This is a genomic window from Brevibacillus soli (assembly GCF_044759095.2).
GTDB lineage: Bacteria > Bacillota > Bacilli > Brevibacillales > Brevibacillaceae > JBIYSM02.
Genome location: NZ_JBIYSM020000022.1, coordinates 1 through 56,652 on the forward strand (window position 1 = coordinate 1; position 56,652 = coordinate 56,652).

A 56,652-nucleotide genomic window follows, 5' to 3' on the forward strand; every position below is an offset into this window, starting at 1 on the left:
GGATTGGTTCAGGGAGAAGGGTATCCCACAATGTGATTTGCTCGTTACGAAGTTTTAACATAATCGCTCACCTCAAATAGGATTTTCGAGGAGCACTGTTGAATTTCTTTATGAAGAAAGGAATTCAGTCCCTCTTTTTGGATGTATTGCCTCGTCAACAACTACTTCCATTTAGAGAGCTGAATTCCTTTTGTTTTTGACTTACCCCAGGAATTTTTCAGGGGAAACTAGCTAATGCCGGGTGGGTTTTCTTGTTATTTGACGAAAACGGCGGGAGCGATTAAGCTTGAAGCAGACAAACGCGCAGAAAGTAACTCCTGGTTGAAGGGAGATGGTTCCGGCATGAACGAACACGAACATCTACACGAGCATGAACAGGATGACTGTTGCATTCATCACAAATCCACACCTCACTCGGACAAGATCAAGTCCAATTTGGTCGCTCGACTCAACAGGATTGAGGGTCAGATCCGCGGCATTCGCGGGATGATTGAAAAGGACGTATATTGCGACGACATTTTGAACCAGATCGCAGCCGTTCACTCCGCACTGAACGCGGTTGGGAAAATGCTGCTCGAAGGTCACATGAAGAGCTGCGTGGTGGATCGCATTCAGCAGGGGGATCATGACGTGATCGACGAGCTGTTGAAGACGATGAACAAATTGATGAAGTAGGCAACAGGTCTCTCATTCCGGTGGAGTGAGAGTCTTTTTCTTTTTTTGCGGTACAATAAAGAAAACGATTGAAAGTGGACGGGGCTTGTCGTATCATAGTTGCATAAATTTATGAAAATGAGAATGAAAACCATATAATGGGAAAGTGGGGGTATGTGATGCCGGTTACGATCTACGATGTGGCAAGAGAAGCAGGTGTTTCCATGGCAACGGTTTCGCGTGTGGTAAACGGAAACCCGAACGTAAAGCCGTTGACACGAAAAAAGGTGCTGGCGGCGATTGAGCGTCTCGGATATCGGCCGAACGCGGTTGCCCGGGGCCTGGCAAGCAAGAAGACAACGACAGTCGGTGTCATCGTCCCCGACATCTCCAGCTTGTTCTTCTCGGAGTTGGCTCGCGGCATTGAGGACATCGCCACGATGTACAAGTACAACATCATTCTGTGCAACTCCGATCAACGCCTGGAAAAAGAGCTGCAGCTGATCAACACCCTGCTGGAAAAGCAGGTGGACGGCCTGCTTTTCATGGGAGCGGAAATCAAGGAGGACCACTTGCAGGCATTGTCCACTTCTTCCGTTCCGACCGTGCTTGCGGCGACAAGGGATGCGGACAACATCCTGCCATCGGTTACCATCGACCATTTCCAGTCCGGTTACGATGCGACCAAGGAGTTGATTGACCGCGGTCACAAGCGCATTGCCATGATTACCAATCCGCTTACCGATCCGCTCGGTGGACTGCTGCGCTTCGAAGGCTACAAAAAAGCGCTGGAAGACGGAGGCATTGCCTTTGACGAGTCGCTTGTCGCTCAGGGGAATGCCTTCTACGAATCGGGACTTAAGACCATGAGCGGATTCCTGCAGCTGCCCAAGCCGCCGACCGCAGTCTTTGCGGCCAGTGACGAAATGGCAATCGGGGCCATCCACGCGGTACAGGATGCAAGGCTGTCCGTGCCGAACGACATTGAGGTCATCGGGCACGACAATATTCGTCTGGTGGAAATGGTACGGCCGCGTCTCACCTCGGTGGTGCAGCCGATGTACGACATTGGAGCGGTAGCGATGCGCCTGTTAACCAAGTACATGAACAACGAGCACGTCGAAGAGCACGTCGTTCTGCTGCCGCATCGCATTGAGCACCGCGAAAGCACCCGGAGCCTGCAGGCGTAAACAAACAGGAGGAACATCATGCGTATTGGGATTATCGGCGCAATGGACGAAGAAATTGCGCTTTATCTGGAAGCGATGAAAGACACAAAAGCGACCGTGAAAGCCGGCATTACCTACTATGAGGGAGAGATGGAAGGCAAAGCGGTCGTCCTTTGCAAATCCGGCGTGGGCAAAGTGAACGCCGCCGTCACCACACAAATGCTGATCGACCAGTTTCAGGTGGACCGCGTCATTTTTACCGGGGTGGCGGGAGCGGTTCACCCCGAGTTGAACATCGGTGACATCGTCGTCTCTACCGATTGCATGCAGCACGACATCGACGTCACTCCGCTCGGTTTTCAGCCGGGTCAGATTCCTTTTACCGATCGATGGATCTGGGAAGCGGATGCCAGCCTACGGCAGCTTGCGATGGAAGCGGGCAAAGAGCTAGAAGCCGGCATTCGCGTAGTAACCGGACGGATCCTATCCGGGGACCAGTTTGTGGCCAGCCGGGAAAAAGTACAGTGGCTGCACGAACAATTCGACGCGCACTGCACGGAAATGGAGGGGGCGGCAGTCGGACAGGTTTGCGCCATGAACGGGGTGCCGTTTGTCATCGTTCGCTCCATGTCCGACAAGGCAGACGGGTCTGCACACGTCAACTTTGTGGAGTTTACCAAACTGGCCTCCCAGCGTTCGTACGCGATCGTCGCCAGCATGCTGCGGAACATGAGTCCTGCCGTGATTGTCTATTCCACCAAAAACTGCGTGGACTGCAATCTGGTGAAGGAGTGGCTGACCGCAAAGGGCATCGCTTTCGAGGTGCGAGACGTCATGACCAGCCGTGCGTACCAGGAAGAAGTGGAGCGTCTTGGATTCATGGGCGTGCCGGTGACTGTCGCAGGCGGCAAGGCTGTGAAGGGGTACCAGCCTGACGAGCTGGAAAAGCTTCTGTAAAGGTTTGGATTGGAAAAGCCGTTGAGACGATGACTCAGCGGCTTTTTTGCTGGATAGGAATTTATAAGAGTCAACATCCTATACAGCCGCTAGGAAAGTGTTCGGGGCCCCGCCCGGCGAAGCGTTAGCTCATGCCGGGTGGGTATTCTTTGTATGTTTCCTGGGGAATGACTCATACTACAGGTAGGAATCGAACAAGAGAGGTGATCCGGGTTGACCTTCATGACCATCTTTTATGGCATTAGCGCCATCATTGTGATTGCCAGTTTATTTTTCTCAGTTAAATACATCAAGAAGCAAGAGAAAAAAGAATTTGACACAAAGGTGAGCCAAACTACGGTAAAACACCAGGTCATCGGAAATCCCGCCGTTATCGTCTACATCATCGGCTTTGCCATTTGGTTGACGGTTGCGATTCTTACGTTGTTCTATCTATAAGGAGAATGGTAGCCAATGGAAAAACATCGTTATTACGTCTCGGTTCAAGCCGGAACGGTTCTTCCCAATCAAGGAGACGCTGCCTACGAGTTTGAAATCGATGCGACAGAAAAAGAAGTGGAAGAGCTCATGAAGCTGTTTGAGCAAAGGGAAGCATTTCTATTTGATACGTTCTTTCGAGCGCATATACCTGCAGTCCCTTACCACTACGATTTGGAGAATGACGTTCACGATCAGACTTTGCACGACATTTACAGGATGATTCATCAATTGGGTACGGAAGAAACCAAAAACCATATTCATTCGATGGGCTTGGTGTAAGGCAAGCCATCGGTATCGGCGTTCCGTGATGGGTTGTTCTCGGCACGTCTTTTTGTTTTCGGATGTTTTCATTCATCCCATCGGAGCATACATCATCGCCCGTTCCAGGGTAACACGATTCTTTTCCGTTATCTCCGCACGGCGGGGGATGGGCGGGAACGGGGTGACATCATCAAACAGATGAGTGGGCAGCGGATACTCGCTCTCCGCCTGCCAGCGGTTGCGCCACGCATCCGGAAGGGGGCCGTCTCCCAGAGGTTGATCGGTCATCTCGCTCCAGAGCAGGGTCCAGGCGCGGGGCACCACCCGCCAGATGTCATAGCCGCCTCCTCCGACGGCTACCCAGCGGCCGTCGCACAGCTCGTGAGCCAGTTGGTGGGCGAGACGGGGAATCTCCTGATAAATCCGCATCGAACAGGAGAGGTGGGTAAGCGGGTCATAGGCGTGGGCGTCGCATCCGTTCTGCGTGAGAATGACGTCCGGCTTGAAGCCCCGAGCCACCTTTGGGATCAAATGGTGGTACATTTCCAAAAACGACTGATCTTCCGTAAACGCTTCCAACGGCACGTTAACGGAATAACCGTAGCCGCTGCCCTCACCGCGCTCTGTGAGGTTGCCCGTACCGGGAAACAGGTATTTGCCCGTTTCGTGAAAGGAGACGGTCAGGACATGGGGATCGTCGTAAAAGGCCCACTGCACCCCGTCGCCGTGGTGGGCATCCGTATCAATATACAGGACACGGGCGTCCCAGTGTTTGCGCATGTAGGCAATGGCGACAGAACAGTCGTTATAGACGCAGAAGCCGGATGCCCGTCCGCGAAACGCGTGATGCAGGCCGCCTGCCGGATTGAAGGCGTGATCCGCCTGTCCGTTCATTACCGCGTCCACCGCCTGAAGTGTCCCGCCGACAATCAGCGACGTGGCTTCATGCATGAGGGGAAAGCAGGGCACGTCCTCCGTTCCCAAGCCAAAGCTGGCTGCCATCGGAAGCTCTTTCTCGCTATGACCCTGTTCCTTCACGAACTGGATGTAGCGGCGGTCGTGAACGAGCGCAATTTCATCGTCGCTGGCGAACCGGGGAGGGAGGATGCTCTGATCGGCCAGCAATCCGTATTCTCTCATCAGATCATGGGCCAAGAGCAGGCGTCGCTGGTTAAACGGATGCCCGTCGTGAAAATGGTAGGATGTGTATTCCGGCGAGTAGATCAGACGAGAGTTTTGACTCACGTGCGATTCCCTCCCTCCGCAGGTCCGATTACGGTAAATCCCCTTTCTACAAGCATGTGGGTAACATGCCGGGGATCGATGGTCTGCACGCGGAACACAAGGTTCTTTTTCGACGGTTTGGCACCAGGAAAGACGACGACGCTGGTCACGTTCACTTTCGCTTCGCGGAGGATTTGACTCACCTCCGCCAGCATGCCTACCTTGTCGTCCACTTCCACTTCGATATGGGAACTCGGTTTGTTCACACCGAACAGTTCAATCAGGCTGTTAAACAGGTCCGACTCGGTGATAATTCCGACGAGCCGCTTTCCTTCGACGATCGGCAGCGACCCTACCTTGTAGTCGTAAATTTGCTTTGCCGCATCTTCAATAAAATCCAGCGGGTGTGCAGTGATCACTTCTCGCGTCATGATTTCCGCCACACTTTTTTGCAAGACCTGATCATCGTCGTCGTGGGAGATCAGCGAGGAGGGGAGCGCATCGCGAAGGTCTCGGTCGGATACGATCCCCACCAGTGCTCCGTTGTCCACCACAGGCAGGTGGCGTATGCGGTTGCCTCGAAGCTTCAGCAGTGCTTCCCCAATGGTGGTGGAAGGCGTTACGGTTACGACGCGCTTGCGCATGATTTCTTCGATTCGCATTTTGTGTCCTCCCTCGGTTTCTAATAGAAAAAGCGATTTTGAAACCGCATGGCGTCAAAGGCAGCAACGCTTTCTGGCGGTACGCGCTTGCCGATGCGCGCCATCAGGCAGTTGGCGGGATGGGAGCATATCTCCGGATCGTCTGTAGCCATCCATACCATGCCGACACTGCCCATCACCTTTTCCATTACTTTGCGGTACTGCCAGACGTCCAGACCGGTTCCTTTCAAATCCCAGTGCCAGTAATACTCGGTAGTAATGACGATGTAATCTTCCATCGCATCGTCAGCGAAGGATACCTGAAGCATCGCTTTCCCCACGCCGCCGGCCCGCGCCACATGACTTACCTCGATGGCCCCCAGTTCCAGCAAATCAGGCAGCCTGGCTTGTGACCATCGCTCCATCGGGTCAGGATAGAGGAACGTGACGTAGCCGAGAACCAGATCTTCCTCACGCGCAACAATGATTCGGCCTTCCGGTAAAGCGGCAATCTCAACAAGTGCCTGATGCTGCTCAGCGGGCACTCGAAACGCCTTGAGACCGTCGTCAAACCGCATGTCGGCCAACTGGTCGGCGGTTATGGGCCCTTCGATGACCAGCTGTTTGCCGTTTACCGTCATTTCAAGTGAGTGATGCCGTTTTACGTGAATCATCCGCTGCCGTACACCTCCTTTGTCATGGGGCATTCCTATAAAAAGAGAGATGGCCGAAACCATCTCTTCCAGCTTATTGCGCTTTGTCACCGGATACGTTGCTTGAATGTGACGATTCGCCGTAACTGTTCAAAGCCGTAATGTAATACCAGCCGCCTGCCTCTTTGGTTTTGTGCACAAAGCTGTTGCCGGCAACCGTGTCAAGCAGCAGGAATCCGTTGACCGGATCACGACTGAAGTATACGTTGTAGGCAATGACCTGTTCATTCGCAGGGTTTCCTTTCCACTTCAGCTTCAAACCGCCCTGTACCTTATGGATCTCCAATCCTTGCGGAGCAGAGGGCACTGCGGTTGTCGGCTGAGTGGGGCCAGAGGAGTCGTTTCCTCCGTCCGGTGCAGGCGGTTCTTGTGTCGTGCCGTCCGGCTGATCCTGATTTTCGCTTGATTCCGGTGGATCAGGCAGCTGCCACGTTCCGGAAGAAGCACCGACGGATGCCGCGGCAGACGGTTGTGATTCCTGACCGGTAATGTCCACCGAGGTGACGTAGTACCCGTATTCACCGGACCTGGCGCTGGCGTCCGCATACGTCAGCACGCTCGGGTCTTTTACCGTGGCGATGTGAACGAACCCGTTGTTTGCGTCTGCCCGGTAGATGCGATAGCCTAGCAAATCTGCTTCTCCGCCTGACTTCCAGCTGATGGTAATCTGACTGCCGGTGCGGACGGCGGTGACTCCGCTCGGCGCAATCGGGGCTCCTTGTACTTCCGTGCGCGGATCTTCCTTGTCCGGCAGGCGCTGCTCCCAGTCTAGAGGGCGAGTAGCCGCTTTCTCGTTCTTCTCCAAAATTTGCTCTTTTGTCAACAGAAGAGGTTCCGGCGATCGGAAGAAGATACCTTCTGTGACGAAGTCGTCCGGAGTGCCTTCCTTGGCCAGATAACGTTCCTCGTTGTATACGACCACGCGGGCTTTTTGATGCGAGTCGTCCGTTTTCGTCGGAACGAACTGAAGGTTGAACAAATCCGTAATCAAGTGGCCCGTTTCCTTGGACAATTCGCTTGGCAAGAGGCCGGACTTGCTGTCGACAGTGGCGGTGACGATGCCGGCCGGCTTGCGGAACGAAGCGTTTGGCGGGGACAGGTCAGGATGGTTCTCGATGATCTGCTTGATCACTTTGCCCCAGACGGCCATTGGCACGTATTTATCCCGTTCCGGAAGCGGATAGGGTTCATCGTAGCCGATCCAGACACCGAGGGAAAGTTCCGGTGTATATCCCACGAACCATAGGTCGTTGCTGTTGTTGGTTGTACCGGTCTTGCCGGCCACATCGACATGGCGGGGCACGAATCGGCGCACGTGCGTACCGGTACCCGAATTGACCACTGTGCGCATCAAGTCCGTAATCAGATAAGCGGTTTGCTCACTGTACACCTGTACCGGCTGTCCCTGGTGCTGATAGATGACTTGACCTTCGCTGTTTTCAATCCGTTCAATCAAGTACGCGTCGACGAACGATCCATTGTTGGCAAAAGTGGCATAGGCATTGGTGATCTCTTCGACGGTCAGGCCGTAGGTTAGGCCGCCGATCACACCCGTTGCCGCGTAGTTGTCGCTTTCAACCAGCGTAGTGACGCCCATTTTTTTCACGTATTCCAGCGCCGTCGGAATTCCAACCTTCATGTAGGTCTTGATCGCCGGGATGTTCCACGACATTCGCAGCGCTTCGCGGGTGCTCATCACTCCCTGGAACTTGTTGTTCCAGTTGAGCGGGAGGTGGGATCCCTTTTCGCCGTCCGCCAGGAGCAGCGGCGCGTCGTCAATCGGAGTAGCCGGCTGTAAATAACCCAGCTCGAAGGCCGGCGCGTAGGCGGCGAGCGGTTTCATCGCAGAACCCGGTTGACGCGGGACGGTGGTATGGTTCGTCTGCTCGATGTTGAAGTCACGGCCGCCGATGATGCCCAGGATCGCACCTGTTTTGTTGTGAATCAGGGTGGCACCCACTTCTTCCAGAGCGTTTTCAATTTTTTCCGTCTTGCCGTTGGAACGGCGGATCGTATACGTCGCGTTTTTGCCGAAGTTTTTCGGGTCGGCCGCGATGTCCTGCATGAGCTTGTGGACGTCCTTGTTGATGGTCGTGTACACCTTGTACCCGTTCAGCAGGATTTCCCGCCGTTTTTCTTCGACCAGTTGACGGTACTCGTTGCGCCCGATGGTGGACTTGTCAGTTCCCTTTTGGGCCAGATCCTGATCGACCAGCGCCCGGGCGGCTCGTTCCTCAATCTCCATCATCAGGAAAGGCACTTCCGAGTAGGCCTGGCGGGAAGGTTTGGCCAGATTGGCTTTCAGGTCGGCGTTCAGCGCATCGTCATACTGCTTCTGAGTGATGTAGCCGTTCTCCAGCATCCGGTCGAGCACCATCTTTTGCCGTTCTTTTCCGCGGCGGTACCCCTCGCTGCTAAACGGCGAGTAAGCTCCCGGGTTCTGCACCATACCGGCGAGATAGGAGGCTTCGGGAAGGTTCAACTCTTTTACGTCCTTGTTGAAAATGCCCTTCGCGGCAGCCTGCACGCCGTAGATGTTGGAGCCGTTCGCGTTTTTGCCCAGGTAAATCTCATTCATGTAAGCTTCGAGAATCTGATCCTTGGAAAACATGCGCTCAATCCGCAGTGCGTTGAAGATCTCCTTTGCCTTGCGGGCGTGGCTTACTTCCGGGGACAGAATGGTGTTCTTGATCAACTGCTGGGTGAGCGTGCTTCCCCCGGTAACCACGGGCTGATTGGTGAAGTCTTGATAAGCCCCGCGGAGCGTCGACTGGAACGATACCCCGTTGTGCTGATAAAAGTTTCTATCTTCGGTTGCGATTATGGCATTGATCAAATAGGGCGAAACGTCTGCCTTTTTCACCAATCGGCGGTCTCCCTCTTCCGCGCGAAGCGACCCGATGAGTGAGCCGTCGTTGTAATAGGCGAAACCGGTGAGATAATTCGTGAAGATTTTTTTGTGAATCTCTTCATAGGTGCGCACAGGCTCGTCCTTCACCAAGGCGGCAACGTATCCGGTCACGGCGCCCCCCGCAAGAGCGGCTCCCATAAAACCGAGCAGCAGCAGCAGCTGGATGACGATCCAGACCGTGCGCCTTCTGCTGCGGCGGCGTTTTCGCTTGGACGAATCCGAGGATGGTGAATGGTTGTTCTGCATATATGTAACGACCCCCTAAGCTAACCCTAATTATACCATAGGAGGAACGGAGAGGATAGAAGAAGCGGCGTTGACAGGAGTTGCGCATTATGTGAAAATAGATGCAGGTTTTTTCAATACGCAAAAATGGGCATTGAACGGCGACAGTAGCGAGTGAGAAGCGGAAAAGTGATGTTTAAAAAGGAGGAAAAACAGAGCGGAGCAGTTCGAGGCGCGGAAGGTGCGAGAAGCGGAGCGTAGGTAAGTCTACGCGAGCATCGGAGCGCCGACGCAACGAAGAAATGCGACAGTCATGTTTCCCGGACTTTTTAAACTGCCTCCAGAGAGCTGGTGGACGGTGCGAACCAGCCCCTTGCACATCGTGAAGTACACGTCGGGAGCCTGTCGGCGCAGCCGAACGGACCAGGCCGTTATCCTGTTTGAGGCGGAAAAGGCGCTTCCATGTCTTTTCAACTAGGGTGGTACCGCGAGTCCAATCTCGTCCCTAACAGAGGGGCGGGATTTTTTTATTTTGCAGCGAAAAAAGGAGCTGAAGTCATGAGCACGGAACAAACAGCAGAAAAGTTCGAGTTAACCGAACAGCAAAAGCAGGAAGTGGAACGCCAGCTGGCGATCATTCGCCGCGGCGCGGTGGAAATCATTCCGGAAGAGGAACTGCGCCGCAAGCTTGAACGGTTTGTCGTGACCGGCCAACCGCTCAAGGTGAAGCTTGGCTTGGACCCGTCCGCACCAGACATTCACGTGGGACATACGGTGGTACTGCAAAAACTGCGTCAGTTCCAGGAACTGGGGCACACGATTCAACTGGTGATCGGTGACTTTACCGGACGCATCGGAGACCCCACCGGCAAATCGGAGACGCGGAAACAGCTGACCGAGGAGCAGGTGAAGCAAAATGCGCAGAGCTACGTGGAGCAGTTCGGCAAGGTGCTGGATGCAACCAAAATGGTCGTGAACTACAACTCTACCTGGCTGGTTCCGATGACGTTTGCCGATGTCGTGGGACTTGCTGCCAAGACAACCGTCGCCCGAATGCTGGAGCGCGACGATTTCGAGAAGCGTTATAACGGCGGACAGCCCATCTCCCTTCACGAATTTTTCTATCCGCTGATGCAGGGCTACGATTCCGTGGCGCTGGAAAGCGATGTGGAGCTGGGCGGAACCGATCAGAAATTTAATCTGCTGATGGGACGCAACCTGCAAAAGGAATACGGCCAGGAGCAGCAGGTGATTCTCACGATGCCGCTTCTGGAGGGTCTGGACGGCGTGCAGAAGATGTCCAAGAGCCTCGGCAACTACATTGGCGTCAATGAGCCGCCAAACGAGATCTACGGCAAAGCGATGTCCGTTCCGGACGAGCTGATGCTGCGCTACTACGAACTGGCCACCGACATTTCCCTGGAAGAGCTGGAGGCGCTTCGCACAGGGCTGGCGGACGGATCCGTTCATCCGCGCGACGCCAAGATGAATCTGGCAAAGACATTTGTCCGCATGTACCACGGCGAGCAGGCGGCGGAAGAGGCGGAAACCTACTTTAAGACAGTTTTCCAAAAGCGTGCTCTGCCGACCGACATCCCGGTAGCTGAGGTGGACAAGGCAGCCTATGAAAACGGCGAAGCCAACATCGTCAACCTCGTCTACGATCTGAAACTGGCTGAGTCCAAAGGGGAAGCCCGCCGCATGGTTCAGCAGGGAGCCGTAAAGGTAAACGAAGAGAAAATCGATGACATCAATCAATCGGTAGCCCTGCAGGATGACATGGTCGTTCAGGTGGGCAAGCGCAAGTTCGCCAAAGTGAAGCTGGTATCAAGAATATAGCGGTCCGTCCGCCATTTTTGGTACGGTGGAAAGTGTTCGGGGCCCCGCCCGGCGCAGCAAGGGACCCCACTCGGCACAGCGATAGCTAACGCCGAGTGGGTCGAGGATAGCTTCTGCCGGGTGGGTTTTCTTGCGCATTGTTGCCATTGACGAGAACTCCGCAGCGAAAACCTACGCCTTTGATACAATCAATCTCCGATCCCGATTCCCAGCAGGTGGTCGATTCCAAAGCGATGTTTTTGGAAAAATATCAAATATAATCATAATCATCGAAAAATAACAAAAAATAACAAAAAATAAAGGGGGATTCCAATGACATCCATCCGGCCCATTCCGCTTTTTAAGGCAATCATTCCCTTATGTATTCTTATCGCAGCCGCAGCCTTTTCCATCCTCAAATGGAAGGCGGGGATGTTTGTCCCGCTGACGGCAGGGATTATCGCGACCGCTCTGTTGGGGATTCATTTGGGCTACAAGTGGTCTGATCTTGAACGGTTTTTATGCGACGGTGTATCCAGAGCGCTGGTGGTGGTCTTCATGCTTCTGCTCGTCGGTACCATTATCGGTACCTGGATTTTGAGCGGTGTGATTCCAACGCTGATTTACTACGGATTGGCGTTCATTAGCCCGGATGTTTTTGTTCCCACTGTCGCTTTCACCACCGGCATTTTGTCTATCGCCACCGGTAGTTCATTTACATCAATCGCAACTGTTGGACTTGCTTTTATGGCGGTTGGTCAGGGGATGGGTTTTTCCCCCGCCTTGGTGGCCGGGGCCGTCATCTCGGGAGCGTTCCTGGGAGACAAACTTTCCCCGCTGTCCGACACCACAAACGTGGCGCCAGCGATGGTTGACACCGATCTCTTCAGCCATGTTCGACACATGATGTGGGATACCATTCCGGCGTTTGTGCTTTCGCTTCTTCTGTATTGGTTCCTGGGCATGCAGTATTCTGGGACGGCAGGCAATCTGGAACAAGTGGAAGGAATGATGAGTGCGCTAGAGAAAACGTTTACCATTCACCCTCTTTTGTTGCTGCTTCCCGCCCTCACCATCTTCATCATTGTGAAGCGATTGCCAGCGATTCCTTCTCTCCTGCTGGTGACGGTGCTCGGCGGTGTGATTGCCATGCTCGTACAGGGAAGCTCGTTCACTCAAGTAGTACAGTCCATGACCAACGGGTACAGCGGTGAATCAGGTGTGAAAGAACTTGATTCCATCCTGAACAAGGGCGGAATGAAGGCGATGTTTGAAACGATTGCGTTGGTCATCCTGGCAACGGCGCTTGGCGGTATCCTGGAAGGGACAGGCGTGTTTAAAGCGGTTTTGGAATCGTTTATCCAAAAAGTTCGCTCGACAGGCTCGCTAATCTTGTCCACGGTGATTTCCACTCTTGTAGTCGGGTTCGCCAGCGGGGCTCAGTTTCTTGCCATCATTCTGCCTGCACGTGCGTTTGCCAAAACGTACAAGGAGCGTGGTCTGGATACGAAAAACTTGTCCCGCTGCGTGGAGGCCGCCGGTACCGTGGGGATCAACCTGGTTCCCTGGAGCGTGCCTGCGTTCTTTGCCGCTAAGATTTTGGGGGTAAGTCCGACCGAATTTATCCCGTTTGTTTTCTTCGCCTTTCTGGTTCCTTTGATCAACGTGATCTACGGCTTTACCGGCTTCACAATAGCAAAAAAGAATTATCCGGAAACGATCCAATCTTCTCCCCAGACTACACAAGCGACGTAGGGGATGCCTATTAGGAGGGAGACAACGTTGGAAACTTCTCAAGTGATCGCAAAAGTAGTAGGAACTGCTCAAGATGCGGGAATTCCCCATGTCCATTGTCGCTGTCAGTACTGCTCATTGGCTCGGGAGCGGCGAGAGTATCAACGGTATGCCGCTTCGCTTGCCATCCTTTTACCCGAGCAGCAGCGTTGGCATCTGATCGATGCAACACCTGACTTTTGTGAGCAGCTGGAATGGGTGAAAACAGATTATCCTGGTATGGGGCTTATGAGCAGTGTTTTGTTAACTCACGCGCACATCGGTCATTACACCGGTTTGATGTACTTGGGGCGTGAAGCGATCTCGACACGCGAACTGCCGGTTTATGCAGGTCCGCAAATGGCGGGCACGCTAAGAAGCCATGTTCCATGGAAACAGTTGGTGGAACTGCAAAACATCACGATTCATCCAATCTCAGCAAGGCAGCCGTTTGTGTTGGATCAAAACGTAACCGTTACGCCCCTGGAAGTACCCCATCGCAACGAATATTCGGAAACGTTTTGCTTTATCCTTGAGGGACCCCATAAAAAACTGCTTTATATCCCGGACATTGACCGCTGGGAACAATGGGAAATAGACCTGGCAGAGATTGCGTCCACTGTCGACTACTGTTTATTGGATGGCACATTTTATTCGGAAGCGGAACTGGAAGCGAGGGGCAGGAGTTACAGTGAGGTTCCGCACCCGCTGCTCACCCAGACGATGAACCTGCTCCAGGAGGTTGTAAATCGGGGGGAAACCTCCGTCTATTTCACTCATTTCAACCATACGAATCCGGTGATTGATCGTCACAATCCATTCAGAAAGGCAGTCCTGGACAGCGGTTTTCTCCTGGCAGATGAAGGGATCGAGTTTGTTTTGTAACACTTGACAATGGAGGTGAAGGGACGGATGCAAAAAGTAATAGACGAATACGCCCAAGGTTACGAACGGCTCCTTGCGGCCATCAGCGGCTTGAACGAAGAGCAGATGCGCTTTCAGCCGGCACCCGGCAAATGGAGCATTCACGAAATCATCGTGCACATGGCCGACGCCGAGGTTGTCGGGATTCACCGGTTAAAGAAGGTTCTGGCCGAGCACGAGCCGATGCTGACCGCCTATGATCAGGACGCGTGGGCCGTCCGCCTGGGCTACGATGAGCTGGACGCGGAGCAGTATCTGCAGCTGTTCAAGCTACTTCGGGAGAGCTTTCTACCGGTATTGGGCAAGGTGACGGAAGACGATTGGAAGCGGGTTGGCATTCACTCCGAAGCCGGTCCGCTTACGTTTGGTCAACTGCTGCAAAAGTACGTTGACCACGTCCGGGATCACCTGCAGCAAATTGAGCGGGTGAAAGCGGCGATGAGGTGATGGGGGACAGATGAGCAGGCTGTATGTGGTCCGGCACAGTTGGGGAAGTAGGGAGTGGATTTTTTCACAGCAAAAAAAGAAGTCGGGTTTTATCCCGACTTCTTTTTCTATCAACAGATTAACGGCTGTAGAACTCAACAATCAGTTTCTCGTTGATTTCTGCAGGCATCTCTTCACGGTCTGGCAGGCGGTTGAACGTACCTTCCATCGCGGCGTCGTTGACAGTGAGGTAGTTCGGCAGGAAGTTGCGAGCTTCCAGGGATTCCTTGATGATGGCCAAGCCGCGGGATTTCTCGCGAACGCTGATCACGTCACCCGGTTGTACGCGGTAGGAAGGAATGTTAACCTTCTTGCCGTTTACGAGGAAGTGACCGTGGTTTACCAGTTGGCGAGCAGCCGGACGAGTCGGTGCAAAGCCCATGCGGTACACGACGTTGTCCAGACGGGATTCCAGCAGTTTCATGAAGTTTTCGCCCAAAACGCCGGCCAGTTTGGAAGCTTGCTCGAATGTGCGGCGGAATTGCTTCTCGCTCACGCCGAACATGTGGCGCAGTTTTTGTTTTTCTTGCAATTGAACGCCATATTCGCTCAGCTTGCGGCGGTTGTGGCCGTGTTGTCCCGGCGGGAAGTTGCGTTTAATGTCCTTGCCAGTGCCATCGAGGGAGATACCCAGACGACGAGCCAGTTTGTGACGTGGTCCTGTGTAACGTGCCATGAATTCAGTCTCCTTTAATGTAGATTCGCAGGTGTTTACTTCCGAAAGGCTAGTTCCGTCTTTACCTACACGAACTTCGGACGGTAGCGTTTCCGCATCGTGCTCCTCCACAGGGATTCAGCCGCTGCCTGCAAGGGACGTAACTAAGAGGGTTAACCTTCCGTTTTTACCTACAATCAATGCTACCCTGTACACATACATTCAATATTATAAGGCTGGGTACGAGAAAGTCAACTGTTTAGTAGTAGATTCTTCTCTCTTCCAGATCGCTCCGTTTTTCAAGGAAGCGGGCAAAGGCGACGGCAGCGTCCGCGCGGGAGACGGTAGTTTGTGGCTGGAAGCGTTGATTCTCCGTCGGCATGATGTTGAGCGAAGAGACGATCACGATGGCGCCGCGAGCCTTGCTGCTGCCAATGTCAGTCAAATCGCTTTGGAACATGTCGGAGTGCTGGGCAAGCTTGCGATACCCCAGTCCGCGTACGAGCATATCGGCCAACTCTTCCCGCGTGATCGCTTCCTCCGGTTTCAATGTTGTCGCTGCTTTGTCCAGGATCCCCCGGTCTACGGCTGCTTCAACGGCGGGGAAGTAGCGGGAACCGTTTGTCACATCATGGAACGTAGCCTTGCGCCCTTCAGGCCAATCCGGGAAGTAACGCCCATTGTTCAGGGCGATCATCAGCATTTCAATCATCTCGCCGCGGGTGATCGGGCGTTGGGGCATCAGCTTGCCGTCAATCGGCGAGATGGCATCGTATTCGTACATCAGCATCAGTTCTTTTTCCGCAGGATGGCCTGCGATGTCGGCCGGAGTGGAGCGATGCAGCGTTACCGGGTTGCCGCTGGCCTGATTGCGCCACTCGCCGCTGATCGCATCCAACACGTACGGCTGCTCGGACGGAGTCACGGACGCACGGTATACCAGCTTCGCCTCGCGCCAAGCGACGATGCCCGCGTCACCCTGTTTCGCTTTAGCTGCTTCTTCCGGTTTCAATGGTGTCAAAGCGTAGATCAGTTCCACCTCGGCTTCTTTCAGCCAGGAAGAGACGGCTTCTTTCGGGGACAAATGCTTCGGCAGCTGGGACGGGTACGTTTCCTTGCCCAAATCGACGTTGTAGGAGAGGAGTTCGCCGCTGTCCGCGTCAAAGCTGATGTGGGCTGACCCGGTCGCCGTGGCAATGCCGTTTAGAAACCGCTTGAACGAAAAGCCGTAGCGCGGGTAATCGGGATCGTACGGCTGGTTTGGCTGCGGATCCGTCAGGTAGAGCTGATCTGCCAAACCTGGCGTCCATTTGCGGATTGTTTCCATCGCTTTTCCCTTTAATTCGTCAGGGGAGGTTTTCTTGCTGCCGCTGCTCTTCGTCTGATCATACGATTTTTCCATGTTGAAGCTGTAGATGTCGCCGTTCTGCGCATCGAGGGCGATGAACAGGAAGCCGGGCCGCTGCTTCGGATCTTTCCGTTCAAACTCCAGATTCCAGATGGAGCGGCTGCCGCGGTAATCATTTTCGTTGTAGTGAGCCCCGCGCAGGCGGTAATCCGAAAGACCAAACAGCTTCTGCGCCAATTTTACCGCATCGTCCTGGCCGAGCGCCCGGCCGGAGTGGATGGGAGGCAGTTTCTTGCTGCTCACACGTTGAGGTTCCTGCGTCTCGTCGCGCGGCATGAGCGTGAGCGTCAGCAGCTTGCCCGTTTCCGAATCCAAGTAGAAATCAAACGGGTTGGCGTAAGCGAGGAACGGCGTCAGATCATTCTGCCCCTTCCGTTCCCATGGCAGAAAATAAGACAATCCGGCCGTCGTTTTCGATTGGAAAAGGGCAGCCGCCTCGTCTTTGGAGATGACGTTTTTCGGCTGTTCGAACGAAATTCGGTCGTCCCAGTTAAGCGAATAGCTGGTTACCTGCCCGGAGCCGTTTACCACGATATCGGCGCTGTTCTCCGGGAACAAGACCCCGTCGACCACTCGGACAAAGTGGAAGTGGTAGAACACAACCGGGCCGAGAGGGGTTTTTTGCACGGGCATGTCCCGTGCATGCAGACGGGTTTCCGCCGCTTTCGCCGGAACGTACTGGGCGAGGAACTGTTCCGCCTTTTTTTGCGCGTCGCCGTAAGAAAAACGGGCGGCATACGGCGGCGTAGCCGGCTGCTGTTCATAAAAGGAATACGACGTGATTTCCCCTGTGTCGGCGTTGACGCCAACGCTGTAGGAAAGGTCTACCGTTTCGTTCGCCTTGCCTTTTACCACCCAGTTATAGGACCACTCGGGAAACGGCCGCCAAGGGTCAGCGGAGCGGAAGGAAGTGTTGGTCAGCTCCAATCCGGATGGAACCAGCCGGTTTGCGATCGCCAGCGCTTGTTCCTTGGACAGCTTCGCCTGGGCAGTCTGAACAGGAAGCGGCTTGACAGAGATGCCCGTGGGAAGAGGCAAGGTTTGCGATGCTGCAGCGGCGTAGGCGGGAGGCAGAAGCAGCGCTGCGGATAAGACGAGGATACCGGAACGTTTGATCATGGGATGCATATAAAAATCCCTCCATTGGGAAGATTTGAAAGACGTTCACTTGCAAAGACGCAGGGAGAGGGAGGGACGTTTCAGGAAGTCCGAAGAAAAAAGCAAGATCCTGGAAAGCGGGAATTTTGTCCGGCCGCCTGCAAACCATATGGCAATACACTCGGCCATCCCTTATAATAGTTAGTACTTGAAAAAATCGGTTGGGAGGACAAAAAGATTTGAACACAATCCTCTACCTGATTCGTCACGGAGAAACGGACTGGAATCAGTCCAAACGGATTCAAGGACACAGTGACATCCATTTGAATCACCGGGGTGTGCAGCAGGCAGCCCAATTAGCGAAGCGTTTCGAAGGAAAGCGAATTCACGCCGTCTATTCCAGCGATTTGAGCCGCGCTCGGGAAACGGCCCGCGGCATTGCCGAGCTCATGGCGTGCCCTGTCTCTTCCCTGCCCGGATTGCGGGAGCGCTGCTACGGAGAGTGGGAGGGCCTGACCTATGAGGAGATTCAGGAGCGTTTCCGGAACAGGGATGAAGCATCCTGCGGAATCGAAAGCTTTGAAGAGATGCAGCAGCGCGCAGTTTCGGCGCTCACTGAACTGGCTTTGAGGCATCCCGGACAAACCGTTGCCGTCGTTTCCCACGGAGGCTTTATTAATTCCTTTTTGCATTACGTGACGAATGGAGAACAAGGGACCGGCAAAACCCGGATTGACAATACGGGTGTCAGCACGTTCCGCTTCGTGCAGGATCGTTGGGAAGTGCTGCAGGTCAATAATACTGACCATTTGGAAAAATGAGAAAAGGAGAGAGAGGGAGTATTTTTCGTGTCAAGCAAAATGCTGGGTAAATTAGAAACCGTTTTTTCCTATACAGCCCACTTTTTATTGCAGTCCTGGCCGGAAAATCGCCCCGGTCTCTTTTTCTTGACGGATTCGGCAGGCTGTTTGGTCAACTCGAACTGCATGCAAATCGGCCAAACCTGGACGCCTGACGGTTTTGTCTTCCAACCGGGAGAATCCATCGTGAACGATCACTCTTCTCCTGTTTCTCTTGCCTTGGCGACGGGAGAAATCGTGGTGAAAGAGTGGACAGGCGCTGCGGTATGGGGAGCGTTCCCGCTAAAGGAGCGGGACGGGCGGATTCGGGCCGTCATCGGGCTTGTTGCGCCCAAGGCGGAGATCGACTTTGATCTCGCGTCCTACATGAAGGGGCTGGAACCGCTGATCCGGATGGGTTACGATGCCTACATGCAGCACGCGATCGGCGAAATCGTGATGAATGTCAATCGTTATGATCGTTCACGGGACTTGATTCAAAGTCTGATCACGCAAATTTCTGAAATAATTGATAAAGGGTTCTGCTCAGCTGTCACGCTGTCGGATAAAGGAACACTGATTCCCCAGGAGAGCTTCACCACGGAAAGATGCGACCCGAGTGAAGCTCACATTGCGCAGCTGGTTGCCCGCTTGGTCGACGAGGAAGTCAAACCGTCGGTACTGGACGGCAACCGAACCGTCATTTTCCCCATCTCTTGTGAAAACAAGCATTTGTACGCGCTTTTTCTCCATCTTCCTCCTGATGAAACGGATTGTGTATACGATGAGCGGGATGTCGCCTTTTTACAGGAGATCGGCGAGAAGGCAAGCTATGCGTTGATGCGCTCCATGATTTCGGACGAACTGCGCCGCGATGCGAGCAAAAAGGATCTGTTGTACCAGTTGACCGCCAAGATCCAAGCGTCCATCGACGTCAACGATGTTCTCGAGGAGATTGTGAAGAGTATCGGGCATCTGTACCCGTATTTTGAGGTAGACCTCTACCTTACCGTTGAGACCAATACGACGATTCCGATCAAGCCGCTCTCGTTTCAGGACGACGAATCGGACCCGAGCACGCGGGCCTATCTCGAAGGGCGTCTGATTGTTGACTACCAGGAAAAGGACGGAGCGCGGGTAGCCGTTGTGGCAGCGCCGCTCTTGGGCAAGCAAGGGATATACGGAGTGCTGCAGTTGACGTCAAACCAACTGGTAACGGTCTCAAAGAACGAGACGGACTATATCTCCATCCTGGCGGAAACGGCCGGCACGGCCTTCGAGAATGCCCAGCTCTACCAGCAGTCTCGCAATCTGATACGTGAGCTGCGGCTGATCAACGAGATGGCGCAACAGCTTAACAGCAGCTTAAACCTCAATGAGATTCTGCAGTTCGTTACGAAAATGCTGCTGGAGACCTTTGCAGCTGAATATTGTGCGATCCTGCGCAAGCTTCCCGACAGTGACAAGCTGGTCGTCATTTCTGCTTCAGATCCCGATACCGTAGGCAAGACGGTCTCGTCGAAGGAAGCGCCGCTGGCTGACATCTTCAAAAACAAACAGGCGCTGATTCTGGCTCATCCCAGTACGGAAACCATGCCGTTTTCACTGGCTCCGTTTGCCTCGCTGATGGGGGTTCCGCTGTTGACGGAGGCGGAAGTGACAGGAGTGCTGCTGGTGTCGGATTCCCGGCTTCACTTCTTCAGCTTTGACGACTACAAGCTGCTGGAGATTTTCGGCCAGCATACCAGTTTGGCAATCACCAACGCCATGCTGCACAATGAAGTGGAGCGGATGGTGATTACGGACAATTTGACCGGGCTGTATACCCGGCGCTATCTGAATGAGTTCGTACGCACCTCTCTGGAGAATGACAGCTACGGTTCGCTGATCCTGATCGACATCGACTACTTCAAGTCCGTCAACGACACCTACGGGCATCAGGTGGGGGATGAGGTGCTCATTCAGGTAGCCGAGTTGATACGACGCTGCATTCGCGAGTCGGACATCGCCGCCCGTTGGGGAGGAGAAGAGCTGGCCGTCTACCTGCCGCGCGTGGACAGCATGACGGCACACGCCATTGCCGAGCGAATTCGCGCGTACGTGGAAGCAGAAACAGCACCCCGGGTCACCATTTCCTGCGGTCTGGCAAAATGGACGAGGGAGTTCTGCCACGACATGAGTGTGGAAGCCCTTTTCCATCAGGCTGACGTCGCGCTGTACGAGGCAAAAAACAAAGGCAGAAATCAAGTGATTCTAGCGTAAGGAGCCGGTACAGGCTCTTTTCTTTTCTTGAGAAGCCAACGATCAGACAGGAGGAGCAATCATGGAGAACCAGGGAAAATACGATACAGCGAAGCAGGTGGCAGAGGGCGTCTATCAGATACAGATTCCTACTCCGTTTTCAGTCGGACCCGTCAACGTCTACCTCGTGGAAGGAGAACAACTGACGCTGATTGATGCGGGACCGCTGACGGAGGAGGCGTGGACCGCATTGACGGATGGATTGGAATCGATCGGCTATCGGGTGGAGGATATCAGGCAGCTGGTGCTGACTCATCACCACGTGGACCACTGCGGACTTCTCGAACGGGTGAGAAAGGCGTCGGGAGCCAAAATCTTCTCCCATCCGCTGGCCGTTCCGTACGTGGAGCTCCACGAGTCGTTCCTCGGCTTTCACGACCGTTTTTTCCTCGATCTGTACAGAGAGAGCGGAGTGCCGGAAGAAAAATTGTCGATTATCCGGAAGTTTCACAAATTGATGATGACGTTTTCGGAGCGGAGCCGAATAGACGGGTTGTTAAAGCATGAAAAGCCGGTTCCCCATCTGCCGGAGTGGCAGGTGTTGTATACGCCGGGCCATTCGCAAAGCCATCTCTCGCTGTATCGGGCGAAAGATCGGGTGATGATCGCCGGCGACCATATCATCAAGCACATTTCCTCAAACGCTTTCATCGAACCGCCGCGGGACCAGTCCCGTTCCCGGCCGCTTACGCTGGTACAATATCGGACAGCCCTGCAGATGTGTGCGGACATGGAAATCGATCTCGTTCTCTCCGGGCACGGAGACCCGGTCCACAACCACCGCGAGCTGATTCTGCAGCGTCTGCAGAAGAACTGGGAGCGGACGGATACGCTGCGCCGCCTGCTGGCGGACGGTGAAAAGTCTGCCTTCGAATTGACGGCGCTGCTGTTTCCGACGCTGTATGAGAAGGAACTCCCGCTCACCCTTTCTGAGACGCTGGGACATATTGACCTGCTGCTGATCCTGCACCAGCTGGAGATAAAGGAAAGGGACGGAGTGCTGTACTATTCGCTGTAATCTCTCCCGCTGAAAGCAGAATAAGCCTTTTCTTCCTCGGAAACCCTAAAGGCGACGAGGAGGAATGCACAGATGCGTAAACTTTGGACTCTTTTCACCGGCACCTTGTTGATTGCGTCACTTACCGGGTGTAATCAAATGGGGCAAAATGCGCAGGATGCGGATGCCGCCTATGCTCAAATTCGCGACCGCTTTCAGGAGCAGCAAGCGTTTTCCTTTTACGGACGAACCAAATTGCTGACGGGCGACACCGCCAATGGCAACGTCGTGAATTTCTCCGGGCAGAAACAGGGCGATGATCTGTTGATGAACGTAAAACTGTCGTTTCCCGAACGGAAGCGAGTCGACTCCATGTCGATTTTGGCAAAAGGCCAAAAGCTGTACGCCAGGTCGGGCGACAGGCAGGGCTGGCGCATCGTCGACGGACGGGACGGATCTCTAAGGCAAGAGTTGAACAACTGGAATCCCTCTTTCAACTTTCAGCAGATGAACGAGATGAAAGCAAGTGTAGTTACGGAGGTCGATCGAAATCCGGAGGACAACCTCCAGGCTGTGCGGGTTTTGTTCGATTCCACGAAACTGAAGAACTGGCTCTCCCAGCAAATGAAGGAGCAGACCGGCACGCAGATCCAAACCGTCCATTCGCCTCGACTGAAGCTGGCGATGACACTGTCAGACGGCGACTGGAAAAATCGCAGGCCGGGTATGACCGTCCAGGCAACCGAGCCCAACATCGACCAGATCATTGACCAGATGGAACTGGAGGCGGAGTGTTCGATCTATTACGACCAAACGACCATGCTTCCCACCAGTACGGTCATGTCGATCCGCTCCCAGTACGATCTGAACAACCAGCGCGTGCAGGAGCACTCACAAGTGGAAACCTTTTTGCAGGACTACGGCCAGGTTCGGCCGCTGCCCGATCCCATGTCCAACCGGCCATAACTTCTGGCATAGGAGGAAAAAAGCGTTCGTTACCGAAGCCTTGTTCACGGAGCGAACGCTTTTTTTGCAGATATCGGCAGTTCCAATTGAAGGGTAACGGGGTAGTGATCGGAACGTCCCGTCATGGGTGAATAGGCCTGCACAAAGGTCAAATCATGCGACAGAAAGATGTGGTCGATCATTCCGTAGGTGCTTCGGCCGCTTACGGTGACAAGCTCTTGCTTGCGCCGGAACAGGGGATCCTGAAAGAAAGCGCGCAGCGGTGCGAGCAGCGGATCAGCTGCACGGGTATTGAAATCGCCCAGCAGAACAGCTGCCCTGTTATCTTTGGTGTGCAAGTATTCGCGCAAATATTGCAACTGTTCGATACGTTCTGACTTTTTCAGGCCCAGGTGGGTGGTGTAGACGTGAAAAGGCGAACCGTTCACATCAATCACAACGTCCAACAAACTGCGCGGCTCCAGAAAAAACGGCAGCGGAATCACCCGGGAGGAGAGAATGGGGCGGTTGCTGAGCAGGGCGTTGCCATACGTTCCTATCAAAAAGTTGATGGAGGGAGCGTACACGTAGTTCATCTGCAAGTGCTGCGCGATGGTTTTGGCCTGATTGACAAACCCGGAGCGCGGCAGGCGATTGTCCACTTCCTGCAGGGCGATAATATCCGCGCCGAGCTTCCCCAGCTCTTCGGCAATCGCAATCGGGTCGGCCTCCCCCTCGTTGTCGCGGCATCCGCGGATGTTGTAGGTAACCACCGTAAGCGCAGAATCGTCATACTTTTTAGACATGTATAGAGATGCTTCGACGTTTTCCAACTCAATGCGGCCCTGCCAGAAGTACAAAAACGCAGTGAGTAGCGGAATCAGGATTTTCAGTATTTGGCGCATGCTCATCCTCCTGTCATACTTTTATCATACTGGATGGAAAACCAGGAGGAATACTGGAAAACTTTGTCGAATTAACCACCGAGATTTCTTTTTTTGCAGGTATGTTCTGTACTATAATACTGTTTGCCAAGGTCGTCATTCGCTTTCACACCTCACGAAAAGGAGTGGACTATGTGATCGACCAGACCAAGTTACGCATACTTTCGGCAGCGGCCAAGCTGTTTGATATACAGGGGTACAACGGTACCTCCGTACGTCAGATCGCAGAGGAGGCGCAGGTGAATCTGGCGCTGATCTCCTATCACTTTCAGGGGAAACAGGGCGTTCTCGAGGTGTTGATCTCTACGTATTTCGAGACGCTGTTTCGCAGACTGGAAGAACTCGAAGCGGAGCAGTCCGGGCAGCCGCCGTTTGAAAGGCTTACCCGTATCCTTCATCTTTACGTGTACTTTCAGCGTGATCACGCCCCCATTACCCGCTTGATTCAAAGGGAGTTGAGCGTCGAATCGATGCTGGCCCGCGAGGTGATGACGCTGTACATCCACCGCTGGAAGCACGGCATCGCCAAAGTGATGGAAGAAGGGATTGGATCGGGACATTTTGCTCCTGTGCCGATTGATCACGTTCTATTGTCTACGTCCAGTCAGTTGATTTATCCTTTCCTGAACCCGCAATCGGTGCGGGAGGTGTACTATTTGGAGCCGGGATCGGACGAATTTTGCGAATGGCTGCTGACCTCCATCACGCAGTATCTTCGCTCATTGCTGCTGCCCGCAAACATTAAGGAGTAAGGGGTTGTCAATAACCGTGAAAAAAAGATGGATCCTGCTATGTCTGGCAGGCATGTTGCTATATACCAATCCGGTCTGGGCCACGCCGTTTCCCGACAAGACCAACGAAGTGATCCAGGATGAGGACAACTATTTAAAGTCGAGCGATCGCGAAAATTTTGAAGAAGCTCTCAAACAATTTCCCGGCCAGTACAAGGTCGTCGTCGTGGAAAGCACCCAGCCGGAGACACAGTCGCCCGACGAATACGCACAAAAACTGTATGATAACTACAATCTCAGCGAAGACACGCTGATGGTCGTACTTGACATCAATACCGAGGAGCTTGGCGTGTACGCCGGTCCCGCCCTGCAGAAAAAGGGCGCAAAGCCGGAGCTCCTGCATGAGAAGATCAAGTCCTATTACGAACCGTTTCGCAACCAAAAGGAGTACGTAAAAGGAATCGAATTGTTTATCACGGAACTGAACCATGAGCTGAACCGGCAGCAGGGCGGCGGACTGACATCTGCTTCCTCGTCTGAAACAGCAGAACCTGAGGAGCAGCCGCAAAAATCGAAACAATCCGGTCTGGCCGCACTCCCCTGGTGGTTATACGTTCTGGGCTTGTTGTTTCTCGTGCTGTCTGCGGCACTGGTCGTTGGTCTGATCCGCCGCCGCTCCATTTTCGCCCAGGTTGACGAAGTGGAGGACTGGAAAGACGAACTGGTGGAAAAAATCAACGTGATTGAAGTGGAAAAATCACTGCGGCGTTCCACCGGCATGACGGAAGAGCGGTTTCTTAAGCTGGCCAATCGCAAGGAAAACATGCTGCGCATTCGCATTCCTGACGTGGAAATGATGATTTTGGAAGCGGAAGAGGCCTGTGACCGTTTTCGCTTCCAGCTGGCTCTGGGACTGATGTCGGAAGCGCGGGAAACCCTGGCCTCCATTGAGCAGGAACTGGCGGAACTGAAAACGGATACAACCAAAGTGGTCACCACGAAGCAGGAAAACAAGCTGGCCATCCCGGAAATCGGCAAGCAGTTCGAACAGGTGGAGCGCCGCTTGTCCGATCTTCGGCTGGAGTACGGTCTGGCCTTTCATGACCTGAAAGCAGGCCTGGATGAAGTGGAAGAGATGCGCTGCCAGATAAAAGACGCACTGGCAGCAGGCGATGACGTAAAAGCCTACGAAATGACGATGAACGCGCAGAAGCAGCTCGCTTCGCTGTCTGAATCGATTGAGCAAATTCCGCCGCTGGTAGTCCAGATCAGCAAAGACATGCACGAGGAGCTCAAACAGCTGGAAGAGGGAATCACTCAGGCAATCGGCGAGGGTTACGATCTGAAAGAGCATGCATTGGAAGGCTCCCTGCTGCAGGCAAAACAGCTGTTGATCGCAGCCAGGACGGCTTTGGAAGAAGGCAGTTTGCACGCGGTGCGGACACATGTAAAGGCGTTCGAGGTGCTGTTGGACACGACTTATCAGAGCATTGAGGAAACGGTGTTGGCCCAACGGCAAGCGGCGGCTGCACAAGCAACCGCCATCCCCCCGGAGGATACGCTGGAAGGGGAGGAAGCTGGTTGCCTGGAGTCGGAGGAAGAGGCGGACACGGAAGCGGCAGAGAGGGATCGGGTTGTTGAAGATAGATTTGCTGTGGAAGAGCAGGAACCGGCAAGACCAGAGGCGGTAGAGCCGTACGCGGAGGCCCATAAGCCGCAGGAAGAGGTTCACGAGGTCGAGCGTCAGCAACCTTTTCCGGCTGCCTCCTTGTCCCAGGCGGAAAGAGAGGTTCTCCTCGACGCTCATCTGCCTGTCTCGTCAAGGACAGCAGCGGCGGAGTTGGGGGCGGAAGAAAGTCATGAGGAAATTCGTACGATAGAAGAGGAAGAACCGGAGTACGAGCTGGTCATTCCCAAAGAGCACACGCAGCAGGTTGAGGAAGCAGAAAAGCCGGAAGTGGTGTTTTTCCAGACCGAAGATGAAGCTCTGGACGAGCTGGAGCGCATTTCCAGCACGCTGGTGCGAATTCGCCAGCAGATCAAGCGAAGCTACCTTCCGGGGATCCCCGACCAATTGAAGTACATGTTTGAAGAAATCGTTCAACTGCTGGCCCAAACCCAGGCAACGATGGAACAATACCGGTACGATCTGGAAGAGGTCTCCATCCTGTTGAGTGACGCCAACGAATTGCTGGTGGAGACGGAGAAGCTGACCGAACGGATCATCTCCGCATGCCAGGCGGCTGAGGGCGCCATCCAGTATGCCAACCGGTACCGCAGGCAAAATCGTCAGGTGAACGATTTGCTGAGCAAGGCAGAGCAGGCGTTTCGTCAGCTGTCCTTCCAGGAAGCGTATCAACTCGCTGAAGAAGCCAGACTGGTCATTGAGGGCGAACCGGCAGAGACGGACAAACGCTGGCTGCTCCGCCGCAAAAAGAAAGGGTGACGGCCCGTGCTGGTTCCTTTGTTTCTTGTCGCGGTCGGCCTGCTGCTCATGTGGCAGCCCCGTACGCATCGGTGGCGCACCCGCCTCACCCGTCATTTTGCCGGTGACGAGAGGCGTGTCAAGCAGCGCGCGAACACGTTTTTCCTGCTGGGCTTTGCCTTTATCATGGCAGGGCTGGCATTTCTGTATCGTCTCACTTGAGCCTCCACACAAAAAGGGAGCGTCGATGTTTAACCGACGCTCCATCAAGAAGATATAGGGAGTAGAGGTGTGAGAATCAGCATCCTCATACTAGGGGGAGTAGAGGTTCTGAATCACTCTTTTTCAGGAAAAAAGAGTACCTGTATCCTATCTTGCCCAGTTCCTATTTGACTCAAACCTCTCTTGAAGAACACCGGAGAGGTTTTTTAAGTGTATAAGAATTTTTAAATTTGGACATCCCATACAGCCGCTAGAAAAGGGTTCGGGGCCCCAGCCGACACCAGCGTTAGCTAAAGTCGGCTGGGTTTTCCAATGCTTGGCGGGCTGCATGAAGTCCGGCCACGTGTCCCGAAGCGAAGGCGATGGTGATGTTGTATCCGCCGGTGTGGGCGTGGACGTCCATCACTTCTCCGGCAAAGAACAAACCCCTCATCAACTTGGACTGCATCGTCCGAGGATCAATTTCCTTTACACTGACACCGCCCCCGGTAATAAACGCCTCTTCCAGGGAAAGGGTACCGGTAATCGTGAGAGGGAACGCTTTGATCGTCTGAGCGAGCTCGGTCCATTTCTGCTTTGACATGTGGCTGAACGTGGTTTCTTCGGAAATGGCGGCTTTCGCCAGCAAGAGCGGAATCAACCGTTCCGGCAGGTAGCCCTTCAGCGCGTTTTTGACGGCTTTTTTCGGTTGTGCTTCCAGCAGGGCCCAGCTTTCCTGAACGATTTCATCGACACGCTTGTCCGGCATCAAATCCAGTGTGAGCGACAGGGGAACCGCTCCATGCTTCCGCTGTGTTACGGAAACATAGTGACCCATTCGCAGCGCCGCAGGACCGGATAGTCCGAAATGGGTAAAGATCATGTCCCCCTCCTGTGTGCTGACTTTCTTGCCGTTCGGCGCGTAGAGCGTCATTTCAATCTCGCGCAGCGACAGTCCCTGCAGCGTTTTATCTGCGATGAACGGGTCAGCTGCTACAAGTGGAACCTCCGTGGGATATAAATCCGTGATGGTGTGTCCAGCCTCGCGCGCCCACACGTAACCGTCCCCTGTGGATCCAGTTTGCGGGACGGAAGCACCGCCGACGGCAATAACCACGCAAGGGGCCAGAACGGTCTCTCCATTCCGCAGGAGAATGCCGCGGCACTGACCGTCTTCGTATAGGACGCGCTCCACAGGACTGTTTAGGCGTACCTCCGTGCCCTGCTGCTTCATCTTGTTGATAAGCGCGTTGGCCACTGTGATCGCTTTGTCCGTTACGGGAAACATGCGTCCGCGGTCCTCTTCTTTCAGTGCAACACCCAGCTCTTCAAAGAAGCGGATGATATCCTGATTGCTAAACTGTGCGAAGGCGCTGTGCATGAAGCGACCGTTTCCCGGCATCTGCTTGATCAATTCGTCCAGTTCCTTGGCGTTGGTAACATTACAGCGGCCGCCGCCGGAAATAATCAGCTTGCGGCCCAGTTTTGTCCCTTTTTCCACAAGGCAGACTCGCGCTCCCTCTGCGGAAGCGGAGATCGCCGTCATCAGACCAGCGGGGCCGCCCCCGATGACGATGACGTCATATTGACTTTCACTCATGTTTGATCGTCCTTTTATGCTTGAATAGAATCGTTCCCTCTCTACTATAGCGAAAAAGAAAAGAGCTTTCCATGCAACAAAAACAGGCTGTCTGTGACAGCCTCGGGGTGTTGAGAAAGTGGATGCAGTGGAAGAAGCATGTTTCCATTCTCTGCTCCGGTCTACGTCCTGCATATGAAGGATTAACTGTCCGCTTCGCAACGATTCGCTGGGGAGCGTCAAAGCAGAGTCGCTGCGGAGATTGTTCAGAGGTGACGCTCCTTTTCCCTGCGAATGCGCTGCTTCGCTCAGTTGGACTTCGCTAGTCGCTCCGCCTGGAAACATTGCTTCTTCTTGCTACGGTAGATTCTTAACAAGCTCAGGCTGTCTGTGACAGCCTCGGGTTGCTTTTCCCGCCTATTGCCCGGGAAAGATCCATTTTTTTCTTTTAGGCGACAAGGCCAACTCCCGAGTTAGGTGCACCGCAAGATCACATCGAGCTGCTTGTTCTCCAGCACATAATGGACGAGCGGCAGGGATTGATCACGAATCACTCCGGTGATCACGTAACCGCGTGCTAGGTAATGAGTGAAAAGGGTTCGGGTAACCTCCCGCCACTCTCTTGCCGCTTCCATGTCGGCACGCTTGAGCGCTTGGAAGTGGGCAGGTACCGGCAGCAGCAGTACGTCGCTCAATTCGTTCAGGCGATGGGTGCGGGGATAGGGAAGATCACCGGACAGATCTGTCTCCAAAACTGATGGGGCGCCCTCTGTGGAGATGAGAGGGGGCTTGGAGACTCGATATTGCTCTACCCGTTGGCTGTCGATGAACCATTCCACCAGGAAACGATCGGTGGGCAAGCCGCGATTCATTTCATCGTTTAGCTCGCCGTAACAGTTTGGCAAATAGCGCTTAACCACACCCCCCAGTTTTGCGATGTTCAGGTAGCCGTTTACCGTTTCCAACGGATCGTAGGTCCATGTAATTTTTCGATGCCCCAATTTCAGCGCTTCCTCCCGCTGCAGCCACTTCATCCGCACACCCAATCCGCGTTTGCGATATTCGGGCAGAAAACCGAGCATGTGGGAACAGAGGTGGGGTTCACCGTCGGTAAAGCCGGGGAAGCTGTACAGGAAACCGATCAGTGTATCATCGTCGTAGGCTCCGAGAAACAGACCGCCGAACTTGGCAAGCGTCAGAGTCATGTGCAGCGGAATGACGGAGTCTCCGCTCCAGACCGCTGCCTCCAATTCTTCAAGAGCGTGCAGGTCGGCCTTTTCTGTCAAGGCTCGAAAGGTTATGTTCATGGCCGGAAATCACCTCAAAAGAGAAAGAATATGGTACCTATTCTGTACATGGGGTAACATTCCTGCCTGACTACAATGGAAAAGGCTCCTGCGCACAGGAGCCTAGCTTTGCGATCCATTACCGTTTTATATAAGTATAGTTCGGTTTTTAAAGCCTGCTTCCCTTGTATCGAAAATGTCGATTCCGTCTTAATCCATACAGCCGCTAGAAAAGTGTTCGGGGCCCCGCCCGGCGAAGAAAGGGACCCCACTCGGCTCAGCGATAGCTAACGCCGAGTGGGTTGAGGATAGCTAATGCCGGGTGGGTTTTCTTATCGTGTAGGAAAGTTTAAGGGCTTCACCGTTTGAAAGCGTCCTGAAATAAACTTTCCGGAACGCATAAAAAGTTTCCTCTAACGAAGAACCAGCTTCTTCGAGAGGGCTTCAGTCGAAGCTTTTTCTTATTACGGGGACACGGCCATGAACTTTGCACGTTGAGCCATAAGAGAACGCCATGTTTGACGTGAAAGCACTTTGGACGCTCCCCTCACGTTACCCGAAACAGAAGCGCGGACTCGGGTTTTTCCAGTTTCTCGATAGCGGACGACATCGTCTGGTGTAAAAACAAATATGGCAAAATCAACGCGATCGGCCATACCGATCGGATCCATCAAAGGTATACTTCCAACTCCAAATACTCCTTGCGGCCATACAATGCAATCAGCTTCATATCTGAGATCCTTCTGGATTGCACGAGCAACGTCAAGGCCCTCAACAGATGAACCGAGAAAAATAGACGGTTTTCGCTGGTTGTTCATCAGGTGGCTCTCCCTTCCTCTTTCTCTTCCTATTTCTTCCGGTAAAGACTCTGTCACTACCGTGTGATAAATATGTCCTTCTGACATCGGTTGCATTCCCCCGCGGCCTCCTTGATAATGAAGAAAGCGATGCGTAAGGAGGGTTACTCTTTTCATGACCAACGATTTTCAGCTTGCCTTGTGGAAGCGTTTGACGGAAGCTCCGGGGGCTCCGGGATTTGAAGGACCAGTGCGCGACATCATGCGCGAATACATATCCGACTGTACCGATGAAATTGTCTGTGATAACCTGGGCAGCATCTTCGGTGTCGCACGGGGAGACGAGAACGGCCCCCGCGTTATGGTGGCAGGCCACATGGATGAGGTGGGGTTCATGGCCACCCGCATCTCCGAAAAAGGCTTTCTCTCCTTCCAGACACTGGGAGGATGGTGGGGGCAGGTATTGCTCGCCCAACGGGTGCACGTCATTACGCCAAACGGAACGGTTGAAGGGATCATCGGGTCCATCCCGCCTCACGTTCTTGGCGAAGACCTGCGCAACCGGCCGATGGATGTGAGAAACATGTTTATCGACATCGGAGTGGAGTCGCGGGAGGAGGCGGAGAGGCTGGGGGTTCGTCCGGGACAACCGATTGTGCCTGTTTGTCCGTTTACGCCGATGGCCAATCCCAAAAGACTGTTGGCAAAAGCCTGGGACAACCGGTACGGCTGCAGCTTGGCGATTGAGCTTCTGCGCGAGTTGAAGCAAAGTCCGGGACACCCCAATGTCGTCTACGCGGGTGCAACCGTTCAGGAAGAGGTAGGAACGCGGGGAGCAAAAACATCGGCTCACCTCATTCAGCCGGACGTCTTTTTTGCCGTGGATGCCAGCCCTGCCGGCGATATTCCCGGATCAAGAGAGGAAGGGGGAAAGCTGGGAGGCGGCGTATTGATGCGCCTGTACGATCCCACTTTCATTCTCATGCCCGGTCTATCCGATTTATTGATTGAAACCTGCGAGCAGGAGAACATCCCTTATCAGATTTACATAGCCAAAGGAGGCACCGATGCCGCAAGCGTTCAGCTTTACGGCGCTGGAGTGCCTACCGCTGTGATCGGCATCCCCTCTCGCTACATTCACAGCCATGCATCCATGATTGACCGGGATGATTATGAAGCGGCCAAGCGACTCCTGATCGCTGTCGTCAAAAAGCTTGATCGAACCGTACTGGACGCCATTCGGTTCCGCTGAGGAAAGGAGTCAAAAGGTCAACGTGAACGCCATCGTACTGTATACGCGTGAGTCAGACAAGGAAGTTGCCTTTGAATACAATTTTTTCGACAATCAATTTGCGCCCGGCAATCTGGTTGTACGAAAGGTGTTGATGTCGATGCTGAACAGTGTCAGGCAGCGACTGACTCACCTGGAAGTGGAGTACAACGACAGCATGCTTGCTGACAAGCTGGGGGCGAAGAGGGCCGGAGAACTGCTGCGTTTCCTTGGAGCCACAAGGGAAAACCGACGTGACAACCGGAGCGGTGAGATCGTCGTCAGCCGGACGTTCCGCGCCGAACTCACTTCGGAGCGATTCGAGTATTTTTACAATCTCCTCGATGTCTCCGAACTTTCCCACTATCGGCTTTTGGAGGGCGAACGGGACCGCATCGTCTTTTACTTTACCCAATACCTCTTGCTGCGGTGTCCAAGCGAGGAGTCGGCTCTCTTCCTGAAGCAGCTGGACGACATGCAAGTACCCTACAAGCTGGTCTCCATCCAATAGGGTTCAGCGAAAATAAAGAAAAAAAACACCGTCGAAAGCGACGGTGTTTCCTACCAGGTTCGCATGGGTAACGCTCCGGAAGCAGGGTGGATAAACATCTGTATGAATGGAACCGTGTAGGCTAATAAAATCAAGCCAACCGCCACGCCAATCCAAAGGGACCAACGTTCAAGGAAATACGGGGGCTTCTTTTGATCGTCGATCACCTCGCCGATAGGATACTCAACCGGCTGTTCCGCTTTCGGGGCGTAAAACCACAGGTACAGCACAATGATCAGGAACAGGACGATCCCTGTGAACAAAATGCCGCCTCCCAGCGCCATAAACTGCCGATAGATCTCCCAGTCCTGTGTGATCGGAGCGTCACCATAAGTCGTATAGCTGATGCGACGGGGTTCTCCCAAAAGGCCGACGATGTGCATGCCCCCTGACATGAACAGCATGCCGATCGCCCAGGTGAAGGCCTGTACGATTCCCAGGTTGTTTGCCTTGCGGGTTAGGGTCCTGCCGGATAGGATGGGGATCAGCATATAGGAGATGCCGAAAAAGGTTAAAATCACACTCGTTGCCAGCGTAAGATGAAAATGCCCGGTGACCCACAGTGTATTATGGACCACCTGATTTATCTGGTAACTCGCGTTAATGATTCCGCCAATACCTGCGGGAACAAACATGACCATCCCCAAAAAAGGGGCAAGGAACCGCACATCTTTGTACGGAAGTTTTGTCAGCCATCCCAGCAAGCCTTTTCCTCCCTGCGAACGCCCCGCCAATTCAAACGTGGCCAAGAGTGAAAAAGCGGTCAAAAAGGACGGGATTACCACAAAAAACGTGAGTACGACCTGCACGAACTTCCAAATAGAGGATACTCCGGGTTCGTTTAATTGGTGATGCAGACCTACGGGAATGGAGTACAGGATAAACAGAATGAAGGTAAGCCGCGGGAGAGAATTGCTGAATATCCTGCCTCTGATCAGCCTCGGGACATTGACGTACCAGTAGATGTAAGCCGGAAGCAGCCAAAAATAAACCAACGCGTGCCCAAAATACCAGAACAGCGTGCGGCTCAAGGTGACGTCGACTCGTTCTACCCAACCCAACGACCAGGGAATTAATTGAACAACCACTTCAATGGCAACGCCCAGACTGCAAATGTCCCATAGAATCATCGTAGCGACTGACATATAGGCAAAGAGAGGCGATGATTCGCCCGGATGCGCTTTTCGCCAACGGCGGAACGCGGAAAAGATGGCGATGCTGCTGCTCCAGCTGCCAACAACCAAAGCGGCCAATCCGATATAAAACAACGGAGAAGCTTTTAGCGGAGCGTAAAAGGTATACAACACGGACGCGTCGTTCGTTATGATAGGGTACAGCGCCAGTAACGTTCCCCCCAGCATGAGACCATACCCTGTCCATCCCCACCCGCGTTCTCCTGAACATAACCGGCCTCCGGTTGTCTTGGCCATACCCGAGTAAAGAAAGCCGATGATAAAAAAGGTCGTAAACACAAGCGCCAGACTTACGCCATGAAGCGTAAGCAGCTGATAATAGCCAAGCGCAGACGGCAGCGTGATGACCCCGGTTCGCTGCAGCGTCTGAAGGACACCGGCAAGGGCGCCAATCAGCAGGGCAAAATAGGCAAAGCCGATATGGGCTTGTATCAGAAGTTTGTCGTTCCTTTGAAATACAAAATGGCTTGTTCCGACCGTCGCTCCGTCAAATCCTACATTTCCATGGGTTTGATCATTCATTTCATCATCTCCTGCAAGAGAAACTATTTCACAATCAGCTTCGCCATCATGACTTGATGTCCGACGCCGCAGTATTCGTTACACAAGATGAGGTATTCTCCCGGTTTATGGAACGTATACGTGAATTCGGTCACGTGTCCGGGCAATATCATCATGTTTGCATTGGTTCCAGGGATCGCGATGCCGTGTATGACATCGGGACTCGTCACATGGAAGTGGACGGTTGATCCTTTTGGAACGGTCGGGTCGATGGGCAGGAAGTTAAAAGCCTGCGCCACCATCACCGCTTTATACTCGTTTTTGCCTACCGAATAAATACCCGGTTTGTCAAACGGAGGGGTGGTCTTGATCTGTTCCGGGGCCACTGTCTTCACATGCCCATTGGCCGGATGGAGCTCCATGGAAAAGGCCATAATTCCGGTAATGAGCAGGAAAATAACAAGAGTAATGACGCCAAACCACAACCAGATCCGTTCGTACCGAGGCAAATCAATTCCCATCATACGTATTCACTCCCGCCCTATTGCCGGCTAAGATACAAGTCAAAAATGAACCACCAACTTCCAATCATGAGTACGCCTAATACCATCACCAAAAAGAAACTTCCTTTCAGTTGTCCCTCGTCTTTCATTTCGAATAACCTCCAAACACAAAAACGTTCGTATCATTCATTGTTTCCATAAAGAGGAAGGAATATAACCAGAATAATGAAGCCCCCCCATTTAAGAATGGGAGGGGAGTCAATCGTTTTCTGAAGGGACAGAAGAGGGCGGGTCGTTCTGTTTCCTATTTTCGCAGGGCAGGTGAGCCAGACGAACCTTTGAGACCTTGCTCGTCCATTCGTCAAGGGCAACCAGATCCTCTGCGTTTACTTCCTTTAAAGACGTTTTGCCCAAAGCACGAATGGCCATCTTCATCTCTTCCGTACAAGATACAAAAAATTTCTCCAGATAGACGGCAGCCTCTTCCTCGTTAAATTCATCTTTTAGCGTGCCGGGGTAAAAGGCGAGCTGGGTAGGGGGTTCCCACGGAATCGCCTTGGTTATCTGGTCGTGAGTCATAGCCCAAAGCAGAGCCGTGCCCATATATACACCATCCGCTCCCAGCGCGATCGCTTTCAAACAATCGCCCGGAACAGAGTAGCCTCCGCCGCTCAACAGAGTAATCCGCTCTTTTACTCCTCGCTTCTTGAGATACTCGACGGCACGGCAAAGCGCAAAAATGGTAGGCAGCCCAAAATCGTCTTCGAGAATGGGAGCCGCTCCCTTCATACCTGCTTGTCCTCCGTCTATACTGATAAAATCGACCCCTGCCTGAATGGCTATTTCCAGATCGGCTTCCAGCTTCGCACTCGCACAGATTTTTACTCCAATCGGCACACCCTCCGTGATCTCACGCAGTCTGTCAACCAGGCTTCGAAGGTCCTCGGGCTTTTTTATTTCGCTGTGGCGGGAAGGAATTACGAGGAAACCCTCGTCAGGCGCCTGCAGAAGCTCACGCGCCCTTCCCTGCAGGTACTCGGACGGAATTATACTTCCGGAACCGGCAGTTGCCCCTTTCCCGATATGAATTTCGATTGCATCCGCTTGGCGGAGAATCTCCGGCTCTTTTGCCCAATGGCCTGAGCTGTACTGCAAGATGTAATACCTGGCGTTTTCTCGTTCTTCAGGCAAAAAAGGACCTTCGCCAGAATTCGTTGAGGTTCCTACGGCAGCCGTTCCTTTGGCTAGGGCTATTTTTATTTTCTCAGACACTCCGATCCCATACCCCATCCCTCCTGCCATGAGGGGAATGTCCAGTATGAGCGGTTTTTTCGCCTTCGGCCCGATTGTCAGGCGCATGTCAACGGGATGGGTTTCTGCAGCCGGCAACGTCGCCAATTGAGCCGGCGAAAAAATCAAGCCGTCAAAATGGAGAAACTTGCGCGGACTGCCAAACGGTCGTTCAATCACCCCGCCTAATGAAGCACGCAAGCTGTTTTCCACAACAATTCTGGGGCTTATTTTGGTCATCGCCGTTACCATTTCCCAGATATTTTCCGCGTAGCGATCCGACATCAATCGTTTTGTGAAGCGCCCAACCATCCATTTTATGAAGGGTCTGGCAAACAGCAGCATAAGAATGAGAGTACAAACCATTGCCAAGAAAGCCCCGGTAAAAGATCCCGCGAGAAAAGAGAGCCACTTGATTTTCATGCCATTCCCCCCACTCACTTGAACTCAACCAAATTATGCACCAAAATTTGGTTCTTATACGTGTTCACCTACAAACAAAGCCACTCGCCCGTGCTTGGGCTGAGTGGCTTTGTTTACGGGTGGGTGGGGTTTTACCCGCTAAGCGGTTGAAAAACCGAAGGTCCTTCTTCCTTGTCGTCCATTTTTTCAAACAGGAGCTCGTTTGCGCGTGAAATCTGGTGAGCGTGGAAAAACGTTTCTTCCGTAATGCTCTGGAAAAAGGCGTCCACCACCGCAGGGCAGAACTGGGTACCTGAGTGGCTCATGATCTCGTCACATGCTTTGGAAAAAGAAAGTCCTTTTCGATAGGCGCGTGACGACGTCATCGCATCAAACGAATCGGCGACGGCGGCGATGCGGGCGAACAGGGGAATCTCTTCTCCCTTCAGCTGATCAGGATACCCGTTGCCGTCAAAACGCTCATGATGGGAGCGGGTAATGGTCAAAATCGTATTCACTTGCTGGGATTCCTGTTTGCTGGCGGTGGCGTACAACCGTTTTAACAGCGCTTCGCCGCGGACCGGATGTGACTTGATGATGCGGTATTCCTCGTCAGTCAGGCGGCCCGCTTTCAACAAGATGTTGTCCTCGATTCCGATTTTGCCAATGTCGTGCAGAAGACCGCCTGTGTACAGGGTATCCAGCATATGAGGCTCGAATCCCATCTTCTCGGCAATGACGCGCATGTAATATGCCACCCGCTGAGAGTGTCCGGACGTGTAGGAATCCTTCTCTTCCAACGCGACGGCCAGTGTCTTCAGAATGCTCTGGTTGGTCAACGCCAGCTGTTCTCCTCGCAGCGTTGAGGTGACCAGTGCTTTTTCCTTTTGGCGGGTCAGATAAAACAAAACAGCGGCAATGATGTAGCTGCCGGCAACGAGAAACGTGAGGAATGATTCCACTTTGCGGAACTGTTCGTAAAAGTTTTCTTCTATGGCGGCAAGGCAGACGTACCAGTCCCATTGCGGGTAGTATCGAACGATGGCGATTTTGGTGCGGTCGAATGAATCGTCCCGGTTTTTCCATCGGTACGTAACGACCATTTTTCCTTCGTTAAGCACTTCTCTCACCAGATAGCGCCCTTCGGGATTGGCTATATTGTACAGATTTCTCCCTTCCAACTGTGAATGAAACGTCAGGACTCCCTGAGAATTGAAGGCGAAAATCGAATCCCCTTTGGCAAGGGTTACCTTAACCGCAGAAAGGTCTCGCGTGCCGTCCGGCTGTTTGGGGCCCGCCAACAACTCTTTTACTCTGAGGTCCGCTTCCGAATGGGTAAGAATGCCTTCCTTTACCTGGGAATTGAATAGCGCAAGTATTTCGAAAATGGTATTCATCTGCTTGTCCAATGATCGAATCCCTGCTTCGTAGTACTGCTGTTTGGCTTGCGAATATCCCACAAATACAACGATCGTGAAGAGGACGGGGAGAAGAACCAAAAAGATCGGGTAGAGGTGTGATTTCGTCGTCGATTGAAGAGGCAAGGCACTACGTCCTTTCCGCATTTTGGTAACATTCCTCCTCATAATAGGCGAAATCGACAGAACCTTCAACCGTAGAAAGAATATTGTCGAAAAAATAAGAGGGAGTGACGTTTCACTCCCGGAGACTGTCGAAAAAGGTATTGGTGTCTATTCGGGACCGATTTCTCCGCTCCGCTCGGCGCTTTACCCACCGAACGGAAGCTAATGCTCGCGTTCGGCGGGGCCCGTATCCTCCCCACAGGGAAGTGTCACTGTCCGCTCCGCGACGATTCTTGGGGGCATCGCCAAAGCCGCGTCACTACGAAGTTTTCTCAGGGGTGGCGCTGCTTTATCCCCGCGCCCACGTCCCTACGCTAGCAGGTCGTCACAGCTCGCGGGTAGCTGGAGGAATCGGTCCCTTTACAAACCATTGGTTTCTCAACAAACTGAGGGAGTGACGTTTCACTCCCGCAGGTTCCGCCCGACGCAGCATCGGCTTTAGCCGGGTGGACAACTCTATGTAGAAGGGCGATTGGGTCCTTCCAGCTTTTTGCTTCCGTAACCCGGCTTCTCGTTTTGAACGGAGTCAGGCTGAAAGTTGCGCTCTGTCCGGGTTTCCTGGTTGTTGGAAACCCGTTCCTTGGAAATCTTCATAATGATCCTCCTTCCTAGTGGCGATACTACGTCGAATTACATCCTTGCGAAGCCACATCCGGGTGCCCGCAGGGTGCTTCTTAGTGGCGATACTACGTCGAATTACATCCTTGCGAAGCCACAGCCGGGTGCCCGCAGGGTGCTTCCTAGTGGCGATACTACGTCGAATTACATCCTTGCGAAGCCACATCCGGGTGCCCGCAGGGTGCTTCCTAGTGGCAATACTACGTCGAATTACATCCTTGCGAAGCCACATCCGGGTGCCCGCAGGGTGCTTCTTAGTGGCGATACTACGTCGAATTACATCCAGTCGAGCCACGTCAGCTGGCGACGCTGTGATTGTGTGCGGACCCTTGCAAGGCTGCTGTCCTCCAAATGGACGAGCAGAGACGACAGCGGCAGTTGAGTCTGAATCTGCAAGACCGTCGGAACCTGTTGCAGTCGTTCCTCTTTCAACGTGCTCCCTCCCTATTTCCCGGTGCATGCACATCCGGCTTGATACCACGCTGGTGCCTGGGCATGGCGTAACTGGCGAACAGTCCCAGAACAGCTGCGAGAAAAACGGTCATAAGGCCGTATGCGATCCAGGGTGATCGACTGCCTATGCCGCCGAGCTGCTCTACCAGGTTGCCGCCCATGCTGGTTCCGATAGCCGTGCCGATGCCCGACATGAAGTTGGCGATGCCGAAGTAGGCACCGAGCCATTCCTCTTTGGCAAAATAACCCACGAGGCTGTCCAGTACCGGCATGAACAGCATCTCCCCGAGGATGAACAGGATGGCGGACGCGCTCAAACTGTAAAAGTGTTCCGCCCACCCCATGCTGAACAGACCGGCCCCGATCAGGGTGGTGCCCGCAGTCAGTGAGAGATAGGGGTTGATCCGTTCCAGAACAAAGCGGGAGACGGCCCCTTGGAACAGGACCACACAGATCGAGTTGATCGTCCAAATCAACCCGATCAGGGTAGCAGAGTGAAGGACATGCTCGCCGCGCAGGGGCAAGACCAGTGAGAATTGAGCGTAAAACGCCCAGATCAAAAGCGTGATGCCGGCAAACAACAAAAAGCTGCGATGGCGCAGAATTTTCATGTACTCCTTGAACGGGGTGGCCTGACAATTCTCCCCTATGCAGCGATCGTAGGGCAAGGTAAACTGTGTCACCGCGGCTACCACAAAGAAGACAAGGGCCGCAAACAAAAACGGCTGTAGATTTCGGGCGGTGAGCCAGGTAATCGTAACACCGGCCACAATAATCCCGAAGTGAGCGAAAATCCCTCGCCAGGAAAACGCTTTGGTCCGCAGGACGCGCTCTACCAGATCGGCAATCATCGCCTTCAAGGTAGGGGCGAGCAGTCCCACTCCCAATCCGTTGATGCCGGAAGAGACGAGGAAGAGCCAATAGGTCTGGCTAAAGTGGTAGCCCAACATGGCCAGGGACTGCGTCAGTGCCCCCGCCACCATCACGGAGCGTCTCCCGTAGCGATCGGACAGCGGCCCTCCTGCCAGGCTGCCTGCCTGATAGGCCACGCTGCCCACTCCCAGAATCATTCCCACCTGAGTGATGCTGAGCGCCCTTGCTTTTTGCAAAAAGACGGGAAAGACCGGGATGACCAAATAAGCGGCGAGATGCATGAAAAAAACGATCACCATGAGCAGGAGAAAGTTTTTGTTCCGCATGAGCGTCGCCGAAGTTTCGCCCATTTGCCGACCTCCTCTCCATTTCAGTCTCCCGACTAGTATGAGTGAAAGGGCAGCGGGAATATTCACATGGAGCCGTAGGCGTTCGCGGAATTCTTTCACGCACAGGCAGACGTCCAAACCAACGGCTGCCCCCCGACATATACCTATTAATGTAAATGGCGCCAGTAGGCAAAAACTGCGTATGGGAGAAAGACAGGGAAGCGACAGGAGGGAAAGGCGTGAATAAAGGTTTTTTTCATAACGACGGGTTTGAGGTAATCATCTGGATTCTGGTCATCATCTTTCTTCTCTCCATTTTCTTTGATGAAGGGATAGAGTAAGATGAGCGCCTACCGACCCATTCGCCGTCTCAATCGCCACTACAAAAGCGACAAAGGTTTCAGAGCATGGGTGAAGGCAAATGAGCAATGGTTTCAGGAGAATCCGGAAGTGTTTCGACAGCTGATGCAACATCCCAACATGATCAACCTGTTCATGGATTTGATGATGATGCACTCGGCGCAAATTCAGCGCAGGCTGAAACGTGCGTCGCGGGAAGAACATTAAAGACGGCATGCCCTTCGGGGTTCATGCCGTTTTTGATGGTGTATAAGAATTTATAAATTTGGACATCCCATACAGCCGCTAGAAAAGTGTTCGGGGCCCCGCCCGGCGAAGAAGGGGACCCCACTCGGCACAGCGATAGCTAACGCCGAGTGGGTCGAGGATAGCTAATGCCGGGTGGGTTTTCTTATTGTCCGAGGGTTCAGGAGTGGTCGGCGTCCACTGTCTTGGCAGCCGAGAGATTGTGCTCGCTTTCCATGGTGTACGTTTCGTCATGGCGATAGTCCCGTACTTTTTCCAAAAGCATGTCAAACTCATGAAGCAGCATTTGCGGCTTGTCGCCGTGATACGTTTCCCCGCGGACAAAACGTTGAGCCATGTCGATGGCCAAATGAATTTTTTCCAGATCGCCGAGCGAAAAGGAAACCATAATACCACCACCTTTCCCCTGTTAGTGTGGAATGGAAAGCCGTTTTTTATTTGGATGGACATCATATTTGCCTGACGAATCGCGTAGGGATAAGCTAATAGTGAACAAAGTCAGGTGGTGAATCGTACGTGGCGCAGGTCATTCTCACTTTCTTCGTAGCGTACGGAATTGTGATCGGGGGCTCCATCTCCGGCGGGCTGGCGACTTTTTTTGACCCGCAAAAACCGCCGCTTTTGGCGATGGCAGAACTGGCTGTCCAGCTGAAAATTTGGGGATTGGTCGGAGCACTGGGGGGCACGTTTGACTCCTTTTTGCAAATTGAAAAAATATTAATGGGGAATTTTTCCCCTGTCGCCAAGCAGCTGATCATGATCGTCGCCGCCTTTCTCGGCGCCCATGCCGGGACGATTTCCATCCAGTGGCTGGTGCAGGTGCGCCCGTGAGCGTGCGGTTGTGGAAGCGATATGTGGTGTTGATCGTCATCGGCGGGCTTCTGGGCGGTGCGGGAGTAGCCCTTGTGTCTGGAAAAAAGTTGGAATCCTATATGCTGGAAAACCGCAACCTGAAGCTGCTGAAAGAGCGGCATGAGGAAGAGATCGAGGGGCTGAAGCATTCACAGCGGGTGGCCAAAAAGAAACTGGTGCAGACCATTGAAGAGATCTCGGTCACAGTGCTCGATCCCAAGCCCCACCCGATTATGGAAGCGGAAGTCATTCGGCAGCTGGAAAAAGACGTGATACACCTCAAAGGGAAAAAGTCGGATCAGATTACCGACATTCATCTGCTGCTGCACGAGATGTTTCGTCGCCGCGAGTATATCGTGGAAGGAAAGACAGTTGAGGTTCGACTGAAGACAGTGGCGATCGGAAGAATCCTTCACCTGATCGTCACAGCGGAAGTGAAGCTTGACCCACCTTGATTCAACTTTTTTCAAAGGAAAGTTGAAACTTTTTTACCGCGAACAGCGTATACCTTTTCAGGAAACATCACGGCGGAGAGTCCGCGTGAGGGATAAAGGAGAGAGGATTCATGTCGATGTTCAAGAAGCTGTTGGCCAGCGTAGGAATCGGTTCTGCGCAGGTGGACGCCCGTCTGGAAAAGGATTCGTTGCTTCCCGGGGATACGGTGAAAGGGGAAGTGCACATCACCGGAGGCGATGTGGCACAGGAGATTGATGAAATTTACATGTATGTGGTCACCCACTACGAACGCGAGGCAAATGACACCAAGGTAAAGGAAGAGTGCACGCTGGTGAAGCACCGCCTGTCCGAGCGATTCACTCTCCAGCCGAGAGAGAGCAAGGTGCTGCCGTTTTCGTTCCAACTTCCGTATGAGACTCCGTTGACAATGGGACGTCAGCCGGTTTACCTACGCACCGGCCTGGATATCAAGAACGCGATAGACCCGGGCGATTCCGACTTTATTGAAGTTCGTCCGCATCCGCTGATGTCCAAGGTGTTGGATGCCATTAGTCATTTGGGCTTCCAGCTGTTCAAGGTGGATTGCGAGTACAACCGTTACCTGGGCCGCAAGTATCCGTTCGTACAGGAGTTCGAGTTCCGTCCGACGGGCAAGTACCGCAGCCGACTGGAGGAGCTGGAAGTGATCTTCTTCCTGCGGGACGGTGAGCTGGAGGTGCTGCTGGAGCTGGATAAGCGTGCGCGCGGCTTCCTCGGAGCATTGGAAGAGGCGTTCAATTTGGACGAACGATACATCCGCATCAGACTGACCGATTCCGATCAGAACCGTTCTGTGGCGAACATCGCTTCAGTTCTGGAAAACATGATTGACCGTAACATCCGATAAAGCAAAAAGCTGCCTGATCAGGCAGCTTTTTTATTTCCATCCATCATCGGGAATGTTTTTTGGGGCTTCAGGTATGAAGGCGCATTTTTCTGACAATACTGTGACCATGAAACCCGATGAGGAGGAATTTTCAAAATGAATTTGCTAGACAAAACGAGAAAAATCAATTTCATGCTGCAAAAAACCATGGGAGGCAGCGGCGTAAGCTATCATGACCTGGGCCGGCTGCTGTCCGATGTTATCGCATCCAATGTCTACATCGTCACAGCGGATGGGTCCCTGTTGGGCAGTGGTATCACCCACGAATTCAGCCTGAGTGACGACGGGCGGATCAACAACCATCTGCCAATCGGCTACAATCAGAAGCTGCTTGAGGTGACCCAATCCCTCGCCAATGAGGGAGCACACAGCCCGTACAGCCTGGTGCCGCCGGAACTGGTTTCGCTTTTTCCGCAAATGATGACGACGATCGTACCGATCAATGCGGGAGGAAGCCGCCTTGGAACGTTGGTCCTACTGCGCGCCTACGGATTGTTTGAGACGGAAGATCTGATCCTGGCGGAAATCGGCGCCACCGTCATCGGCATGAAAATCGTTCGTCACCGTACGGAACAGATTGAAAGCGAGGTGCGTGACAAAACGTTTGCCAAGATTGCGCTCTCGTCCCTCTCTTACAGCGAGCAGATCGCGATTGAAAAAATCATGGAGCAGCTTGACGCGAAGGAAGGGCTGCTGGTTGCCAGCCAGTTGGCAGATCAGGCGGGTCTGACGCGTTCCGTCATCGTAAATGCGCTGCGAAAACTGGCCAGCGCAGGCGTATTGGAGTCTCGCTCCCTGGGAATGAAAGGCACGTACATCAAAGTGTTGAATGACAAGTTCCAGTCCGAACTGGAAAAACTGAAAACCTCGTAAGAAAGCAGGAAGACGCTCGCCTTTTTAAGAGGGAAGCGTCTTTTTTTCCTTTCACGAAGCGGCGCTGTGCTGTCTCCACGAGGGGTGCTCTTCCATTAGGCGAAACTCGCGGAACAGGATCAAGCTGAGTCCCAATAGGCTCATGCAGATGCCGCCCACCAGGAGTATCTGCGACGGCGTAGCCAGATGATGCTCGAGGAAAAACGAGGTACATGCAAAGCTCACCGGCGTAAATCCAAGCGACATCAACGTGAGAAGCGACATGACGCGGCCCAGCATATGGGGAGCGACAATCGTCTGAATGTAGGTAATCAACGGAATGTTGGTCATGCTCAGCATCGCGCCGGCTATCAGCATCATCGTCAACCCGATTGGAAGGTTGGTCATAAAACCAAGCGCTCCCACGCCTGTCCCCAGGAGTCCGATGAATAGCGGCAGGAGAAGGAATCGGCCGCGAAAGCCTTTTGCCAGACCGGTAATCATTCCGCCGAGGATCGCACCGATTCCGAGCGTCCCCTGCAGGTACCCAAGTGCAGTGCCGTCCCAACCCAGCTGTTTGACAAGCACCGGCAGCCCGATGTTGATCGGTCCTGCGAACATCATGTTTAGGAACAACGAGATGACCATAATGATAGCCAGAACTCGAATGCCTAACACGTAACGAATACCGTCAGACAGATCGCGAACAGCGGACTCTTTTGCCGGGGTGTTTGGAAAAGTTCCATCATCCGGGGACGGATTCGTCACAAGGCGGATGGTGAGGATGAAGCAGAGGCTGAGCAAAAAGGCGACGGCCACCGCGGCAAACATGAGCGGATAGGAACCGAGGTAGAGCAAAAACGAGGCGAGGAGAGGGCCGCCAACCATGCTGAGCTGTTGTGAGGTCTCCATGACGCTGTTCGCAGTTCCCAACTGCTCTTTCGGTACCACAAACGGCATGATGGAACCGCGGGCAGGCCAGAAGAAGGCATCCACTACTCCGAACAGAACGGCCATCGCATAAACGGCGCCTAGCATCTCTTGACCCTCACCGCCCGTCAGCAGCAGGCTGAAGCCGATCAAAACCGCAGCGCGGGCCAGGACGGAGAGTGACAGGATGGTTCGGCGGTTTACCCTATCGGCTACGACGCCGCCAGCCAGCATGAACAACAGGCGGGGAAGCGACATGCACAGGAGGGCGGTTCCCAGTGCCCCTTCCGATCCGGTGACGTCGATCACATACCATGGCAGCAAAATGAAAATCGCGGTATCGCCCAAAGCGGACAACACCGTACCGGACCAGAGCCGGATAAAGTTGCCGTTACGCCAAATCAGACGATTGCTTGCTGTGTTCGTCATGGGACTTTTTCTCCCCTCGCTTTTTGCGTACAACCACCCCGCCCGCCATTTCGTAACCTTCGGGCAAAGTCTCGTCATCGGCAATGAAAAGCTGTTCATTGGTCATAAACCCGACAGACAGCAAGAAGAAAATCTCCTCATCGTCTACAGCCTCCCCGGATTTGATCCGCTCCAGATGCCGCATCTCCATTTCTCCCAATTCATCGAGGAGTGCCCGGTACTTGAGAAGCCATGTTTTTATTTCCTCCCTCGGCGCCTTGATTTCGCAATTGCCCAGGAAAAACGGCGGCTTTTGCGACTCCTCGGCAAAGATCCGAAACGAATCCTCCGGCGCATTGTATACGCGCGATATGCCCATGCGCAGCTGATTAATCGTGCTTTCCTGCAACAGCAGGGTTTCCTCTCGAACGGAAGGAAGCAGCTCTTCGCTGATTTTGAAATCATAGGCTACAGCGCGGAAAAACTTTTGTACGATCCCGTTCTTCTCTTCCGTGCGCACCACTTCGATTAAGCCGTGGTTCTCCAATTCTTTCAAATGGTAGTGGATTTTCGAAGCAGAGATGGAGAGCAGGGTGGCCAACTGTTTGCCCGTATACTCCTCCTTGATCAAATGGGTGAGGATTTGCAGCCGAAGCGGATCGCTCATCGCCTTCATCTGATCCAGTGTTTCAATCACGACGTATCGTTTCATGATTTTACCTCCAAAATACACTAAACGTTCAAAATAACTTGAACGTATTGTAACAATGAAACAAGCAACTTTGCAAGATTATTCTGGTTATTTTCCCCGCTGTGGATGGTACAATGAGGGAAAACCTTGAAGGGACCAGGAGTCATGCAGGAATTATGGAAACATTCGGCCTTTCGCCGTCTGTACGGGGCCCACGTCATTCACATCATGGGGAACGAGTTCAGCTATATCGCGGTGGTTGGGCTGCTTCACGAATTGAGCGGCTCGGGCCTTTCCTTTGCCGCCGGGACCGTTTTTCGGCTGGTGCCCTACGTGATCACCAGTGTTTTTTCTCGTCTATCTGTTTTCATACCGGTTTAACTTCTTGTTCGACGCCTTCTGCTATTTTCTTTCGCTCTTTCTCTTGCTAGGCATGCCCCGTCTCCCCGGAAACAAGGAAGCCGTGGTCGGAGGATTCATCAATCGGCTGCGGGAAGGTTTCGACTACATTTACAGCCACACCGAAATCAAGCGCCTGTTTTTATACCAGATGGCGGAGCGGGTCTGCTGGACGTACTATATCTTGATGATGTTCTACGTGCTGCAGGAGCGGGGAGAAGGCTTGTACGTATATGCATTGCTGGACATTCCGCTGGGGCTTGGGGGAGTGTTGGCCGGTGCTGTTGTGGGCAAGCTGGCGGAACGGTTGGGGCCAAGGGGAACCCATTCCGTACTGGGATGGTCGCTCATCATGATGGCCGCAAGCATCTATTTCATGTTCCACTCCGGGCCGCTGCCCGTCCTGATGGTGACTACCCTGTTCTCCGCCTTTGCTTCCTTTTCTTCCTCGATCCTGTCGATGACCCGCTTGCAGAAGCTGGCAGATCCGAACCTGCTCGCCCGGGTGTTTTCCCTGCGGGAGATGGCCACGATGGGAAGCTTCTCGCTGGGCTGTGTGATTGCCGGATATGGGGCGGAGCGCTTTGGCAGTGCAGCTGTGGCAACCGGGTTGGCATTGTGGGGAGGAGTGATTGGGCTTTTATGGCTGTTGCGGATAAAGCCCCTGAAGGAGCAGGTAGAGGAATCAATCTGACATTGGCACAATGATCTATCTTTCTAACTCTACAACCTTTACAATAAGAGGCACAGATCTTGGAAAAGGTGGTCGCCGATGGAAAGCAGCATGATGAAAAAAATGGAGACGCTCGGCTATGTATACGGCTTACTCGGTGTTATCGGGTTTAGTTTGACGCTTCCCGCCACCCGAATCGCCGTAACTCATTTCAGCCCGATGGTGGTGGGATTGGGGAGAGCGCTGGTGGCCGCTGTACTTGCTGCGCTGATTCTTTGGCTAAAGCAGGAAAAGCTTCCAACCTGGCAGCAGTGGAAAGGATTGATCGTCGTGGCTGGCGGCGTGATCATCGGATTTCCCCTGCTGTCTGCGTGGGCGATGACGCAGGTGCCAGCCTCACACGGAGCGGTTGTCATCGCGATTCTCCCGCTGGTGACGGCCGGAATGGCCACCATTCGGGGAGGCGAACGGCCGTCGCTGAAGTTTTGGCTGGCCAGCGCAGCGGGCTGTCTCTTGATCCTGGGCTACACCGCGGCGAACGGGCTGGGGGGGCTGCAGCTTGCCGACCTTGCCCTGATGGGCGCAGTATTTGCTGCCGCTGTCAGCTATGCCGAAGGGGGGAAGTTGGCCCGCGAGTTGGGCGGCTGGCAGGTGATCTGCTGGGCCCTGTTGATTTCTGCTCCCGTTTTGTTCTGGCCGGTAGCCAGAGAGGTGTCAGCTGAGATGCTGCACGCGCCGGTCAGCGTCTGGCTCAGCTTTTTGTACGTGTCTGTCATCAGCCAGTTTCTCGCTTTTTTTGCCTGGTACGGCGGAATGGCTTTGGCCGGAGTGGCACGGGTCAGCCAGCTGCAGTATTTGCAGCCGTTTTTTACCATCGTTGGTTCCGTACTGCTCCTCGGTGAGACGATTACCGTCTCCACTCTGGCGGTATCCGCTTTGGTCGTGTTGATCGTGGCACAGGGACGAAAAGCTCCGGTTGATCGCCGAGTCCCGGAACAGCTCTCCTCGAAGTAGGAGAGTTTTTTTTACGTTATTAACAGACAAAATAGTTGAATAAGTTTAAAAAATAGAATAGGATTACGTGTAGGAATGGCAAGATAAGGGAGAGCTCATTATGAAAGAATTGTGGAAACTGGGTTCATTTCGCTGGTATTGGACTGGTCTCTTTTTGTCGGGAATCGGTAACCAATTCGGCTGGATGGGGCTTACCTGGTACATCATGAAAAAAACAGGATCATCGGCGGCGATGGGGGGAGTCGTCCTGGCCTATTTCCTGCCAGGTGTCTTCGCCGGATTGGTGGCCGGGGTGCTGCTGGATCGGTTTGACCGGCGCAAACTGATCATGCTGGACAATATGCTGCGGGGTGCATTGTTTCTCGGATTGGTCGCCCTGTTTCAGCTGGAAGAGGTGCCGCTGGGTGCCGTTTACCTGTTGATCGTGATCGCCGGGATGCTGTCCCCGATCAGCAACGCCGGGGCGCAGACGCTTTTGCCCCAACTGGTGCCAAACAAAGACCTGCTGGTAAAAGCAAACGGATTGATGGAGAGCCAATGGCAGATCGTCTACCTGTTCGGCCCGGCGGCGGCCGGGGTGATGATTTCCCTTTACGGGGAAGTCTATGTCCTGCTGCTTGACGCCGTCAGCTTTTTCCTTTGCGCGTTTTGTTTCAGCCGCATGACAACAGGAACGGCTTCACCGGACCGTCCTGATGCAAGCCTGCGAAAGCCAATGGAATTTCTCCGTTCTCTCGCTGTCGATCTGCGCACCGGCTATGCCTATTTGACAGGACAATCACAGATCTTGTGGCTGATCTTCTTCAGCTTCTGGTTCAATATGGCGTACGGCCCGATCGAGGTGGCATTGCCCCTCTTTGCGGAAAAAGAGCTGGCCGGCGGCTCGCTGTCGCTGGGACTGCTTTGGTCTGCCCTGGCGGTGGGGGCACTATGCGGCTCGCTGTTGTTTTCGGCAATCACCTGGAAGGTTCGCACCGGTTTTACACTGGCTGCCATCATCGTCTTGTGGGGCGTCACTACCAGTCCCCTGGCGTTGTTCAGTCGGATGGATGTGGCGATCGTCTCGATGGCCTTGGCCGGACTCAGTTTTGCTCCATTCAACATCCTGTATCGCAGCTATTTGCAGCGGCACGTTCCGCAAGAGCTCTTGGGGCGTGTCTTTACGAGTATTCGGACGATCACCGGATTGGGAATGCCGCTCGGGGCCTTTGCCTCCGGTCTGCTCATCCCGTTATTTGGCGTTCGCGGACTGTTTGCTGCGGGTGCGGTCGCCTGCATCCTCTTTGGAGCGTTCGCGTTTTTGCTGCTGCGGCGGCTCGATTGAGATTACTTCCGGTTCATCAGCGGCGCCAGCCAACGTTTCACGCCGTGGGGAAGAAGGGAATACACTGCGGATAGCACATGTAGTCGGAGGGGGAGGGCCACTTCCGGCTGTTTTCTTTCCACGGCTCGCATGATGGTTTTGGCTGCCTCTTCGGGCGTCAGGAGGAAGCGACGAACCTTGTGGCGATAGCGGCCGGTTTCGTCGGCCCTGTCCAAAAAAGGCGTGTCGATCGGACCCGGCATGACGCAGGTAACCGTTATTCCGGTTCCATCCAGCTCGTGGCGAAGTCCTTCGCTGAAGCGGATCACGGCAGCCTTGCTGGCCGCGTACACGGCAGCCTTTGCAGTCGCGACTTGCCCGGCCAAAGAGGTAATGTTCACAATCTGACCGGAGCCGGCCTTTGTCATCATCGGCAAGAACGCGCGGGTAACGTACAGAAGTCCGGACACATTGGTAGCGAGCGTCTGTTCCCATTCATCCAGACTTGTTTCCAAAAACGGCTTAAATACAGCGGTCCCTGCGTTGTTGTAAAGCAGGTCGCAGCGTTCAAAGCGAATGTGAATCCATGCAGCAAAGGCACGGACGGCTTCGTTGTCTGTCACATCCAGCACATAGGGGTGCAGGTGGCCAGAACGACCGAGGGACGCTGCCATTTCCTTTAATTCCTCCAGTTTGGTCAAGTGGCGTCCGGTCACCGCTACCTGATCTCCCTGTAAAAGGTGAGCCCGGGCCAGTGCCTGGCCCAGACCGCCTGTTGCTCCCGTGATGATGACGACGCGGTCTTGTTTTTTCACCATGGTTTCCTCCTCTTCCGTCCTGCATCAAGTGTTTCCTGTAACTCCGCTGTAACCCGCGATGGGCATAATGGGTAAGCCAATCCTAGCACGTTGCCCTGTCTTTTCCAATCGATTTGAAAACAAAAGGAGGGAGTCTCATGCGTCTACACAATCAAGTGGCGGTCATCACCGGAGGAGCCAGCGGTCTCGGGCGGGCTGCAGCGGAGCTGTTCGCCCGCGAAGGGGCCCATGTCGTCATTGCCGATTACCAGGAGACTTTAGGCAAGGAAGCGGCGGACGCAATCAGTCAGCAGGGAGGCTCAGCGATCAGTCTGCGCGTTGACGTAAGCGACAGCGAAAGCGTTCAGGCCATGGTGCATTCGGTTCTGGGAAAATACGGGCAAGTCGACATTCTCATCAACAACGCAGGAGTGACCGACGATGCCACACTGCCTAAAATGAAGCAGGAACAGTGGAGCCGCGTGATCGCCATAAACCTGACCGGAGTGTTCAACTGTACCCAGGGAGTCGTCCCTTTTATGTTGGAACGATCGTGCGGTCGGATCATTAGCACTTCTTCCGTGGTAGGGCTGTACGGCAACTTCGGCCAAACCAACTATGCCGCGAGCAAAGCCGGCGTGATCGCCATGACCAAGACATGGGCCAAGGAGCTAGGCCCCAAGGGAATCACTTGCAATGCAGTCGCACCCGGATTCATCCGCACGCCGATGACGGAAGCAGTGCCGGAAAAAATCCTCAAGATGATGGAAGAAAAAGTACCGCTTCGCCGCCTTGGCGAGCCGATTGACATCGCCAACGCCTATCTGTTCCTCGCGTCGGATGCAGGCCGCTATGTAAACGGAGCGGTTTTGAGTGTGGACGGCGGTCTTGCTTTGTAAACATTGGTTGATCGAATAAGCCTCCGGCCTCTGGTGAAGGATATCCCTAGGGGGTGAATTCACATGCCAACAATCGTCAAATGCAGTGTTGCCAACTGTGAGTACTGGAGCGAAGGGAACAACTGTACGGCGGACATGATCATGGTGGAAATTGATCCGCATGCCAACGCAAACTTCAAGGAAGAGTTCGCCGGTGAATACGGTCACGACAGCGGTCACAAGGACCAGGCCAAATCCTCATCCCAAACCTGTTGTCACACGTTTAAACCGAAGAAGCAAAACAAGTAATGCCAAAAGAGACGTATCTCCCATGGAGATACGTCTTTTCCCTTCTCAGCGGACAGGCAGATGCAACAGTTTGTCCTGCACTTCTTCCCAGGAGGTAACCCGTTGGACAAGCGCCGGAAGCATTCCCTGATTGTAGGGGGTATCAAACAGAAATACAGGGATATGCAGCTCCTCGGACAACTGCAAGGCGTTCTCCAGCCGATCCTCAAGAAACAAGTCCACCTGCCATTTTTGCGCAGCGCTCAACTTGTCATGAGAGCCGATCAAATCAATATCGTGAAACGGAATCTGGTATCGCTCAAACCACTTTACTGTCACGTCCATGTGACGTGCTTCACGGGCACTTATGTAAATCAAACGATGACTCTGATGCCACTGGCGCAGAACCACGTCGGCTGTACCATGGACGGGGGCGACGTCGTACAGGCGCTCTCCGTGCCGATCCAGCCAGAGCAGAAATTCTTCTTCCGTGATATCGTAAATGGTGGCCAAATTATAATCTGTGCATTGTTCGTACCGCAAATTCTTGCCAAAGCTCTCGTTCATCAACGGCACAATACTGCTGGGATCGGTTACGGTTCCGTCAATATCGATGCCAATCCTTAGGGATTTCTCTGGTCTCATCCTCTCGCCTCCAGTTTAAATTGTACACCGAAGACAGAGAATAAGGCTACTTCCTTCACCACAATCCTTTTGGAAAAGGGGACTGAGCACAACATGGCGTACGATCGAAACGAACGTATGAATGCTGAGCGGAAGGAAGAAAACAACGGTGTTGTCGATGATCGCGCCGAGAAGCGAGACGCGGACAATACCGATACGGAGTTTGCTGCCGATACGTGGATGGGGGCCGTCTTTAATCCCGAGGCCTCGAGACCAAGAGGAAACCTCAAGTACGACCCGCACACGTATACGGAAAGGTACGAGGGAGACCGTGGACTTGCCAACGAAACGGATCTGCCGTACCGCCAAGAGACTGAGGACGCCGGCGAGGGAGTGGATCGACGGCCCGTCCGTTCCATTCTCGGTGATGATGTGGAAACCGCTGCGGAGATTGCTGAACCGACCCGTCGCGAACCCCGTTCGCCTGTAACGGAAGCAAACGAGGACAATGCCTCGGGCGGTATTGGCATGGTAGGACTGGGATTATCCATTTTGTCTCTGTTCCTGCTTCCCTATCTCGTCGCCCCAATTGGAATGGTCATGGGTTATCTGGCCTATCGTCGAAACGCCCGCACTCTGGGTGCGTGGGCGATGATCGTAGGCGCAGTGGCCATCCTCGGGGCACTGGTCATCTACCCGTACTACGTCGCCCGTTAATGCGCCCAGTCCAAAACCTCTCCCTTTTGCGGAGAGGTTTTTTCAGTATATAAGCGTATAACATTGGGACATCGAATACAGCCACAAGGAAAGGGTTCGGGGCCCCAGCCGACACCAGCGTTAGCTCATGCCGGATGGGACTTCGACAGAAGCTTTTTTAATCCATGAATTTTTTGTAGAATTTTGAATATAAAAATTTTTCAAAATTACAGACAGGATGTAGTCGTACAAGCGACGAATACATTGTTTATTTCATTCATATACATCGACAGAAGGAGGGGGTGAAGAGATGGCATTGTTGGAAGTCGATCGGCTGTCGCTTCGCTTTGGCGGGGTGGCGGCCCTCTCGGAGGTAAGCTTCCATGTGGAAAAAGGAGAGATATTTGCCCTGATTGGTCCCAATGGAGCAGGCAAAACCAGTATGCTCAACTGCATAAGCGGGTTGTACAAGCCGACGTCAGGCAGCATCCGCTTTCAAGGCGAGGAAATCCTCTCGCTTGCGCCGTATAAACGAGCGGAAAAAGGCATCGCTCGGGCGTTTCAAAACATCGAGCTGTTTAAACATATGACCGTTTTGGACAACCTGATGCTGGGTCGGCACGTCCGGATGAAGTCCGGGCTTTTGTCCTGCGGTTTTTACTGGGGAAAGGCGCAGCGGGAAGAAATGGAGCATCGCCGTGTCGTCGAGGAAATCATCGATTTTCTTGAGATTGAGGCCATTCGACACAAACCGGTGGGAACTTTGTCGTACGGTCTTCAAAAACGAGTGGAAGTCGGGCGAGCGCTGGCTCTGTCGCCTGAACTGCTCCTATTGGATGAACCGATGGCAGGCATGAACAGCGAAGAAAAAGAAGATATGGCCCGCTTTATCCTGGACATCCACGAAGAGCGTGGGACAACCATTATTCTGATTGAGCACGACATGGGAGTTGTAATGGAACTTTCACAGCACATCGCGGTATTGGATTTCGGACGGTGCATCGCCTTTGGCACGCCGGAAGAAGTGCAGGCCAACCCGCAGGTGATCCAGGCTTATCTGGGTGAGGATGGTGCTGAGGAGGGGAGGAGCGCATGAGACAGGAGACGATCCCACAAAGCTTGCTGGCAAAGGCGGCAGAACTGCCGAACAAGACGGCCATGCGGGAGAAGGATTTCGGGATCTGGCAGGAGCTGACCTGGAAACAGCTGTCGGATGAAGTGAAAGCGTTGTCAATCGGACTGAAGGAGCTGGGATTCCAGCGCGGCGACAAGCTGGCCATCATCGGTGACAACCGGCCTGAATGGATTATGGCGGAAGTAGCGGCACAGGCAATCGGCGGAGTTTCCGTCGGGTTGTATCAGGACTCGCTGCCAAAAGAGATCGCCTACGTCCTCAATCACTGCGATGCCAAGATCGTAGTGGTCGAGGATCAGGAACAGGTGGACAAACTGTTGGAGATTGAGGCGGAGATTCCCGGTGTTCAGAAAATTCTGTATTACGACAAGAAAGGAATGCGCAGCTATTCCCATCCGCTGCTCACCGAATTTTGCGACATACAGCAATTGGGCAGGCAAAGTCCGCTCTGGGCGACTGACGACTGGGAGAGGGAAGTCGGTCAGGGAGAAGCGGATGATGTCGCCATTCTCTGCTACACCTCCGGCACAACCGGCGCGCCAAAAGGGGCCATGCTGACTCATCGAAACCTGTTGCACATGGCGGAAAGTCTCTTTTCTATCGATCCGCTGAAGGCTTCGGACGAATATGTGTCCTTCTTGCCGCTGGCCTGGATCGGCGAGCAGATGATGAGCATCTCCGGTGCGTTTTTGATTGGCTTTACCATCAACTTTCCGGAGGAAACTTCCACCGTTCAGGCAGATATGCGGGAAATCGGGCCGCATGTGATGTTTTCTCCGCCGCGGATCTGGGAAGATATGGTGTCACGCGTACAGGTGAAGCTGCAGGATGCGGGCTGGTTAAAGCGATCCGTGTACGAGTGGTTCCGCCCCTATGGCGAAGCCAAGGCGGATGCCTCCATTTCGGGCGGACGGTTGACGGCGTGGCAGCGGCTCATGTACAGGCTCGGAGACTATCTGGTCTTTTCCGCCATCAAGGACCACTTGGGACTGCTGCGCATCAAGCGCGCCTATACAGGCGGAGCGGCGCTGGGACCTGACGTCACGAAGTTCTTTCACAGTCTGGGAGTCAATCTGAAACAGATTTACGGACAGACCGAGGTGTCCGGGATCGCTGTGGTGCATCGGGACGGAAACATCAAATTCGACACCGTTGGTGAACCGATTCCCGGCACCGAAGCAAAGATTTCAGACAAAGGAGAAATTCTGATCAAGAGTCCCAGCGTATTCACCGGTTACTACAAAAATGAACAGGCTACAGTGGAGACCTTGACGGATGGCTGGCTGCGAACAGGCGATGCCGGCTACATGGACAAGGACGGTCAACTGATTGTGATCGATCGCTTGAAGGACGTCATCCGCTTGGACTCCGGGGAGATGTTTTCCCCGCAGTTCATTGAGAACAAGCTGAAGTTCAGCCCTTATATAAAGGAAGCGGTGGCGGTTGGGACGGACCGCCCGTACGTGGCTGCGATTCTCAACATCGATATGGCCAATGTGGGGCGCTGGGCCGAAGTGAATCAGATTGCCTACACCACGTATACCGACTTGTCGCAAAAGCATGAGGTGCTGGGGCTGATTCGCCGGGAAGTGGAACGCATCAACGGAGAAATGCCCGAAAAGGCAAAAGTGAAACGGTTTGTTCTGCTCTACAAGGAACTGGATGCGGATGACGAAGAGCTCACGCGGACGAAAAAAGTGCGGCGCGGCTTCGTCGCCAAGAAGTACGAAGCAGTCATCAACGGTTTGTACGGCGATAAGAACGACCTTCCTGTAGAGGGGACGATCCGCTATCGGGACGGAAAAGAGACCACAATCCGCACCCAGTTGACTGTGGTAGATGTGGATGCACAACGTTCGACGGACGGAGAGGTGGCGTAATGGACATTTTCTGGCAGCTGCTTGTCATCGGATTTGCCGTGGGAAGCATCTACGCGCTGATCGCATTGGGGTTTGTTCTGATTTACAAGTCAAGCGACGCTATCAACTTTGCACAGGGAGAATTTGTGCTTGTGGGGACGTACGTTTGCTTGACGTTGATCACCAGCTACCAGGTGCCGTTTTTGGCCGCCCTGCTGTTGACTTTGGCTTTCAGCGCGGTGCTCGGCTGGGCGGTGGAGCGTGTCGTCCTGCGCCCGTTCATCGGAGAACCGGTCATTTCCATGATCATGGCGACGATCGGTCTTTCCAGCGTAATGGCGGGCGTCGTTCATCTGTTCTGGGGCACGGATACACGGGTGTTTCCGCCGATTTTTCCGGACCAGCCGCTTCAACTCGGCGGCGGTGTGGTCATCTCGCAGGTATACGTCTGGTCGCTGGTTACCGTCTTGATTCTGCTCGCCCTGTTTACGCTGTTTTTCAAGTTTTCCAAGCTGGGGATTGCCATGCGGGCGACAGCCGATGACCAGCAGGCAGCTCTATCCATGGGGATCAGCGTAAAGGTGATTTTTGCCGTCACGTGGGCCATTTCCGCCATTGTCTCGTCTGTCGGTGGAGTGCTGCTCGGAAACATCAACGGGGTGAACTCCTCGCTCGCGCTCATCGGCCTGAAAGTACTGCCGGTAGCGCTCCTTGGCGGATTGGACAGCATTCCAGGTGCGATCGTCGGAGGATTTATCATCGGGATTCTGGAGAGTTTGGCCGGGGGGTACCTCGATCCCATACTGGGTGGAGGAGTCAAAGAAGTACTGCCGTTTGTCGTGCTTGTGCTGATCCTGATGTTCAAGCCATACGGCCTGTTCGGCAAGCGCGAGATTGAAAGGGTGTGAGCACAATGAGAAGTCCGTTTGTAAGCGAATGTGGAGAGTTTCGCACCAGTTATCGGGAAGATATGGCGCTGTACAAGGTTCCGCGCATCCGCTACCGGGTGTATGCGGTGCTCGCCCTGTTCATCCTCCTGCCCTGGTTCGCATCCGAGTACGTCACCAGTCTGGCCGTTTTGTGCGCAATCGCTTCCATCGGCGCCATCGGGTTAAATATCCTGACCGGTTTTACGGGGCAGATCTCCATCGGGGTTGGCGCCTTTCTCGGCGTCGGCGGCTACACGTCAGCCATTTTGACAACCGCGCTGGGACTCAGCTTCTGGGTCTCGCTGCCGCTGGCGGGAATCGTCACGGCGA

The 56,652-nt window shown here is 53.7% G+C and carries 56 protein-coding genes (1 of these 56 only partly in view); 34 read left to right on the forward strand and 22 right to left on the reverse strand.

Going from position 1 to position 56,652, the window contains the following annotated elements; all coding sequences use genetic code 11:
- Positions 1–342: 342 nt before the first annotated feature.
- The 5 genes from ACE99V_RS10725 (at position 343) to ACE99V_RS10745 (ending at position 3,539) form a co-directional block, all read left to right on the forward strand.
- Positions 343–675, forward strand: a complete 333-nt coding sequence (locus ACE99V_RS10725) for a metal-sensitive transcriptional regulator (RefSeq protein ID WP_400491142.1) — start codon at positions 343–345, stop codon at positions 673–675.
- Positions 676–833: 158 nt separating this feature from the next.
- Positions 834–1,844: a catabolite control protein A gene (ccpA, locus tag ACE99V_RS10730; protein WP_400491077.1), complete on the forward strand. Its 1,011-nt coding sequence runs from the start codon at positions 834–836 to the stop codon at positions 1,842–1,844.
- An 18-nt stretch (positions 1,845–1,862) separates the two neighbouring features.
- Positions 1,863–2,780, forward strand: coding sequence for a 5'-methylthioadenosine/adenosylhomocysteine nucleosidase (locus ACE99V_RS10735; RefSeq protein WP_400491078.1), 918 nt, complete (start codon positions 1,863–1,865; stop codon positions 2,778–2,780).
- Between the two features lie 222 nt (positions 2,781–3,002).
- Positions 3,003–3,218, forward strand: a complete 216-nt coding sequence (locus ACE99V_RS10740; protein ID WP_400491079.1) for a hypothetical protein — start codon at positions 3,003–3,005, stop codon at positions 3,216–3,218.
- Between the two features lie 15 nt (positions 3,219–3,233).
- Positions 3,234–3,539: a hypothetical protein gene (locus ACE99V_RS10745; protein WP_400491080.1), complete on the forward strand. Its 306-nt coding sequence runs from the start codon at positions 3,234–3,236 to the stop codon at positions 3,537–3,539.
- A gap of 72 nt (positions 3,540–3,611) precedes the next feature.
- Here ACE99V_RS10745 and ACE99V_RS10750 read toward each other — a convergent pair whose 3' ends face one another.
- From ACE99V_RS10750 to ACE99V_RS10765, 4 genes are all read right to left on the reverse strand, one after another.
- Positions 3,612–4,766, reverse strand: coding sequence for an acetoin utilization protein AcuC (locus ACE99V_RS10750; protein WP_400491081.1), 1,155 nt, complete (start codon positions 4,764–4,766; stop codon positions 3,612–3,614).
- The gene (locus ACE99V_RS10755) at positions 4,763–5,407 is read right to left on the reverse strand and encodes a CBS and ACT domain-containing protein (protein WP_400491082.1); all 645 of its coding nucleotides are present in this window, start codon (positions 5,405–5,407) and stop codon (positions 4,763–4,765) included. The genes ACE99V_RS10750 and ACE99V_RS10755 overlap by 4 nt, the downstream gene beginning before the upstream one ends.
- Before the next feature lie 20 nt (positions 5,408–5,427).
- The gene (locus tag ACE99V_RS10760; RefSeq protein WP_400491083.1) at positions 5,428–6,060 is read right to left on the reverse strand and encodes an N-acetyltransferase; all 633 of its coding nucleotides are present in this window, start codon (positions 6,058–6,060) and stop codon (positions 5,428–5,430) included.
- A 73-nt stretch (positions 6,061–6,133) separates the two neighbouring features.
- Complete coding sequence (locus ACE99V_RS10765) at positions 6,134–9,256, reverse strand: transglycosylase domain-containing protein (protein WP_400491084.1); 3,123 nt, start codon at positions 9,254–9,256, stop codon at positions 6,134–6,136.
- A 537-nt stretch (positions 9,257–9,793) separates the two neighbouring features.
- Here ACE99V_RS10765 and tyrS point away from each other — a divergent pair.
- The 4 genes from tyrS (at position 9,794) to ACE99V_RS10785 (ending at position 14,197) form a co-directional block, all read left to right on the forward strand.
- Complete coding sequence (tyrS, locus tag ACE99V_RS10770) at positions 9,794–11,074, forward strand: tyrosine--tRNA ligase (RefSeq protein ID WP_400491085.1); 1,281 nt, start codon at positions 9,794–9,796, stop codon at positions 11,072–11,074.
- A gap of 312 nt (positions 11,075–11,386) precedes the next feature.
- Entirely contained in the window at positions 11,387–12,808 is a 1,422-nt protein-coding gene (nhaC, locus tag ACE99V_RS10775) for a Na+/H+ antiporter NhaC (protein ID WP_400491086.1), read from the forward strand.
- Positions 12,809–12,835: 27 nt separating this feature from the next.
- Positions 12,836–13,711 carry an MBL fold metallo-hydrolase gene (locus ACE99V_RS10780; protein ID WP_400491087.1) on the forward strand — a complete coding sequence of 292 codons (876 nt, stop codon included), beginning with the start codon at positions 12,836–12,838 and terminating at the stop codon, positions 13,709–13,711.
- 27 nt (positions 13,712–13,738) lie between these two features.
- Entirely contained in the window at positions 13,739–14,197 is a 459-nt protein-coding gene (locus tag ACE99V_RS10785; RefSeq protein WP_400491088.1) for a DinB family protein, read from the forward strand.
- Between the two features lie 118 nt (positions 14,198–14,315).
- Here ACE99V_RS10785 and rpsD read toward each other — a convergent pair whose 3' ends face one another.
- The gene (gene rpsD / locus ACE99V_RS10790; protein ID WP_400491089.1) at positions 14,316–14,912 is read right to left on the reverse strand and encodes a 30S ribosomal protein S4; all 597 of its coding nucleotides are present in this window, start codon (positions 14,910–14,912) and stop codon (positions 14,316–14,318) included.
- A 238-nt stretch (positions 14,913–15,150) separates the two neighbouring features.
- Positions 15,151–17,427, reverse strand: a complete 2,277-nt coding sequence (locus ACE99V_RS10795; protein ID WP_400491090.1) for a YcdB/YcdC domain-containing protein — start codon at positions 17,425–17,427, stop codon at positions 15,151–15,153.
- 209 nt (positions 17,428–17,636) lie between these two features.
- Between ACE99V_RS10795 and ACE99V_RS10800 the strand changes: the two genes are divergently transcribed.
- The 4 genes from ACE99V_RS10800 to ACE99V_RS10815 all read left to right on the forward strand — a co-directional run bounded on the left by ACE99V_RS10800 (position 17,637) and on the right by ACE99V_RS10815 (position 22,500).
- Positions 17,637–18,218, forward strand: a complete 582-nt coding sequence (locus tag ACE99V_RS10800; RefSeq protein WP_400491091.1) for a histidine phosphatase family protein — start codon at positions 17,637–17,639, stop codon at positions 18,216–18,218.
- Between the two features lie 39 nt (positions 18,219–18,257).
- The gene (locus tag ACE99V_RS10805) at positions 18,258–20,498 is read left to right on the forward strand and encodes a sensor domain-containing diguanylate cyclase (RefSeq protein ID WP_491624840.1); all 2,241 of its coding nucleotides are present in this window, start codon (positions 18,258–18,260) and stop codon (positions 20,496–20,498) included.
- Between the two features lie 61 nt (positions 20,499–20,559).
- On the forward strand, positions 20,560–21,555 hold the full coding sequence (locus tag ACE99V_RS10810; protein WP_400491093.1) for an MBL fold metallo-hydrolase: 996 nt from the start codon (positions 20,560–20,562) through the stop codon (positions 21,553–21,555).
- A gap of 72 nt (positions 21,556–21,627) precedes the next feature.
- Positions 21,628–22,500, forward strand: a complete 873-nt coding sequence (locus ACE99V_RS10815; protein WP_400491094.1) for a hypothetical protein — start codon at positions 21,628–21,630, stop codon at positions 22,498–22,500.
- A gap of 44 nt (positions 22,501–22,544) precedes the next feature.
- Here the strand turns inward: ACE99V_RS10815 and ACE99V_RS10820 are convergent, their stop codons facing one another.
- Positions 22,545–23,384, reverse strand: a complete 840-nt coding sequence (locus ACE99V_RS10820) for an endonuclease/exonuclease/phosphatase family protein (protein ID WP_400491095.1) — start codon at positions 23,382–23,384, stop codon at positions 22,545–22,547.
- A 176-nt stretch (positions 23,385–23,560) separates the two neighbouring features.
- Between ACE99V_RS10820 and refZ the strand changes: the two genes are divergently transcribed.
- The 3 genes from refZ to ACE99V_RS10835 are packed head-to-tail and all read left to right on the forward strand — an operon-like array spanning position 23,561 to position 26,801.
- Positions 23,561–24,175, forward strand: a complete 615-nt coding sequence (gene refZ / locus ACE99V_RS10825) for a forespore capture DNA-binding protein RefZ (RefSeq protein ID WP_400491143.1) — start codon at positions 23,561–23,563, stop codon at positions 24,173–24,175.
- Between the two features lie 16 nt (positions 24,176–24,191).
- The gene (locus tag ACE99V_RS10830; protein ID WP_400491096.1) at positions 24,192–26,600 is read left to right on the forward strand and encodes a septation ring formation regulator EzrA; all 2,409 of its coding nucleotides are present in this window, start codon (positions 24,192–24,194) and stop codon (positions 26,598–26,600) included.
- 6 nt (positions 26,601–26,606) lie between these two features.
- Positions 26,607–26,801 carry a hypothetical protein gene (locus tag ACE99V_RS10835; RefSeq protein ID WP_400491097.1) on the forward strand — a complete coding sequence of 65 codons (195 nt, stop codon included), beginning with the start codon at positions 26,607–26,609 and terminating at the stop codon, positions 26,799–26,801.
- Positions 26,802–27,087: 286 nt separating this feature from the next.
- Here the strand turns inward: ACE99V_RS10835 and ACE99V_RS10840 are convergent, their stop codons facing one another.
- The 3 genes from ACE99V_RS10840 to ACE99V_RS10850 all read right to left on the reverse strand — a co-directional run bounded on the left by ACE99V_RS10840 (position 27,088) and on the right by ACE99V_RS10850 (position 30,559).
- On the reverse strand, positions 27,088–28,380 hold the full coding sequence (locus ACE99V_RS10840; RefSeq protein WP_400491098.1) for a BaiN/RdsA family NAD(P)/FAD-dependent oxidoreductase: 1,293 nt from the start codon (positions 28,378–28,380) through the stop codon (positions 27,088–27,090).
- Positions 28,381–28,832: 452 nt separating this feature from the next.
- Complete coding sequence (locus ACE99V_RS10845; protein ID WP_400491099.1) at positions 28,833–29,666, reverse strand: GNAT family N-acetyltransferase; 834 nt, start codon at positions 29,664–29,666, stop codon at positions 28,833–28,835.
- Between the two features lie 443 nt (positions 29,667–30,109).
- Complete coding sequence (locus ACE99V_RS10850; RefSeq protein WP_400491100.1) at positions 30,110–30,559, reverse strand: TIR domain-containing protein; 450 nt, start codon at positions 30,557–30,559, stop codon at positions 30,110–30,112.
- Positions 30,560–30,617: 58 nt separating this feature from the next.
- Here ACE99V_RS10850 and ACE99V_RS10855 point away from each other — a divergent pair, with 58 nt between their 5' ends.
- A complete protein-coding gene (locus ACE99V_RS10855) occupies positions 30,618–31,694 on the forward strand; it encodes a M42 family metallopeptidase (RefSeq protein WP_400491101.1) in 1,077 nt (358 codons plus the stop codon).
- Between the two features lie 22 nt (positions 31,695–31,716).
- Complete coding sequence (locus ACE99V_RS10860; protein WP_400491102.1) at positions 31,717–32,223, forward strand: hypothetical protein; 507 nt, start codon at positions 31,717–31,719, stop codon at positions 32,221–32,223.
- A 50-nt stretch (positions 32,224–32,273) separates the two neighbouring features.
- Here the strand turns inward: ACE99V_RS10860 and ACE99V_RS10865 are convergent, their stop codons facing one another.
- From ACE99V_RS10865 to ACE99V_RS10895, 7 genes are all read right to left on the reverse strand, one after another.
- Entirely contained in the window at positions 32,274–33,977 is a 1,704-nt protein-coding gene (locus ACE99V_RS10865) for a b(o/a)3-type cytochrome-c oxidase subunit 1 (RefSeq protein WP_400491103.1), read from the reverse strand.
- Between the two features lie 23 nt (positions 33,978–34,000).
- Positions 34,001–34,471 carry a cytochrome c oxidase subunit II gene (locus tag ACE99V_RS10870; RefSeq protein ID WP_400491144.1) on the reverse strand — a complete coding sequence of 157 codons (471 nt, stop codon included), beginning with the start codon at positions 34,469–34,471 and terminating at the stop codon, positions 34,001–34,003.
- Between the two features lie 246 nt (positions 34,472–34,717).
- Complete coding sequence (locus ACE99V_RS10875; RefSeq protein WP_400491104.1) at positions 34,718–36,172, reverse strand: FMN-binding glutamate synthase family protein; 1,455 nt, start codon at positions 36,170–36,172, stop codon at positions 34,718–34,720.
- A gap of 131 nt (positions 36,173–36,303) precedes the next feature.
- Positions 36,304–37,716 carry an HD domain-containing phosphohydrolase gene (locus tag ACE99V_RS10880; protein ID WP_400491105.1) on the reverse strand — a complete coding sequence of 471 codons (1,413 nt, stop codon included), beginning with the start codon at positions 37,714–37,716 and terminating at the stop codon, positions 36,304–36,306.
- Positions 37,717–38,190: 474 nt separating this feature from the next.
- A complete protein-coding gene (locus tag ACE99V_RS10885; RefSeq protein ID WP_400491106.1) occupies positions 38,191–38,328 on the reverse strand; it encodes a hypothetical protein in 138 nt (45 codons plus the stop codon).
- A gap of 300 nt (positions 38,329–38,628) precedes the next feature.
- A complete protein-coding gene (locus ACE99V_RS10890; protein ID WP_400491107.1) occupies positions 38,629–38,784 on the reverse strand; it encodes a hypothetical protein in 156 nt (51 codons plus the stop codon).
- Complete coding sequence (locus tag ACE99V_RS10895; RefSeq protein ID WP_400491108.1) at positions 38,781–40,028, reverse strand: MFS transporter; 1,248 nt, start codon at positions 40,026–40,028, stop codon at positions 38,781–38,783. The genes ACE99V_RS10890 and ACE99V_RS10895 overlap by 4 nt, the downstream gene beginning before the upstream one ends.
- A gap of 321 nt (positions 40,029–40,349) precedes the next feature.
- Here ACE99V_RS10895 and ACE99V_RS10900 point away from each other — a divergent pair, with 321 nt between their 5' ends.
- Entirely contained in the window at positions 40,350–40,574 is a 225-nt protein-coding gene (locus tag ACE99V_RS10900; RefSeq protein WP_400491109.1) for a hypothetical protein, read from the forward strand.
- A 199-nt stretch (positions 40,575–40,773) separates the two neighbouring features.
- Here ACE99V_RS10900 and ACE99V_RS10905 read toward each other — a convergent pair whose 3' ends face one another.
- Positions 40,774–41,001, reverse strand: a complete 228-nt coding sequence (locus tag ACE99V_RS10905) for a hypothetical protein (protein WP_400491110.1) — start codon at positions 40,999–41,001, stop codon at positions 40,774–40,776.
- A 128-nt stretch (positions 41,002–41,129) separates the two neighbouring features.
- Between ACE99V_RS10905 and ACE99V_RS10910 the strand changes: the two genes are divergently transcribed.
- The 4 genes from ACE99V_RS10910 (at position 41,130) to codY (ending at position 43,719) form a co-directional block, all read left to right on the forward strand.
- Positions 41,130–41,444, forward strand: coding sequence for a YtrH family sporulation protein (locus ACE99V_RS10910; RefSeq protein WP_400491111.1), 315 nt, complete (start codon positions 41,130–41,132; stop codon positions 41,442–41,444).
- Positions 41,441–41,920: a sporulation membrane protein YtrI gene (locus ACE99V_RS10915; RefSeq protein ID WP_400491112.1), complete on the forward strand. Its 480-nt coding sequence runs from the start codon at positions 41,441–41,443 to the stop codon at positions 41,918–41,920. The genes ACE99V_RS10910 and ACE99V_RS10915 overlap by 4 nt, the downstream gene beginning before the upstream one ends.
- Before the next feature lie 110 nt (positions 41,921–42,030).
- Entirely contained in the window at positions 42,031–42,807 is a 777-nt protein-coding gene (locus tag ACE99V_RS10920; protein ID WP_400491113.1) for a sporulation protein, read from the forward strand.
- Between the two features lie 135 nt (positions 42,808–42,942).
- The gene (codY, locus tag ACE99V_RS10925; RefSeq protein ID WP_400491114.1) at positions 42,943–43,719 is read left to right on the forward strand and encodes a GTP-sensing pleiotropic transcriptional regulator CodY; all 777 of its coding nucleotides are present in this window, start codon (positions 42,943–42,945) and stop codon (positions 43,717–43,719) included.
- A gap of 51 nt (positions 43,720–43,770) precedes the next feature.
- On the opposite strand, the gene ACE99V_RS10930 is transcribed toward codY, so the two are convergent.
- A complete protein-coding gene (locus ACE99V_RS10930) occupies positions 43,771–45,057 on the reverse strand; it encodes an MFS transporter (RefSeq protein ID WP_400491115.1) in 1,287 nt (428 codons plus the stop codon).
- Entirely contained in the window at positions 45,020–45,748 is a 729-nt protein-coding gene (locus ACE99V_RS10935) for an ArsR/SmtB family transcription factor (protein ID WP_400491116.1), read from the reverse strand. The genes ACE99V_RS10930 and ACE99V_RS10935 overlap by 38 nt, the downstream gene beginning before the upstream one ends.
- Before the next feature lie 126 nt (positions 45,749–45,874).
- Between ACE99V_RS10935 and ACE99V_RS10940 the strand changes: the two genes are divergently transcribed.
- From ACE99V_RS10940 to ACE99V_RS10955, 4 genes are all read left to right on the forward strand, one after another.
- Entirely contained in the window at positions 45,875–46,108 is a 234-nt protein-coding gene (locus tag ACE99V_RS10940; protein WP_400491117.1) for a hypothetical protein, read from the forward strand.
- Positions 46,071–46,820: an MFS transporter gene (locus tag ACE99V_RS10945; RefSeq protein ID WP_400491118.1), complete on the forward strand. Its 750-nt coding sequence runs from the start codon at positions 46,071–46,073 to the stop codon at positions 46,818–46,820. Before ACE99V_RS10940 ends, ACE99V_RS10945 begins: the two co-directional genes overlap by 38 nt.
- 78 nt (positions 46,821–46,898) lie before the next feature.
- Positions 46,899–47,813, forward strand: coding sequence for a DMT family transporter (locus ACE99V_RS10950; protein ID WP_400491119.1), 915 nt, complete (start codon positions 46,899–46,901; stop codon positions 47,811–47,813).
- A 100-nt stretch (positions 47,814–47,913) separates the two neighbouring features.
- Positions 47,914–49,137, forward strand: a complete 1,224-nt coding sequence (locus tag ACE99V_RS10955) for an MFS transporter (RefSeq protein ID WP_400491120.1) — start codon at positions 47,914–47,916, stop codon at positions 49,135–49,137.
- A gap of 2 nt (positions 49,138–49,139) precedes the next feature.
- Here ACE99V_RS10955 and ACE99V_RS10960 read toward each other — a convergent pair whose 3' ends face one another.
- A complete protein-coding gene (locus ACE99V_RS10960) occupies positions 49,140–49,934 on the reverse strand; it encodes an SDR family NAD(P)-dependent oxidoreductase (RefSeq protein ID WP_400491121.1) in 795 nt (264 codons plus the stop codon).
- 137 nt (positions 49,935–50,071) lie between these two features.
- Between ACE99V_RS10960 and fabG the strand changes: the two genes are divergently transcribed.
- Positions 50,072–50,812: a 3-oxoacyl-ACP reductase FabG gene (fabG, locus tag ACE99V_RS10965; RefSeq protein ID WP_400491122.1), complete on the forward strand. Its 741-nt coding sequence runs from the start codon at positions 50,072–50,074 to the stop codon at positions 50,810–50,812.
- A gap of 63 nt (positions 50,813–50,875) precedes the next feature.
- Positions 50,876–51,100, forward strand: coding sequence for a DUF1540 domain-containing protein (locus tag ACE99V_RS10970; protein ID WP_400491123.1), 225 nt, complete (start codon positions 50,876–50,878; stop codon positions 51,098–51,100).
- A 45-nt stretch (positions 51,101–51,145) separates the two neighbouring features.
- On the opposite strand, the gene ACE99V_RS10975 is transcribed toward ACE99V_RS10970, so the two are convergent.
- Entirely contained in the window at positions 51,146–51,724 is a 579-nt protein-coding gene (locus ACE99V_RS10975) for a 5' nucleotidase, NT5C type (RefSeq protein WP_400491124.1), read from the reverse strand.
- Positions 51,725–51,817: 93 nt separating this feature from the next.
- On the opposite strand from ACE99V_RS10975, the gene ACE99V_RS10980 reads away from it, so the two are divergent.
- From ACE99V_RS10980 to ACE99V_RS11000, 5 genes are all read left to right on the forward strand, one after another.
- Positions 51,818–52,420, forward strand: a complete 603-nt coding sequence (locus ACE99V_RS10980; protein WP_400491125.1) for a DUF456 domain-containing protein — start codon at positions 51,818–51,820, stop codon at positions 52,418–52,420.
- A gap of 289 nt (positions 52,421–52,709) precedes the next feature.
- Positions 52,710–53,495 carry an ABC transporter ATP-binding protein gene (locus tag ACE99V_RS10985; protein ID WP_400491126.1) on the forward strand — a complete coding sequence of 262 codons (786 nt, stop codon included), beginning with the start codon at positions 52,710–52,712 and terminating at the stop codon, positions 53,493–53,495.
- Complete coding sequence (locus tag ACE99V_RS10990) at positions 53,492–55,414, forward strand: AMP-binding protein (RefSeq protein ID WP_400491127.1); 1,923 nt, start codon at positions 53,492–53,494, stop codon at positions 55,412–55,414. Before ACE99V_RS10985 ends, ACE99V_RS10990 begins: the two co-directional genes overlap by 4 nt.
- Entirely contained in the window at positions 55,414–56,301 is an 888-nt protein-coding gene (locus tag ACE99V_RS10995) for a branched-chain amino acid ABC transporter permease (protein WP_400491128.1), read from the forward strand. Before ACE99V_RS10990 ends, ACE99V_RS10995 begins: the two co-directional genes overlap by 1 nt.
- 5 nt (positions 56,302–56,306) lie before the next feature.
- Positions 56,307–56,652, forward strand: partial view of a branched-chain amino acid ABC transporter permease gene (locus tag ACE99V_RS11000; protein ID WP_400491129.1) — the beginning only. 716 nt of this gene lie beyond the right edge of the window; only the first 346 of its 1,062 coding nucleotides appear in the window; it begins with the start codon at positions 56,307–56,309; its stop codon lies off the right edge, out of view.

Bases quoted from the DNA above. Each gene is read 5' to 3' on its own strand.
- ACE99V_RS10725 (WP_400491142.1), top strand. From the start codon at position 343: ATGAACGAACACGAACATCTACACGAGCATGAACAGGATGACTGTTGC.
- ACE99V_RS10900 (WP_400491109.1), top strand. From the start codon at position 40,350: ATGAGCGCCTACCGACCCATTCGCCGTCTCAATCGCCACTACAAAAGC.
- ACE99V_RS10930 (WP_400491115.1), bottom strand. From the start codon at position 45,057: ATGACGAACACAGCAAGCAATCGTCTGATTTGGCGTAACGGCAACTTT.
- ACE99V_RS10755 (WP_400491082.1), bottom strand. From the start codon at position 5,407: ATGCGAATCGAAGAAATCATGCGCAAGCGCGTCGTAACCGTAACGCCT.
- ACE99V_RS10785 (WP_400491088.1), top strand. From the start codon at position 13,739: ATGCAAAAAGTAATAGACGAATACGCCCAAGGTTACGAACGGCTCCTT.
- ACE99V_RS10760 (WP_400491083.1), bottom strand. From the start codon at position 6,060: ATGATTCACGTAAAACGGCATCACTCACTTGAAATGACGGTAAACGGC.
- ACE99V_RS10820 (WP_400491095.1), bottom strand. From the start codon at position 23,384: ATGCGCCAAATACTGAAAATCCTGATTCCGCTACTCACTGCGTTTTTG.
- ACE99V_RS10795 (WP_400491090.1), bottom strand. From the start codon at position 17,427: ATGCATCCCATGATCAAACGTTCCGGTATCCTCGTCTTATCCGCAGCG.
- ACE99V_RS10975 (WP_400491124.1), bottom strand. From the start codon at position 51,724: ATGAGACCAGAGAAATCCCTAAGGATTGGCATCGATATTGACGGAACC.
- ACE99V_RS10765 (WP_400491084.1), bottom strand. From the start codon at position 9,256: ATGCAGAACAACCATTCACCATCCTCGGATTCGTCCAAGCGAAAACGC.
- ACE99V_RS10990 (WP_400491127.1), top strand. From the start codon at position 53,492: ATGAGACAGGAGACGATCCCACAAAGCTTGCTGGCAAAGGCGGCAGAA.
- tyrS (WP_400491085.1), top strand. From the start codon at position 9,794: ATGAGCACGGAACAAACAGCAGAAAAGTTCGAGTTAACCGAACAGCAA.
- ACE99V_RS10980 (WP_400491125.1), top strand. From the start codon at position 51,818: ATGGCGTACGATCGAAACGAACGTATGAATGCTGAGCGGAAGGAAGAA.
- ACE99V_RS10935 (WP_400491116.1), bottom strand. From the start codon at position 45,748: ATGAAACGATACGTCGTGATTGAAACACTGGATCAGATGAAGGCGATG.
- ACE99V_RS10740 (WP_400491079.1), top strand. From the start codon at position 3,003: ATGACCATCTTTTATGGCATTAGCGCCATCATTGTGATTGCCAGTTTA.
- rpsD (WP_400491089.1), bottom strand. From the start codon at position 14,912: ATGGCACGTTACACAGGACCACGTCACAAACTGGCTCGTCGTCTGGGT.
- ACE99V_RS10840 (WP_400491098.1), bottom strand. From the start codon at position 28,380: ATGAGTGAAAGTCAATATGACGTCATCGTCATCGGGGGCGGCCCCGCT.
- ACE99V_RS10855 (WP_400491101.1), top strand. From the start codon at position 30,618: ATGACCAACGATTTTCAGCTTGCCTTGTGGAAGCGTTTGACGGAAGCT.
- ACE99V_RS10865 (WP_400491103.1), bottom strand. From the start codon at position 33,977: ATGAATGATCAAACCCATGGAAATGTAGGATTTGACGGAGCGACGGTC.
- ACE99V_RS10735 (WP_400491078.1), top strand. From the start codon at position 1,863: ATGCGTATTGGGATTATCGGCGCAATGGACGAAGAAATTGCGCTTTAT.
- fabG (WP_400491122.1), top strand. From the start codon at position 50,072: ATGCGTCTACACAATCAAGTGGCGGTCATCACCGGAGGAGCCAGCGGT.
- ACE99V_RS10815 (WP_400491094.1), top strand. From the start codon at position 21,628: ATGCGTAAACTTTGGACTCTTTTCACCGGCACCTTGTTGATTGCGTCA.
- ACE99V_RS10745 (WP_400491080.1), top strand. From the start codon at position 3,234: ATGGAAAAACATCGTTATTACGTCTCGGTTCAAGCCGGAACGGTTCTT.
- ACE99V_RS10995 (WP_400491128.1), top strand. From the start codon at position 55,414: ATGGACATTTTCTGGCAGCTGCTTGTCATCGGATTTGCCGTGGGAAGC.
- ACE99V_RS10905 (WP_400491110.1), bottom strand. From the start codon at position 41,001: ATGGTTTCCTTTTCGCTCGGCGATCTGGAAAAAATTCATTTGGCCATC.
- ACE99V_RS10985 (WP_400491126.1), top strand. From the start codon at position 52,710: ATGGCATTGTTGGAAGTCGATCGGCTGTCGCTTCGCTTTGGCGGGGTG.
- ACE99V_RS10970 (WP_400491123.1), top strand. From the start codon at position 50,876: ATGCCAACAATCGTCAAATGCAGTGTTGCCAACTGTGAGTACTGGAGC.
- ACE99V_RS10875 (WP_400491104.1), bottom strand. From the start codon at position 36,172: ATGAAAATCAAGTGGCTCTCTTTTCTCGCGGGATCTTTTACCGGGGCT.
- ACE99V_RS10955 (WP_400491120.1), top strand. From the start codon at position 47,914: ATGAAAGAATTGTGGAAACTGGGTTCATTTCGCTGGTATTGGACTGGT.
- codY (WP_400491114.1), top strand. From the start codon at position 42,943: ATGAATTTGCTAGACAAAACGAGAAAAATCAATTTCATGCTGCAAAAA.
- ACE99V_RS10885 (WP_400491106.1), bottom strand. From the start codon at position 38,328: ATGAAGATTTCCAAGGAACGGGTTTCCAACAACCAGGAAACCCGGACA.
- ACE99V_RS10895 (WP_400491108.1), bottom strand. From the start codon at position 40,028: ATGGGCGAAACTTCGGCGACGCTCATGCGGAACAAAAACTTTCTCCTG.
- nhaC (WP_400491086.1), top strand. From the start codon at position 11,387: ATGACATCCATCCGGCCCATTCCGCTTTTTAAGGCAATCATTCCCTTA.
- ACE99V_RS10850 (WP_400491100.1), bottom strand. From the start codon at position 30,559: ATGCAACCGATGTCAGAAGGACATATTTATCACACGGTAGTGACAGAG.
- ACE99V_RS10810 (WP_400491093.1), top strand. From the start codon at position 20,560: ATGGAGAACCAGGGAAAATACGATACAGCGAAGCAGGTGGCAGAGGGC.
- ACE99V_RS10960 (WP_400491121.1), bottom strand. From the start codon at position 49,934: ATGGTGAAAAAACAAGACCGCGTCGTCATCATCACGGGAGCAACAGGC.
- ACE99V_RS10880 (WP_400491105.1), bottom strand. From the start codon at position 37,716: ATGCGGAAAGGACGTAGTGCCTTGCCTCTTCAATCGACGACGAAATCA.
- ccpA (WP_400491077.1), top strand. From the start codon at position 834: ATGCCGGTTACGATCTACGATGTGGCAAGAGAAGCAGGTGTTTCCATG.
- ACE99V_RS10845 (WP_400491099.1), bottom strand. From the start codon at position 29,666: ATGAACATAACCTTTCGAGCCTTGACAGAAAAGGCCGACCTGCACGCT.
- ACE99V_RS10950 (WP_400491119.1), top strand. From the start codon at position 46,899: ATGGAAAGCAGCATGATGAAAAAAATGGAGACGCTCGGCTATGTATAC.
- ACE99V_RS10805 (WP_491624840.1), top strand. From the start codon at position 18,258: ATGCTGGGTAAATTAGAAACCGTTTTTTCCTATACAGCCCACTTTTTA.
- ACE99V_RS10920 (WP_400491113.1), top strand. From the start codon at position 42,031: ATGTCGATGTTCAAGAAGCTGTTGGCCAGCGTAGGAATCGGTTCTGCG.